Consider the following 55,752-nt stretch of genomic DNA (forward strand, 5'->3'; position numbering starts at 1 on the left):
CCTCCCTGCGGTATGAGGTGGAGGCCGTTGCCGTGCGCAAAACCCACTGAACCGCGATGAACAACGACGAAGCAGCGCGCCGTGCCTACTGGGCGGATCAAATGGAGCAAGGCTACGCGATTGTGCAGAAGCTCATCGCGTTTCCGGTCAATGAATGTGGGGAACGCTTTGCCTCGATCCCCGATGCCGCCGCTGCGGCGAATGTGGAGATGCTCTTTTCCACCAGCAAGATCGCGGGTGATCTGGACCGCGTTTACTTTCTGCGCGAGAGCCTCGTGCGTGATGTCATCACCATCGGGCGCGAGATGAATGAGCGTGGCTGGATTTTGAAAATTGAGGACGGCTTTCGTTCGCTGGACATGCAGGGTCAGTTGGTGCGCAAGCCATCGGTCTTCGACACAGTTTTGAAGAAGTGCATCTGGGAACTTGGCGGAGAAACCCCGTCCACGGAAATGATGTTTCGGCGTGCCATCGTGCTGACGGCCAACATGCCGAAGATCGGCGCTCACATGTCGGGATCGGCCATCGACATCTCGGTTTTTCGGCGTGACGACGGCACCGAAGTCTGGCGTGGCTATCCGTATCTCGAAATGAGCGAGTGCACGCCGATGAGATCGCCCTTCGTCGCTCCTGAGCATGTTGCCACTCGGCTTGAGATCGCTGCGATGATGGAAAAGCACGGCTTCATTCATTTCCCGTTCGAGTTCTGGCACTTCGATAAGGACGACGCCGGGATGCATATCCTCACCGGCAATCCGGCACCCTGTCGTTTTGGTCCGGTGAACTGGGACTCGCGTACCAACGAAGTCACGCCAGTGATCGATCCATTCGCTCTCCTCAATCCGCTACCGGTGATCGAAAAGGAAATCGTCGCCGCCTTGGAACGTGTCCACACCGACTAATCTGATGAAATGCCTCCTCTTCTTCCTCCCTCTGGCTGTGTTTGCTCAGTCGGGTCCACCACCCAAAGCACCCGAAGTGCCGAGAGAACTGCCAGCGCAGATCGAAACGTTGCAGCCAGGTGTGAAGCTGACGCTGCTTGCAGAGCACCCGGATCTTGTCACACCGACTGGCATCGCTGTGGATAAAAACGGGAACATCTATTCCATTTCCTGCCACACGCATTTCCGGCCGGAGCACTACGACGGCCCGGTGCATGATGAGGTGCTGGTGTTTGATGCGAACGGCAAAAATCGCCGGGTTTTTTACAACAAGACGGATGCGACCATGCATGTGGAGATTGGACCGGATGGCTGGATCTATCTCGCAGAACGTGATCGTGTGCTGCGCGTGAAGGACACGAATGGCGATGGCATTGGCGATGTGGAGGAGAATTTGGTGACGCTCGATTCCGTTGCAGACTACCCGCACAACGGTCTCAGCGGCATGGCCTGGCATCCCGATGGCGGCCTTGCTTTCTCGCTCGGCGAAAATTTTGGCAAGGACTGGACGCTCACGGCCAAGGATGGCTCCAAGGTCAGCGGGCGCGGCGAAGGCGGCGTGTTTCGCTGCACGGCGGATGGCAAGCAGATGCGGCGCATTGCCCGTGGTTTCTGGAATCCCTTTGGACTGCTCGTGCGGAAGGACGGTGAGATTTTCGCTGCGGAAAATGATCCGGGGAGTCGTCCGCCATGCCGTCTGCTAAACATCGTCGAAGGTGCGGACTACGGTTTCCAGTGGGTGTATGGCAGCGCGCCAGTGCATCCTTTCGTTGCATGGAATGGCGAGCTGCGTGGTACGCTCGGCATGGTGCAGCCTTGCGGCGAAGGCCCCTGTGCGATCGTGGAACTCGGCGGCGGTGTGCTGATTCCGAGCTGGAGCGACCACAGTGTCGATTATTTCCCGCTCACACGCAAAGGCGCAGGTTACACCTCCGAGCGCATTCCGTTGGTCAAAGGCAGCGACTTTTTTCGCCCTACCTGCATGGCGGTCGGACCCGATGGCGCCTTTTATCTCAATGACTGGGTATTCAGCTCCTACCCCATCCACAAACGTGGGCGTCTGTGGAAGCTGGAGATTGATCCTGCGAAAGCGACATGGGTGAAGGCCAAACCGGATGCGCCGAATGACGATGCGCGTCTGGCCGAGGACCTGCGCACTGGCAAAGCCACGCTCGAAACGAACAAGCTCCTGGAGCTTGCGCATGGCAGCGATGCGTATCTTGCTGATGCTGCTTTGACGGCACTGGCGCGTGGCAAGTGGACAGTTGAGATGTTGAAGCAACTGCCTGCACTAGATCGAGTCTGGGCCTTCGTCGCGCTGCGGCGTGTTGATTTGAACGAGGAGAAATGGGTGCGCGCGTTTCTGAGCGATGCTGATCCTGAAATGCGCTTTGAGTGTCTGCGCTGGATTGCGGATGCTGTGTTGACTGAGTTTACGCCGCAGGTCGAAGCGATGCTGTCAGACCCGACACTCGACTATCGGATGTTTGAAGCCGTGCTCGCCACCTGGAACACGCTGCGTGGTAATCCCGGCGCAGGTGTGACGAATCCAGAGGTGCTCGTCGAGCGCATCATGGATTCCAAGACACCTGCGCGCCTCAAGGGCTATGCGCTCCGTCTGGTTCCAGCCGCAAACAAGCAGCTGACGGTGCCGTTGCTGCGCGAACTTTATGCCGCAGGTGATCCTATGCTCTCACAGGAAGCCGTGCGCACACTGGCGGCACGCAACGCGGATGATGCGCGTGCTGTACTGGCTGAGATTGCCGCCGATGAATCGCAAAAGATGGCGCTGCGGGCCGATGCCATCGTCGGGCTCGCGAGTTCCACCCGACCTGAAGAACTGGTAGTGCTGGCGAAACTGGCCGCAGGCAAGGATGGCAGTCTGCGTGACGAAGCCCGGCGTGCATTACGCTATACAGACAAGGACACGTCCTTTGTGATGAGCACGACCCGCCCTGCGTTTGATGATACCGCTGCATGGCTAAAGCTGCTGGATGGGCTGCCTGGCAAGGCCGATGCGGATGCGGGGAGACGCATTTTTTTCCATTCCAAAGTCGGCCTCTGCGCCACCTGTCATCGTCACAGCGGGCGTGGCAATGTGGTCGGTCCAGATTTGAGCCTCGTCTCAAAACAAGGAGATCGCGCGGCAATTTTGCGCTCCATTCTTGAGCCCAGCCGCGAGGTGGCACCGCAGTTTTATCCTTCGCAGGTCAAGCTCAAGGACGGCAGCGAATTCATCGGCATCATGCTGCGCTCTTCCAGCACCGAGGTCTTTCGTGATCTCACCGGCAAGGAGCGCTCCTTTCCGCAGACGGACATCGTCAAACGCACGGAGTTGAAAACATCGCTCATGCCGCAAGGACTGGTGATGTCGCTGACGGATGAAGAATTGCGCGATTTGCTCGCCTTTCTCACCGTTCAGTAGCGGCATGCGCCGGATTCTCATTTTAGCAGCTTTGTGTACCACAGCTTCACTGAGGGCTAACGATACGGTGATCCTAGCACCTGGTACGTCTTGGGCTCGTCACACCATCGACAATACCTCACGTGGAGCGGACGGGGTGAAGCTGGGGGATCTGAACAAGGATGGCCTGCCGGACATCGTCACCGGCTGGGAGGAGGGTGGTGTGGTGCGGGTTTATTTGAATCCCGGTGCGGCGAAAGCACTTGAGCCGTGGGAGCAGCTCACCGTGGGTGCGGTGAAAGATGTCGAAGAGGCGATCTTCACTGATCTGGATGGCGATGGAGAACTTGAGGTGGTCAGTGGCACTGAAGGCAAGACCTGCACGCTGTACTGGCATCGACTGGTGGACGGCGCATGGACTACGGAGGCCTTTCCAGCTGCGACAAACACCCAGATGTGGATGCAGGTGGCGGCGCTTGATCTCGACGGGCAGCACGGACCCGACCTGCTGGTGGCATCCAAAAACAAAGGCGCTGCCGTGAGCTGGTTGCAGGCACCGCAGAAGGCGGATGATCTCCAGGCATGGACATTGCACAAACTGCGCGATGCCGGCTGGGTCATGTCACTCACGCCGCAGGACATGGATGGTGATGGTGACGTGGATGCTGTTTTCAGCGACCGCAAAGGCGAATGTGCCGGCGTGTTTTGGTTGGAGAATCCCGGTGCAGCGGGGAATCGCAAGTATGCCGCATGGACAGAGCATGCCATTGGCGGTCTGGGAAAACAGGTCATGTTTGCCGATCTCGGAGATGTGAATGGAGACGGCTTGATGGATGTCGCGGTGGCGGCCAAGCCGGTGGACATCGTGCTTTGTCTGTGCAAATCTGGGGGTGGGTGGGAGGAGCATGTACTGAAGCTGGATGGCGCAAACTTAGGCGATGCGAAAGCGGTCAAGATTGCGGATCTGAATGGCGACAAACTGCCGGACCTCCTGTTCACTTGCGAAAATGCCAAAGGGAAACTTGAGGGCATTGTTTGGCTGGAGCAACAGCGCGGCGGACCCTGGAAGCAGCACACACTCGGCGGGCCCGAGGGCTTGAAGTATGATCTCATGCAGACGCTTGATCTGGACGGCGATGGCGATCTCGATGTCATCACCTGTGAGGAGCGTGATCAACTTGGCGTGTTTTGGTATGAGAATCCGCACAAGTAAGACGTATTGAAGGGCCATGAAATCTGTCATCTTCGCGCTGCTGATCATTGCACCTTCACTTTTCGGGCAATCCAAAATGCTTCGCGCGGGTGCGGCGGCGGTGGACATCACACCCACCGAGTTTCCCGTGAATATGCCCGGGGGATTCAGCAAGAACCTTGCGGACAAGGCGCATGATCCGTTTCATGCCCGCGCGCTCGTGCTCGACGATGGTAAAACGACGATCGCAATGGTGGTGGTGGATGTTCTCGGTGCGGGCCCGGACGTGCTCAATGAAGCGAAGGCCATCGCCGCGGCAAAGACAGGCATGGCGGTGGACAAGATGCTCGTCAGCTCCACGCATACACACAGCGGGCCGTCGGTGAATACACGTAGCGAGGCGGCGGCACGCTATTACAAGCGGTTTGTCGAGGGCATTGCGGAGTCGATCATCAAGGCGCATGCGGCGCTGCGGCCAGCGACTGTCGGTGCTGCAGCTCACTCGCTTCCTGATGAAGTTTTCAATCGCCGCTGGTATCTGAAGCCGGGGAAAATGCCTCTCAATCCCTTTGGCCGGATGGACAAGGTGAAGATGAATCCTGGCACCAGTCCGGATGTGATCGATCATCCTGCCGGACCCACGGACCCGGACATCACGATCATTTCGGTGCAGGATGCCAAGCGGAAACCCCTTGCCGTTTATGCGAACTACTCGCTGCATTACGTGGGCGGCGCGCCTGCAGGCGAGATGTCGGCGGATTACTTTGGTGAATTTGCCCGCGTCATGCCCTCACGCGTGCGTGGCGATGAAAACTTCGTGGCGATGATGTCCAACGGGACCTCCGGCGACATCAACAACATCCCTTTTGGCGTGACGCGTCCGCCGCGTGAACCGTTTGAGCAGATTCGCATTGTGGCACAAAAAGCGGCGGACACTGCGTGGCTGGCGCAGCGGAAGATTGAAAAACATCGGGGTGATGTAACGCTGGGCATGCTGCAGCGTGAGATCACTCTGAAGTATCGCCGCCCATCTGAGCAGGAGGTTGCGGAGGCGAAGGCGGTGCTCGCGGTGAAAGACAAGGAGGCTGTCGAGAAACTGCCGCGTCTGGCGAAAAACTATGCCGGGAGCGTGGTTGCCGCGATGGAGCGAAAGGAAGAAACAATCACGGTGCAGCTGCAAGCCATTCGCATCGGTGATCTTGTCGTGTGTGCCATTCCATTTGAGACGTTTGTTGAGATCGGTCTCGATTTGAAAAAGCGCAGCCCGTTTCCGCAGACGATGGTCGTCGGTCTCGCCAATGGCCGCCACGGCTACCTGCCCACGCTGGAGCAGCACAAGCTCGGCGGCTACGAGACCTGGCTGGGCACGAATCAGGTGCAGGAGGACACAAGTGTCATTCTCACGGACAACCTGCTGGAGATGCTGGCGGAATTGAAGAAAGCGGAATGAGCACGGCTAAGCGTTGGGGATGTAAATGGTGATCTCCAGGCCAGCAGGTTCGCGCAGTCGCGCGGTCACGCTGCCATAGCATGCTTCGATGCAGCGCCTGGTGATGGCAAGACCGAGGCCGCTGCCGCCGGTGGAGCGGCGGCGTGCAGCTTCTGGACGATAGAAGGGCTCGAACAAACGCGGCAAAGCTTCTTGAGACACACCCGGGCCTTGATCGGAGATGCGGATGACGATGTTGCCGTTTTGCTGATCGGCGTGGATTTGAATGGGGCCGGATTCAGCGGCGTAGCGGGCGGCATTGCGCAGGATGTTGCCGATGGCACGGTCGAGCGCGTCACGCAGCGAATGCACCTGCAACTCCGTGGCCACGTTAAGTTGAATGTCCGCTTCAGGCGCTTCACGGGTGATGACGGCTGTGATCAATTCATGAAGGTGGATGTCTTCGGCGGTTTCGCGCTCGGGCAGAGTCTCGGCTTTGGAGAAGGCGAGCACTTCTTCGACCAGCCGCGCCATGTGCTGGAGTTCAGCGTCGAGTTTTTGCAGATAGGCAGATTGCTCCGGTGTGCTGCGTTGTTCCACCACGCCAAGAGCCATCTGCATACGCGCAATCGGTGAGCACAGCTCATGCGCCACGTCTGCGGTGATGCGCCGCTGCTGCGCCACGTATTCGCCGAGCTGAGCGGCCATGGTGTTTACTGAGGTGGATAACTCACCCAGTTCATCGTTGCGGCCGCGTGAGACACGTTCGCCGAAGTTTCCCTGCGCAATGCGGCCTGCGGCATGGTTGAGCTGTCCGATGAAACCGGTGATGCTGCGAACGAAGGGCATCCAGACGAGTGAGGATAGAAGCAACGCTGCTGCGGCGAGTCCGAGCCAGGGCCATAGATCAAAGAACAGGCCGCCTCCTGTGATGGTGTTTGATACCATGAGCAGGGTCAGCGGGCGGTGGCCGCCCTGCTGGGTGAGGTCGAGATGAATGCCGGCCCAATAGTGCGCGGGCTCACCGGCGCGCAGCATGAAGCGAGGCTTGGGCGGGGCATCGGTGGGTCTTTTTCGGACTACGCCAGGAGGTGGGCGTCGCGGCGGTGGGCGGTCGTTCGGACTGCGCTTGTCGATGAGTTTTGGCAGCACCTCCGCAGGAACTTGAACGCTTGCGCCCATGACCTGAGTCCCGCTGTTGCTGAAAAGGGCGAAGGTCACGTTATACTGTGATCCGTGCTGTTGCAGCGCTGCAGGCCATTCCTGCTCGGGGAGCTGTGAGAGCTCGTCCGTGATGCTGTCGCCTATGGCGGAGATGCGTTCGCCTGCTTCCCCGGAGAACATCCAGTCCAGGCTCATGCGAAATTGCATGCTGAGGAATCCAAACACGAGCAAAGCCAGCACCAGCAGATTCACCCCGAACCAGAGGAGGATTTTCAGATAGAGAGGCAGGCGTAATCGGCTCATGAGGGATCAGCGATTTGGCGTGACGAGCTGATATCCGTAGCCGCGCACGGTCTTGATGAACTGCGGGTTCTTTGGGTCGTCCCCGAGTTTGCGACGCAGGGTGGAAATGTGCATGTCGATGGCGCGGTCAAACACATCCCATTCACGGTCGGCGACATCTTCAATGAGCTGCTCGCGTGTGCGCACGCGGCCATGGGCCTTTGCCAGCGAGAGCAGGAGGCCAAATTCTGCTGGAGTGAGTTCCAGAGGCGAGTCTCCGAGCACGACCACGTGCGAATCCGCATTGATGCGCAGCGGGCCGACAATGAGCTCCCTCATGGGGGCCTGCGGTGAGGTTTCCGCCACCCAGCCGGAGCGCCGGAGAACGGCGCGCAGGCGGGCGAGGAGTTCACGCGATGAAAAAGTCTTTGGAAGGTAGTCATCCGCACCGAGTTCGAGGCCGACGATGCGGTCCACCTCTTCACCCCGCCCGGTGAGCATCATGACCGGCACCTTGGATTTTGTGCGGATGCGCCGCAGCACCTCGAAGCCATCGCAGCCGGGCATCATCACATCGAGGATGATCGCATGCCACGGCTCACTGGTGGCGCGCTCGGCCCCGCTGTTGCCTTCGTGTTCGCACTCGACCTCAAAGCCCATGGGCTTCAAGTAATCCGCCACGAGCTGGGAGAGCTCGGTGTCGTCGTCGATCACAAGGATGCGCGTGGCGGAAGGCATGGGTGGAATATCGCCAGCAGAGCCGTGGTTCGCGAGTTTCTTTACTGTTTGCTGACAAATCAGCGGACATCCGCTGATAAACGGCTGACATCACGGCTACAGCATGACGAATATGAAAACCATCTTCGTTGCCGCCTTATCCGTCGGATTGTTCAGCAGTTCAGCGGCATTTGCGCACACATGGAAAGCCGGTGCATCTGCTGATAAAGAGACCCTGCGTGAGCATATCTTGGATGAATGGATGATGCAGCATGCGGTATCGGCTGAAGGTGAGATCAAGCCGGTGCAGGTGGCTTCGACGGCGTCCACTTTGAACCTTGCTGCTGCGGCGGCGGCCTCTGCAGCGAACGCACCGGCGACGGCGAAGGCGTTTCTGGCTTTCCCGAGGCTCGAATTGAAATGGGACAAGGATTTCTTGTTCGTGGGATCGAACGGGCTGCCGGATCATGGCATGATGGTGGGCATCACGGCGTGGCAGCAGCAGGTGCCGCTGCCGCAAAATTATACCGGGGACAATGCATGGCGTATTCCTCTGCATCCGGTGCCGGCGAAAACTCCCGCCATCGTGGAGGGGCACTTCCTTCGCGGGGCCATTGCCATTGGGGTGAATGGCATTCCGATTTTTAATCCGCAGAACAATCGCGGTGAGGTGTCCTATGAGATCGGCGAACTGGATCAATGGGGTGGCCACTGCGGGCGGGCGGACGATTACCACTACCACATCGCGCCGCTGCATTTGCAGGCAGCCGTGGGGAAGGGGATGCCGATTGCGTACGCACTGGATGGATATCCGATCTATGGCCTCACGGAGCCGGATGGTTCGCCCGTGGGCAAACTGGATGAGTGCCATGGGCATGAGGATGCCAATGTGGGCTACCACTACCATGCCTCGACCAAAAGGCCGTATGTACAGAGTGCGTTTCATGGGGTGGTCGTGGAGGCGGAGGGGCAGGTGGATCCGCAGCCACGTGCGCAAGGCGTGCGCCCTGACACGGTGCCGCTCCGTGGGGCGGAGATCACTGGCTTTGAGAGTTCGGGATCAAACGGCTACACGCTCAGCTATCAGGTGGGCGGTGGGAAGCGCTCGATCTCCTACAGCATGAACAACGATGGCTCCTACACGTTTGAGTATAACAATGGTTCAGAGCCTGTGGTGATGGAGATCTATAAGAGCCGGGATGGCGGTGGCAGAGGCAAAGGGATGGCGAAGGGCCAGGGCATGAGAGCCGATGACGCCCCACGCTCTCCTCCTCCGGAATCAACGGGATCTACAAGCATGATGGATGTGAATGGCGATGACAGCGTCACCGCCCAAGAATTTGCTGAGAATGTGAAACGTGAGTTTGCCACAAAACGCGGCGGCGGAACACTGGCGGATGCGATGGCGAAAGCGCGCGGTGAATTTCTCTCGCTGGATCGCAGTGGCGACGGTAAACTGGATGCGAGTGAACTGACTGTACCCACTGGCGGCTTCGTTTTGACCAGCACTGAAGTGGCGGACGGAGGCAATCTGCCTGCTGACTACACGGGGGATGGCAGTGGTGCGACGCTGCCCCTCGAATGGAAGGGCGTACCCGCTGGCACGAAGAGCTATGCCTTGATCATGGATCATCTCGCGCCGGGCAATGAGATGAAGAGCTACTGGGTCATGTGGGACATCCCGGCGAATGTAACGAGCCTTCCCAAAAATGTGAAGGGTGTGGGCAGGCTGGGAGTCGGATTCAGAGGTCAGCCGGGTTACGAGCCGCCGCACTCGAAGGGGCCGGGAGCGAAGACGTATGTGCTGCATCTCTATGCGCTTTCTGCCGAACCGAAAATCGCAGGGACTTCTGGTGTGAGTCGCGAAGCTTTGCTGGCGGCGATCGATGGTAAAATTCTCGCCAAAGCCGATTTGAGCGTGGTTTACACGCGTGGTGGTGTCGCAACTGGTGGTCCTGCCTCTAGCGCGCCACAGACCCAGCCCATGCAGACTCAAGGTGGCGGTCAGCCGGATGGGCAGCGCAAACCATGGATGCAAATGCACGGTGCTGAGTTGGATGGCAACGGCGATGGAATGGTCACGCTGGAAGAGACTCTCGCGGACATGAAGCTGGCAGCTTTGAAATACGATGCGGATAAAAATGGCGTCATCACACCCGCAGAAATCGATGCTGCTGGAGACATCCGCGAAGGAGCCGCCTTTGCGGGTTTCATCTACCGGCACGCTTTCGAAGTCGATGCCAATCAGGACAGTCAGTTGACCACGGTCGAGCTTGAAAAATCCGCGAAGTACCTTTTTGACTCAGCGGATATCAATCATGACGGCAAGCTGAGCGCGGCTGAAGTGCAGAGTGCTCCCAATGCACCGCTGGGCAATGCCGATGAGCCACTTGCAACGCCTCCGCCCGGTCCTGAAATGAAATCCACAAGCAGCAGTGCCCTGCCCATGCGGGGGCAAGGCAATCCTAGCGGCGGGAAAAAGAAGAAAGGTGGTGGTCCGCCCGGGCTCATCAAGCCGGGCATCGCCGACACGATGAAGCTCAACGTCTATGCCGACAATTGGTTCATGCTCTACGTGAATGGCCGCCTCGTTGCCGTCGATCCCATTCAGTTCACGCCGCACAATGTCGTTAGTGTCGATTTCCTCCCGGAGTATCCGATGACGATTGCGGTGCTGGCGAAGGACAATGCCGATCCGATGACCGGACTCGAATATGGAAGCAGTGTCGGCGACGGCGGCTTCATTTTGAAGTTTGCCGATGGCACAGTGACCAATGCGAGCTGGAAGGCCAAAAACTTCTTCCACGGCCCGATCAACGGTGACACCGCGAACCCGCAGGTCAAACAGGAGCCGCTGCCGGCGAACTGGTGGGCTGTCGATTTCGATGACAGTGCATGGAAGAACGCCAAAGAATACAGTGTCGAGGAGGTTGACCCCAAGCAGCCCTATTTCGAGAATGATTTTGAAGGGGCCAAGTTTATCTGGACTGATAACCTCGCGCTCGACAACACCATCATCTTCAGAACGAAGATTGAGAAGCCTGAGTGGAAGCAGCGCTGGAATACGAAGCCTGATCTCGATGTAACTGGAGCACCTCTGAAATGAAAATACTAATCGCATCAGGCATAAGCCTCCTTCTGGCAGCCAGCGCTGTCGCTAAAGGGCCGAACATCGTTTTCATCCTGGCGGATGATCAATCGTGGAGTGGCACCTCGGTCCGCATGATGCCCAATGTGGCTGGCAGTGCGAGCCGTGAATTTCACACCCCGAACCTCGAAAAGCTCGCTGCGCAGGGCATGACGTTTTCGCAGGCTTATGCGCCGCATTGCAAATGCGAGTGCTCGCGTGCGGCGATCCAGATGGGGCGCACGACGACCTCGCTCAATGCGCCCGACAAAAATGCACGCAACTGGAGCGCGCCTGTCACGGACTCGCTGGTGAACACGCTCAAGAAGGCGGATCCCGCCTATCGAGCGGCGCATTTCGGTAAGTGGCAGTGGTTTCACACGCCGGAGTCGATGGGCTACGATGCCAGCGATGGCATCACGATGAACGAGGATGGCAATACGAGCGATCCTGAAGATCCCAAGCAGTCCTTCAGCATGACCCGCCGGGCCGGTGCGTTTATGGAATCGCAGGTGAAAGAGGGGCACCCGTTCTTCCTCCAGCTTTCCTACTATGCGGTGCATCCGACCCCGCAGGCGCTCGCTGCGACGCTCAAGAAAAATGAGGGCATGGCCAGCGCATCGAAAGGCGGGCGTGGTGATCGTGCCGTGATGGTCGCCATGACCGAGGATCTGGATACTTGCGTGGGCGAGGTCTTGAAAAAACTCGACGACCTGCGCATCGCGGACAACACCCTCGTCATCTACACTTCTGATAACGGTTCGCGCACCACGCTTCTGAATGGCGGCAAGGGCGACCTTGGCGAGGGCGGCATTCGTGAGCCGTTGATCATTCGTGGTCCTGGTATCAAAGCCGGTTCTCATTGCAGCATACCGGTGATTCTCTACGACCTCATGCCGTCTGTGGCGGACTTTGCATCACCCGGATTCGTCATGCCCAAGGGGGTGGAAGGCGGCAGCTGGAAACCGCTGCTGCTGAGCGCGGGCAAAGAGCGGGTGAAGCGTCCTATCGACCGCTTCGTGTGGCATCAGGCCGTCGAGATCGAGCATCCGCAGTCCGCCATCCGTGAAGGCGACTACAAGCTGCTGTACTTCTGGGATACCAAGGAAGGGCTGCTCTTTGATGTGGTGAATGATCTCGGTGAGACGCGTGATCTTGCGAAGCAAAGCCCAGCCATTGCGGCCAAGTTGCTGACGGAGCTCAAGGCGCACATCCGTGCCGGACTCGGGGAGCAGGCATTTTCCGAGCTAGATCGTGGTGAGTTTCCGCAGGGGCGTGGTCCTGGGTCAGGCAAAAAGAAAGATGGCAAGAAGAGGGTGAAGTGATCTGAAGCCGCCGGCAGGTGTGTTTCGGTATTTGCAGTGTGGGTGTTGGAAGATTGCAAATCCGGCGTTTACTGCCGATGTGGAATGCGGGCTGCCAGTGGTGATCGACTGGTGGTTTTCGTCTTCACTGCCATTCAATTACGTCCCATGTCCGAAGCCTTCAATTCCAACTACCCCTCCATCGAACATCTCCGCGAGAGAGCGCGCCAGCGGGTGCCGCGTTTCGCTTTTGAATATCTGGAGGGAGGATGTTTCTCAAACATCAATCTTCAGCGCAACACGGAGGAGATCAGGGAGGTGCAGCTGCGGCCTTGGTATTTGCGGGACTATCCGGGGTCGGACCTGAAGACGGAGCTTTTTGGCATGACCTACGATGCCCCCTTTGGCGTCTCGCCCATCGGGCTGCAGGGGCTGGTCTGGCCCAAGGCGACCGAGATCATCGCGAGGGCGGCGCATCAGCACAATATCCCATTCACGCTCAGCACGGTCGCGACGGCGAGCATCGAAACCGTAGCCGAACTGACGGAGGGGCGGGCGTGGTTTCAGCTCTATCACCCCACCGAGGATGCGCTGCGCGACAAGCTGCTGGATCGTGCGCGGGATGCGGGTTTTCCGGTGCTCGTCATTCTCGCGGATACGCCCACCTTTGCCTATCGTCCGAAGGAGATCCGCAACGGGCTGTCCATCCCGCCGCGCATGTCGGTGCGCAACGTGATCCAGATGATGATGCACCCCACGTGGTCGTTCAGCCAGCTCGCGGCGGGTGCGCCGGAGTTTAAGACGATGAAGCCTTATCTGCCGAAGGGGCTGAGCATGAAACATCTCGGCCTCTTCATGAACAAGACCTTCTCGGGCCGGTTGAATCCGGCCAAGATCAGCGCCATTCGCGAACGCTGGAAGGGCAAGCTGGTTGTGAAAGGTGTGGTGACCGAGGAGGATGCTGAAACAGCACTCGGCCTTGGCGTGGATGGTTTCATTGTGTCAAACCACGGGGGGCGTCAGCTGGATGCCGGGCAGTCCACCATCAAGCCGCTGACGGAACTCGCGAAAAAATTTGGTCAGCGCACGACGGTGATGATCGACAGCGGTCTGCGCGCCGGGCCTGATGTGGCCTGCGCGCTTGCCAGCGGTGCGAAGTTTGCCTTCATGGGGCGGTCTTTCATGTATGGCGTTGCCGCACTCGGCAAAGCGGGTGGCGATCACACGATGACGATGCTGAAGCGCCAGCTCAGGCAGGTGATGGAGCAGGTGGGATGCGAACGTGTGGCGGATCTGCCGAAACATCTGGTGAGTGGACCGCAGGCGTGAAGACGATGTTAAATCCGAACGATCTTCCGTATCTGCACGGCGGGCCTCTAGGTCGTGCGCGTTTCAAAGTGCAGCCGGAGGATTTTGTGGTGGAGGAGTTGCTGGGGTTTGAGCCCTCGGGCGAGGGCGAGCACTGCCTTGTTTGGGCAGAAAAGCGGAATCTGGACAGCAACACTGCGGCGGCACGACTGGCGGACGCGGTGGGAATCCGGCGGCGACTGGTAAGCCACTGCGGGTTGAAGGATCGCCATGCAGTCACGCGCCAGTGGTTCAGCCTTCACATGCCCGGGCAGGCATCGCCGGAACCTGAGGCATTGGAATCCGAGGGACTGCGTGTGCTGCGCATCACAAGAAACACTCGCAAGCTGCGGCGTGGCATTCATCTGGGAAATCGCTTCACGATCCGACTACGAGAGCCGGATTTCGATGCAGTGCTTGCTGCACAGCGCTGGCAGGCGATCGCGGAGAAGGGGGCTCCGAATTTCTTCGGCTCACAACGCTTTGGCAATGAGGGGCGCAATGTGGAAAAGGCCCAGGCGATGTTTCGCGGTGAGTTCACGCCGGGGGATCGTCTGCTGCGCGGCATCTTGCTTTCTGCTGCTCGCAGTCATCTTTTCAATGCTGTGGTGGCGGCACGCATGGCACGAGGGAGTTGGGACAAACCGGTGGCAGGTGAGGTCTTTGGCTTCGCGGACAACGGCACGATTCTGCTGCCGGAGAATCAGCGTGGCGATGAAGTGGCACGATTTGAAAAAGGCATCGTCGAGCTCACAGCGCCGCTGTGGGGGAGTGGTGAACTGCAAAGTGTGGGCGAGGTGCGCATGCTTGAACAGGAACTGCTGGCTGAATTTCCGGACATCACTGCCGGACTCGAAGCTTTCGGACTGCGGCAGGAGCGTCGAGTGATGCGGCTGCGTCCGCTCGATTCGATCTTTGAAGTCATGGAAAACGGCGACCTGCAAATCCGCTTTGACCTTCCCAAAGGAACCTATGCCACGACCCTGCTGAGTGAACTGGCAGAGTTGGATGAGTCCGGGCCAGATGCAGACGCAGCGTGTATTCAGCGCAATGAAGGGTGATCAGAGTGCGTAGCTGAAGAATCACCATGCACCAGCACCGCCGCCCATTCATTGTTCGTTTCCTTGCGGTCTGCGTGACCGCCTCGCTATCTTGGGCCACGGGTGCTGACGCACCTCCCGGCCAGCGGATTTTTTACACGGGGCACAGCTTTCACATGTTTGTGCCGGGGATGATCGAAGCGATGGTCAAGACTACAGATATTCAAGGGCACAAGCTTGCTGGGAAGCAGGGCATCGGTGGTTCCAAGGTAATCCAGCACTGGGAGCTGGCGGAAGGGCAGAATGTGGCGAAGCAGGCGCTCACACGTGGCGAGGTCGATGTCTTCACGATGGCATCGCACCTGCTCAGCCCGGATCCAGGCATCACGAATTTCGTGAAGCTTGGATTGGAGCACAACCCCAGTATGCGCTTCCTCGTGCAGGCTTCCTGGTATCCCTTCGATCTGCCTGCGCCAGAACCCGGTCAGCCCGACCGGCGCACCAAAGATAATGCCCAGCGCGACGGCATGAAGATCGCGGATCTGCAAGCCGCCATTGATGGCTGGCGGGCGAACATCGAGGCGCAAGTGGCCGCACTCAATCTGCAGCAAGGCAAGGCGTGTGTCTTCATTGTGCCCGTGGGCGATGCGGTGGTGAAGCTGCGCGCCATGGTGGTGGCAGGCGAGTTTCCAGGGGTAACGAAACAATCAGCCCTCTTCCGCGATCCTATTGGCCATGGTCATGGCTCCATCATGGCTTTGGCGGCCTACTGCAATTTTGTCGCGATTTATCGCATCAGTCCCGTGGGGCACACCGCTCCGGAGCGCAGCATCAATGCAGCTCAGCATGCCATTCTTCAGCAGATCGCGTGGGATACGGTGTCGAAGTATGCGCCAGCGGGCGTGAAGTGATCAGCGCACCAGTTCGAGGATCCCGAATGAAGCGGGCACATGGAAGTCCGGGCGTTCGGTCTGGGGATTGACCCAGGGCATCCAGCCGGTGTGAACGGTGCCATCAGGGCGGGAATGAAATTCGGCACGATAGAGGCCGGCGAAGAATTCGTTTGAGCCGGGCTTGAGCACGTTCAAGGCGCGTAGCGTGTCGAGCGGTAGGCTGCCGGTGACGGCGTAGCGATCACCTTCGATGTGGGTGGTGAGTTGTAGGCCTGCGCACTGCCAGGCCCAGTTCATCTCACGGTAGAAACTTGCCTCGTAGGCCAGCACATCACCACGCGGTGACATTTCGAGGCAGTAGTAGGGTTTCAGGCTCAGATCAGCAGCGAAAAAGATTTCGACGCGGTCGGAACCGAGCACGCGATCTTTGACTGTGTGGGCGTCGGGGAGCACGAGATCTTCATCCACGCAGTCGAAGCGGAAATGAAAATGTGTATCGTCCCAGAGGGCGCGGAACTCTGTGAGCGGGGCGGGGCGCTCTTCCCAAGGGAAGGTGAAGTCAGTCAAAGGCTCGGCCACAGACCATTCCAAGGGAGATGTGGAAGTGTGGCGGACAGAGTAGCATTTCATGGGGCATGATTTGGCGGGCGCAGGCGTCAATGCAATGGCGGGTGGAAAGTTGTCCGCAAGCAGTCTCGTTCGCTCATGATGAAATGGATTCTGGTTTGCCTGCCCGCACTGTCTTTGATGGCGGATGATTTGACGGTGGAAACCAAACGGTTGCACCTTGGCAAGGCGGGACAGTTTGAGTGGGATGTGTATAAAGACCAAGCCGTGGACGCGGAGCGGTTGGAAAGGAAATTTGAGGCGAAGGCGAATGCGACGGAGCAGACGCTTCGGCTCTGGCAGCGGGATGTGAAACTGACGTGGCCTGTGCTGTTGAACGGTCGCAAGCTGGGCAAACTGGTGACGGCCGAAACGGCAATGGAGAGCCTGCTGGCGATCCCCACGGGAACTTTGCGTGAGGGTGAGAACGTTTTGGTGATCGAAGCGCCTGCGGGGCTGGATGACATCGAAGTGGGGCCGGTCTTCATTGCTGCGAAGCCGATGGTGGAGGTGATGAGCGGTTCGCAGATGGAGGTGATGGTGACGGATGGCGAAACGGGGGCGGGACTGCCATGCCGGCTGACTTTGACGAGAAAAGACGGGACGCTGCAGCCGCTGTGGGCGGAACCTGCGGCTGAGGTGGCGGTGCGCATTGGCGTGGTTTACACGCGGCATGGCAAGGCTACTCTGTCGCTACCGCCGGGAGACTACATCCTGCATGCGGGACGTGGTTTTGAATGGAGCGCGGGGCGTGCGGAGATTACGGTGCGTGCGGGTGAGACGAAGCAGGTGGCGCTGCAACTGCGGCGTGAGGTGCCGACGGTGGGCTGGATCGCGGCGGACAGCCACATTCACACGCTGACGCATAGCGGGCATGGCGATGCGAAGATCGAGGAACGCATGCTGACGATTGCGGGGGAGGGGATCGAGCTGGCGATTGCGACGGATCACAATCATCACACGGACTATGCGCCGAGCGCGGCGAGCATGGGCGTGGCGCAGCGCTTCACGCCGGTGATTGGCAATGAGGTGACGACGAAGCACGGGCACTTCAATGCATTCCCGATTGAACCGGGTGCCCGGGTGGTGAACCACCAACAGGAGGACTGGGCGAAGCTGATACCCGAGATCCGTGCGACACCGGGAGTGAAGGTCATCACGCTGAATCATCCGCGTGACCTGCACAGCGGCTTCATTCCGCTCGGCGGCATGCAGTTCAATCCAAAGACGGGCAGGCATCGTCAGGCAGACGCGCTGGACATTGATGCGATGGAGGTGGTCACCTCGGCGGCGATGCAGTCGGACATTCATCTACTGTATCGGGACTGGTTTGCGTTGCTGAACCGTGGGCATCGCATCGCGGCGATTGCATCGAGTGACAGCCATGATGTGAACCGCTTCATTGTGGGGCAGGGGCGCACGTATGTGGCTGCAAAGGATGGGGACGTGGCGAATCTTGATCTCGATGAAGTCTGGCGCAGCTACAAAGAGGGGCGGCTGCTGGTGAGTCTCGGGCTGCTGGCTCAGGTGAAGGTGAATGACAAGTTCACAGTCGGCGATCTGGCTACGGGGCTGGCGGAGAGCATCAAGGTGGAGGCGACTGTCTATGGCCCGGCGTGGACGCAGGCAGATCGCATCGAACTCTTTGCGAATGGCATTTTGATTCGGGAACAGAAGATCGAGCACGACCATCGTGCGGGTGAAAAGGCACGCATTGTCTGGCAGATACCGAAACCGGCGCACGATGTGCATCTGGTGGTGATCGCGACGGGGCCGGGGATCACCGAGCCGTTCTGGGAGATTCCACGTCCGTATCAACCGACCAGCAAGACCTTTGTGCCGCGTGTGGTGGGATCGACAAACCCGATCTGGCTGGACGCGAACGGTGATGGCCGGTTTGAGCCGGCGGTTGCCATCGCCCAACGATTGCTTCAGGCAAGCGGGGGAGATCGCGCAAAGCTTCAGGAGGCTTTGAAGAACTGCGATGAAGCCGTGGCCGTGCAGGTGGAATCGCTGATGGCGAAAAGTGATCAATGATCTTGTCCAAAGACGTTCTCAATCTGACTACTGTATGATCATGAGCACTCCGAACTCTTCACCTGACCTCAAACGCCGTTCCTTTCTGCGCGCCGCATTCTCCGGTGCGCTCGTCACACCGGGAGTGATGAATGCTGCGGAGGTTGAGAAGGCCATTGCGGGGCAGTTTCATGAGCCTGCACAGGATCTGCCACTGGCGGAGGATGCGGATGTGATTGTCTGCGGTGCTGGACCGGCGGGCATTGCGGCTGCGATCACGGCGGCGCGTGCAGGGGCGAAGGTGCGGGTGTTTGAATGGCGCGGCTGCCTCGGTGGTGTGTGGACGGCGGGCCTGCTGGGCTACCTGCTGGATTTTGACAAGCCGGGCTTCAATCAGGAATTGCTGAAGCGAATGGACGAGCGCGAAATGCGGCGTGGCACCAGCAAGGGCAGTGTGGTCTATGAGCCTGAAGGAATGAAACTGCTGCTGGAGGAGATGTTCGTTGAAGCAGGCATCAAGTTCCAGTTTCACACGAAAGTCTGCGCGGCCTACCGCGAAGGGAAACGGCTCACGACCATCGTGACCGAGTCGAAGTCAGGACGGCAGGCCTGGAAAGCGCCCGTGTTCATTGACACGACGGGCGATGGTGATCTCGGAGCATTGGCGGGTTGTGCCTTTGAATATGGTGAGGCAGACTCCTGCCCCTGCCAGCCGATGTCGCTCAATGCGCTGCTGGTGTGCAAAGACGCCAAGGCGCTGGAGGCCTTCATTCACAAGTCAAACCCGACCAAGGCGGATGGCCTTTCAAAAGACGCGTTCCTTGCGGAGATCAAACGCACTGAGCACTTCCCCTCGTATGCGAAACCGACGCTGTGGCAGGTCCGGGACAATCTGCTGCTGGTGATGATGAATCACCAGTATGGCGTGCCGTGCTTCGATGCCGCGAAGATCACTGAAGCCACGGTGATGGCCCGCATGGAGATGAACAAAATCGTGAACGGTCTGCGCAAGCTCGGCGGGCCGTGGGATGGCCTGCAAATCGCCGCGACGGCGGAGCAGATTGGTGTGCGTGACGGACGGCGCATTGCGGGACGCTACACGGTGAGCAAGGACGATGTGATCACCGGTGCGCGCTATGATGATGCTGTGGTGAGGCCTACCTTCAGCGTGGACATTCATGCGCTGAGTGCGGAGATGAACAAGAAGTCGGCTTACAGCAATGCGGGAGTCAAAGTGAAGCCGTATGACATTCCGCTGCGTGCCCTGATCGCGAAGGATGTGGATGGCTTGATGATGGCCGGGCGCAATATCAGCGGCGATTTCATTGCGCATGCAAGCTATCGCGTGACTGGAAACTCGGTGGCGATGGGTGAGGCCGCAGGTGTGACTGCGGCGCTGGCAGCCACGACGAAACGCCTGCCGCATGATGTGCCCTGGAGCGAGGCCGAGGCCAAGCTGAAGGCACTGGGGCAGCGGGTGTAGCTGGATTGGGCAAAATGCGGGAGCTGTGTGTTTGCAGGCGGGGTGGTCCACGCTCTGGCGAACGCGGCTACGGGGGCAACTTGCCGGTGCGCTTGCGCTTTGCTTCCTGTTTGAGAAACAGCGGTTCCAGATTTTCGCGAATCCAGGTGAAGGCGGCTTCCTGGCCTTCGCGTTGATAGATGACGCCGATGTCGGCTTCAACGGCGGTGGGATTGCCGGTGCAGGAGAGGAACTGGTTGCAGGTGAAGCGCGTCTTCATCTCGGCGTCCACCTTGCCCTGTTGCTTGAGGATGAGGCTGCGGACGTAGAGTTCCAGAACGGCATCGCCAATCCAGGCGTTTTCGCGGAGGCGCTGAGTGAGGTCGAGGTCTGGGGTGGATGGCATGGAGGTGGCATCCAGAGCAAGCATTGAAGCGAGTTCAACCGGGGATCACTTGGTGGTGGCCGGCGTCAGATGGAATGACAGCCCGGTATGGGTGAGTTTGTGATGGGAGAGTTCGGCGCAGCGCCGCAGGGTATCATTCACGAGAACGTTTTTGAGGGACACCGTGAGGTGTGCTGTCTCATCACCACCGGGTTTGAGGACGATGTTGATCCCGCTTGGAGGCAAAGAGCTGTTTTCACGTCAAAGCCGAGAGCCTGTCAAAGCTATGCCTCCCAGCAAGGAGTCCTCTGCGACGACTTTGTCCAGCAGGACAGATTCAGGTGAAATAAGGCAGGCGCAGGCATTTGGAGAAGCCTATTCCGGCCCGAATCCTGCTGCCTCGGCGGTTGACACCACCCCCCCCCGGCGGTAATCCTGCTCCCCTCAAAAATTCAAACTACCTCAAATAACATGGTCAAAATCGGCATCAATGGTTTCGGGCGCATCGGTCGCCTCGTGTTTCGTGCAATCTGTGACCAGGGTCTCCTGGGCAAGGAAATTGAAGTCGTGGCAGTGAACGACCTCGTGCCTGCTGACAATCTGGCCTACCTCGTCAAGTACGACTCCACTCAGGGCAAGGCCCGTGAGAACGTTTCCTCCAAGAAATCCAGCCCTGACCTGGCTGCAGACGATATTCTGGTGGTCGATGGCCATGAGATCAAATGCCTCGCTGTGCGCGCAGGTCCTTCGGCACTTCCTTGGAAAGAGCTTGGCGTGGACATCGTCATCGAGTCCACCGGACTCTTCACCGAGCGCAGCAAGGCCCAAGGCCACATCGACGCTGGTGCGAAAAAGGTCATCATCTCTGCTCCTGGCAAGGATGAAGACATCACCATCGTCATGGGCGTGAACCATGAGAAGTATGATGCCGCCAATCATCACGTCGTTTCCAACGCAAGCTGCACGACGAACTGTCTGGCTCCTATCGTTCACGTGCTCCTGAAAGAAGGATTCGGCGTTGCTGAAGGTCTCATGACCACGATCCACTCCTACACCGCCACGCAGAAGACGGTGGACGGCCCGAGCGCCAAGGATTGGAAAGGTGGCCGCAGCGCCGCCATCAACATCATCCCTTCCGGCACGGGTGCCGCCAAGGCCGTGGGTCTCGCGATTCCAGAAGTGAAGGGCAAGCTCACCGGCATGTCCTTCCGCGTGCCAACGCCGACGGTTTCCGTGGTTGATCTCACCGTGAAGACGGAGAAGGAAACCAGCTTCAAGGAAATTTCCGATGCCATGAAGAAGGCCAGCGAAACCTACCTCAAGGGCATCCTGAACTGGACCGCCGACGAAGTGGTGAGCACCGACTTTATGCACGACCAGCACAGCTCCATCTTTGACGCCGGTTCCGGCCTCGAGCTGAACAGCAAGTTCTTCAAGCTGGTGAGCTGGTATGACAACGAGTGGGGTTACTCCAACCGAGTCGTAGATCTCGTGAAATACATTGTGAGCAAAGGCCTGTAATCTAAACGAACACAGCAACCTTCAAAGCCTTCGACGGGCCGGCTCACCTGAGCCGGCCCGTTTTGTGTACTTGCTCATCCACCCACTTTCCCATGCATCTCTTTTTCTGCTTTCAACCATGTCTCTGTTTTCTCAACTGCACCTGCTGCCCAGACCCTTCTGGGTTCTCGTAGGCGCTACTTTCGTCAACCGGTTTGGCGTTTTCGTCGTGCCGTTTCTGGCGCTCTTCATCACGCGGAATGGCAATACGGCGACGCAGGCTGGTTACGCCGTGGCTGCATACTCATTAGGCGGATTTATTGCCGCCTGGATCGGTGGTTGGATGGCCGACCGCCTGGGCCGGAATGTCACCATGGCGGTTTCAGCGCTCGCGGGCGCGGGGTGCATGATCGCGATGTCCCAGGCGGTGGACTGGCGTGCGCTGGCTGCACTGGCCTTCATCACTGGGGCCATTTATGAGGCGGGGAGTCCGGCCAGCGCGGCACTGGTGCAGGACATCGTGCCGCCGGAGCACCGCGTCATCGCTTATGCGGTGCAGCGGTTTGCGGTCAATCTCGCGTGGTCTCTTGGGCCGGCGACGGCGGGTTTCCTGGCGGAGTATTCGTTCTTCTGGCTCTTCGTGGTGGATGCTGCCACCTCGTTTTTCTTTGGCATCATTGCGTGGGTGTTTTTACCGCGAGGCAGACGCACGGCGCGCGAGCACGCGGGTTGGGGGCATGCGTGGCAGTCGATTCGGAGCAATCACGCGTTTCTCGCGTTGTTTGGCGCGTGCCTTTGCACGGCATGGATCTTCCGGCAGACGAACACCACCTTCCCGCTGCATTTCGAGCGCAATGGCCTGCCGCTGCACTGGTGCGGCCTCGTGCTCGCCATGAATGGCGTGATGATCTGCCTGTTTGAAGTGCCGCTGGCGGCGGGGTTGCGCCTGTGGCCGGTGAAACTGGTGCTCGCGATTGGCTACATCTTGATGGGGGCCAGTTTCCTCACATTCCTTGTCAGTGGCTCGCTCACCGCATTCGTGCTGATGATGATCGTGTTCACCTTCGGTGAGATGTCCGCGTTTTCGCGGCAGCAGGCTTACTCGGCGAGCCTCGCACCCGAAGATATGCGTGGACGTTATGTCGGCTTTCTCAGCTTGGCATGGTGCGCGGGTAGCACCGCCAGTTCCGCGCTCGGCATGTCGCTCTATGATCATCACCCCACGGTGCTGTGGGGACTGAATGCTGCGCTTGGCATCGTGGCGGCGCTTTTCATTCTCTACACCCGCAAAACCCGACCGCATGAATCCTGAAAAACCACCCACCAACGCAGTGCTCAGTGCTGTGGTCGCCTTTGGCCTGTGGGGCGTGCTGCCGGTGTATTGGAAACAGCTCGGTCATCTCGGCAGCGGTGTGGCGCTGTCTCAGCGTGTCGTGTGGACGCTGGCCATCGTGCTACCCCTGCTGATGCTGCGAGGTGAGTGGTCGGGCTTCATGCGCTCATTGCGGGACGCGCGTCTGCTCAAAGCGCATGTGTGGTCCGCGTTCTTGCTCGCCATCAACTGGGGCGTCTTCGTCTGGGCGGCGCAGCATGGGCGGATTCTTGATTGCAGCCTCGGCTACTTCATCAATCCGCTGCTGAATGTGCTCATCGGCAGCCGATTGTTTGGCGAGCGTTTGTCGCGGTTGCAAAGGCTCAGCATTGCCGCCGCTGCTTTGGGTGTGTTGACGCAGTTGCTGCAGTTGGGGAGGTTTCCCTGGATTGGCCTGATGCTGGCAGTGAGCTTTGCGCTCTATGGCCTCGCGCGGCGGCGTTCGCCGCTTGGCTCATTGCCGGGACTTGCGGTGGAAACCGTTGTCGGCATCCCGGTGGCGGTGATCTATTTGATCTGGGCGCAGCAGAGCGGTTTGCCCATCTGGGGGACGGCTTCGGCGCATGATCTGCTGCTCATCGTGGGACTTGGCGTCATCACGACAATTCCGCTGCTGGGTTTCGCACATGGTGCACGGCAACTGCCTTTCGCCTTGCTTGGCGTGCTGCAATTCCTCGCGCCCACCGGTCAGTTCATGGTGGGAGCTTTCGTGTATCACGAGCCCGTCAGCAGCGCGTCGTTGGTGTCGTTTGGCCTGATCTGGCTCGGCGTGCTGCTGTTTTGCAGTGATCTGTGGCTGCGGAAACCAGCCAAGGCCTGAGGGATCTCAGGGCCTGGCGGCAATCGACAATTGGATGATCTTAGCGCACAGATCCGGGAACTCGATGCCCACGGCCTTCGCGGCCTTGGGCAGCAGGCTGCTGCTGGTCATGCCGGGTATGGTGTTCACTTCGAGCACGAAGGGGGCTTGGTCGCTGTCACGCAGCATGACATCCACTCGGCCATAGACTTCGGTGCCGCAGGAACGGAAGGCTTTCATCGCAGCGTCCTGCACGGCCTTGGTCACCTCTGGGCTGAGGTCGGCGGGGCAGTTATAGTTCGTTTTGCCGGTGCCGCCCATCCATGGGTACTTGTTGTTGATGTCGTAGAAGCCTTCGACTGGCTCGATGTGAATGATCGGCAGCACCTGATCGCCGAGAATACCGATCGTCAGTTCTTTGCCGGACACATAGTCTTCGATCAGGGTGTCATGGCCAAATTTTTTCGCGTCTTCAATGGCGGCATCCAGCTCTGCCTGGTCATGGCAGATGTGCACGCCGACGCTGGAACCCTCGCGTGGTGGTTTGACGACGAGCGGCATGGAGATCGCCAGCGGCTGGCTGCCATCCAGCGGATAGGTCTGCGAAAGCGGTGTCGGCACGCCGGCGGCAATGAAGCGCTCCTTGCTCAGGAGTTTGTCGAACGCAATGCGGCTGCTGACCACGCCTGCACCCGTGTAGGGAATGCCGCGCTTTTCCAGAATGGCCTGAATCTGACCGTCCTCGCCGAAGGTGCCATGAATCAGGTTCATGGCGATGAACACATCCTCCGGCACTTCGAAGTCCGGGCCGGTGACATCCACTTCGATGACAATGGCCCCCTTGCTGCGAAGCGCCTCAGCGACGCTTTCGGCGGTCTTGAGTGAAACTTTGCGTTCGGAACCGGGGCCACCCATGAGGAGGGCGATTTTCTTGTTCGTGAGGTCGAGCATGGTGTGCAGATATGGAATGCGGAGGCCGGGTTGGCAAAAGGAATCCTGGCAATGTCCGTGCCATCAGTCACGTCTTTCCCTATCACCATGAAACTTGGCCTCTCCCTCGCCTGCCTGCTCGCCGGTTCCGTCTTCGGGGCGGATTTCGATCTTCTCATCAAGAATGCACAAATCGCGGATGGCAGCGGTGGCCCGCTGGAGCATGGCAGTATTGCGGTGAAGGGCGGTCGCATCGTGGCGGTGGGGCGGGTGAAAGGCTCCGCTGATGCGATCATTGATGCCGGTGGAAAAGTTGCCGCCCCCGGTTTCATCGACGTCCACACCCACTCGGAAGACATCTGCCTCATCCCGGTGGCGGAGAATTTTCTGCGCATGGGCGTCACGACCATCATCACCGGCAACTGCGGTCATTCACGCACGGACGTGGCGAAGTTTTTCCAGGAGATCGAGGAATCCAAAGTCGCTCTCAATGTGGCCACGCTGATCGGTCACGGTTCTGTACGTGAGCAGGGCATGGGCGGCAGTTTCATCCGTGCGCCGAATGCTGAGCAACTCGCTGCGATGGAAGGATTCGTCGAACAGGCGATGAAGGATGGAGCGGTCGGATTGAGCACAGGTCTGATCTATGTGCCAGGCTCATTTGCCAAGACGGATGAGCTTATTGCGCTGGCGAAAATCGCCGCCGCCCATGACGGCATTTACGTCAGCCATATGCGCTACGAGACGACGCGTATTTTTCAGGCGCTCGACGAACTCATTCGCATTGCTAGGGAGGCCAAGATCCGCGCTGAAGTCTCCCATATCAAGCTCTCCGGCCCCAGCGCCTGGGGCAAGGCCAAGGAGGTGCTCAAGGTGCTCGACGAGGCGCGGGCTGCTGGTTTGAAAATCACTCAGGATCAATATGCCTATACCGCCTCCAGCACCGGCCTGCGCCAGACTCTGCCGGACAGCGCTCTGGAAGGCGAGCATGCGGACTTCGTGGCCCGTGTTGCCGATCCGCAGAAGAAAGCCGCGATCATCGCCAGCATGGCCGAGATGCGCAGCCGCCAGGGGCGCAAGGATTACAGCTACGCCGTGATCGCCCGCTGCAAGGCTGACCCGACGCTCAATGGCAAATCCATTCCTGAAGCCGCGAAGATGCGGCGCGGCGCAGACACTCTTGAAGACCAAATCGAAGTCATCCTTGAGATCGAAGCCCAAGGTGGTGCCAGCGCCATTTTTCACGGCATGAACGAAGACGATCTGCGCACCTTCCTGAAGCACCCGCTTACCATGATCGCCAGCGATGGCGGCCCGCGTCGTCTCGGCGAGGACGTGCCGCATCCGCGCAGCTACGGCAACAACGCACGGGTGCTGGGCCGCTATGTGCGTGAACTGAAACTGACCACACTGTCCGAAGCCGTGCGCCGCATGACTTCATTGCCGGCGCAGACCTTTCAGCTCAAAGACCGTGGCGCGATCAAAGCGGGTGCCCATGCCGACATCGTGGTCTTTGATCCTGCCAAGGTCGGTGATTCTTCCACCTTCAGTGATCCCCACCATTACGCGGAGGGCTTCACTCATGTCATTGTGAACGGAGGCGTTACGATTCGGGACGGCAAGCTCACAGAGGTCCGGAACGGTGGCCCGCTGCGGATGGAGCGGTAGCTCACAAATTGCTGGTGTCTGCTCCCAGAGGCGCTTTCCACGCTGCAGGCCCCGCACGCCCGCTAACAACAAAGCGGCGTCTGGATCACAGACGCCGCCCTTGGGGTATGCCACGCTCCAGCTTAGTGGGTCGAGCAATGATGCAGGGTGCCGCCGCAGCTCTTGCAGGTGTGTGTAGGCAGTTCACCCTTCTTGCCCCAGGCGACGAGCTTGGTCTCGCAATCCGGGCAGCTCATATGGCTGGAGGAGTGCAGGGTGACGATGCCTTTGTCTCCAGGAGCCGAGGTGACCGAGGGGGATTTAAACGTGACGGTGTGGCACTTGCTGCAGGTCACCGCGCTGGTAGGGCAGCAGCTGGCGTGTTTGGCAGTGGTGGCCTGACAGGAGACGAGAGCCAATGAGCTGACGGCCATGATGCCGGTGATGATGGATTTGATGAGTTTCTTTTTCATGATGTGGGTTGTGTTGAGAGTTGAAGAAGCATCTGCTTCAACCAGACAAACCCCGGTGCTTTGGCAAACCCTTGTAGGCCACAAGGCATGCACACTGCATGACAAGGCAGAGTCAGTCCGCCTGCGAACCACCGAGCGCGGCGCGCAAAATCTGGCGCGCGCGATAGATGCGCGTTTCCACTGCTTTGGACGTGCAGCCCACGGCGGCGGCGATCTCTGCGTAGCTCATGTCTTGGTAAGTGAAAAGCAGCATGGCCTCGCGCAAATCCTCGGGCAGGGCGGCGAGAGCGGCTTCGACGCGCTGCATCTTTTCACTGCGTTCCATTTGCTCATCCGGGCCGGGCTGTGGTTCCACACTCTCGGGAACATGATCGTCTTCGTTATCGCGAGATACCGTGGGGTGCCGCTGGTTCCAGCGCGCATGATTGCGGGCGAGATTGGAGGCGATGCGGAAAAGATAGGTCGGAAACGGCGCTGTGGGGCGGTAGCGCGCACGGCTCTGAAACAGCTTCACAAAAGTTTCCTGAGTGAGATCGACAGCCGTGGCGGCATTGCCGGTCATGCGCAGGAGAAACGCGGCCACCTTGTCCTTCCAGCGATGCATGAGATCGTTCAGCGCCAGATCATCGTCAGCAGCGAGTCGCTGCATTGCGGCTATGTCGGCGTCGGGAGGCGTGTCAGGCATGCGGGTGGTTCAGTGGGACGCATGGTCTGCAGCCGCCCGTGAGTGATCTGGCCCCAGCACATGGGGCAGAACGATCTTCAAGTAATAGTCCGCTTGCGCAGGTGCCATGCAGGCGGCGGTTTCATAGACATGCTGCAGCATCGCCTGCTGGCACTCGAGAGTGAGATCGGCCCGTGCGCACATGAGTGTCACCACATCCCCCGACACCGTGCGGCTGCGCGAGGAGGACTCCATCAGCGCCTGATCAGAATGATGTACGCGCATGCACAGCTCCGCACATTTTGGCTGATAGGCCAGATGCAGAGCCTGCACTTTGGCAAACTGCTCGCCGGTGAGATGCAACGATTGTCGCAGCCATGCGAGTTCGGGCAGCAGGCTGTCGTGTTCGACCGGCATTGGTGTCGTGTTTGCACAGTCGCATGGTTTCAGTATCTGCTGCGAGCCAAAGAACATGCCCACTCCGAGCATGACGGCGACGAGTAGGATGATCAGGCCGAGTTTCATTGCTGCACCTCGCGCAGAAAGGGATTGATCGATTCGGCATAGGCCAGCTCACCCTGTGTGTGGAAGGTCTCGCGGTGTTTGATCCAGCCGAAGCCGCCGCCCAGCAGCATGCAGACGGAAATGGTGGCCAAAGCAGGTGCCGGCCGTGCCAGTGTTCCAAGCCATGATTGCCAGGCCTGCGAAAGCGCAGCACTGAGCGAGGGTGGGGCGTCAGTCTCGATACGCGCCCAGACCTCCCGTGTGAAGGAGCCGGGCAACGAAATAGGCGCGGGAGATTCGCGCAGGAGCTGGTGCAGTTGATCGTCGTTCATGGGATCAGGAGGATAATGTACCATGAAGTAACACCACCGTGCGCTCAAACCCTTGCGGAAACTATGCGGATTTTGGCGCTGATTGCGGGATGATGAGATTTGTCGAGGGTTTCGATGAGCCACGGTGTTTGACGTCTTGAATGAACCCCCGTTCTCTCATACTCGCCTGCCTCAGTCTGATGACTGGCGCTTTGCCGTCGCCTTTGGTTGCGGCCACGGTGGAGTATGATCTGGAGATCGCGGAGCAGGTGCTGTCTCCTGCTGGCAAGCCGGTGAAAGCGCTGACCATCAATGGCACGATGCCCGGGCCCACGCTGCGATTCCGTGTAGGGGACACAGCGGTGATCCGTGTGCACAACCGGCTGAAGCATGAGGAAACCTCCACTCACTGGCACGGGCTGTTGCTGCCGAATGAGCAGGATGGCGTGCCCTACGTGACCACGCCGCCGATCAAAGCTGGACAGACGCACACCTTCACCTTCCCACTGCGGCATGCGGGCACCTACTGGTTTCATTCGCACACTGGATTGCAGGAGCAGCGCGGCGTGCTGGGCAGCATCGTGGTGCTGCCACATGGAGGCGAAGCCGAGCATGCGGATGTGGACCAGGTGATGGTGCTCTCCGACTGGACGAATGAGAACCCGCACGAAGTGCTGCGCAGTCTCAAGCGTGGCACGAACTGGTATCCAGTGAAGAAAGGTACGGCGCAGAGCATCGTGGGGGCCATGCAAAAGGGCATGCTCAAGGATTACCTCGCCCGCGAGCGCTCACGCATGCCGCCGATGGACATCTCGGACGTGGCGTATGATGCGTTTCTCATCAATGGCCTGCGCCAATTTGACGTTCCAGCGAAAGCAGGCCAGACGGTGCGCCTGCGCTTCATCAATGCCGGTGCAGCCACGTATTTCTATCTGGAGTCCGCGACGGGGCCGCTGACTATTGTCGCGGCAGATGGCACGCCGGTGCAGCCGGTAAAAGTGCAGCGGCTGCTGATGGGCATCGCAGAAACGTATGACGTCCTCCTGACCGTGCCAGCGAATGGACGATGGGAACTCCGCGCCACAGCGCAGGACGGTTCCGGTCGAAGCAGCGCTTTTTTTGGCAGTGGCACTGAGCATCCCGCGCCGGACGTGCCCAAACCAAATCTCTACAGCATGGATGACATGCTCATGGCTGCGCTGAATGACATGGATGCCGACAGCACCGAGCCAGCGCCAGCGCGGCCCATGGCTCCCTATCGCAAGCTTCGCTCCGTGAAACCCACCACTCTGCCTGCAGGCTTGCCTGTTCGCGAAATGAAGCTGCGCCTCACCGGAGACATGCAGCGCTACATCTGGTCATTCAATGACAAGACCATCGATGAAGACGGCGTCATCCCGGTGAAGCGCGGCGAAATTCTTCGCATGGAACTCGTGAACGACACGATGATGCATCACCCCATCCATCTGCACGGGCATTTTTTCCGCCTGCTCAATGGGCAGGGCGCATGGTCGCCGCTGAAGCACACCGTTGATGTGCCGCCCATGGGACGCCGCACCATCGAGTTTGAGGCCAATGAGCAGGGCGACTGGATGTTCCACTGCCACATCCTCTATCACATGATGGAGGGTATGGCCCGCATCGTCAGTTATCAGAAGGCGCTGCCAATGGGCGGGGCTTCGCCCCATCTCATGTCGCACATGCCTGCCATGGGTGAGCACGCCATGCCCATGCTCTACCCATTTGCTGACTTCAATGTGCTCTCCCAGCTCTCCGACGGCACCGCCACGCTGATGAGCGGTCGCAATGCTCTGCGTGTGCCATGGGAAATCGGCTGGCAACAAACCAACGGCAAAACCGAATACGAAATCGATCTCCTCTACGAGCGCTATTTCAATCCCAACTTCGGCGCGTTCACCGGCGCACGCCTCACCAACATCTCCGGTGCCGAAAATCGTGCGATCGCGGGCTTCTGGTATCGGCTGCCCTATCTGGTCGTGTTCACCGCGAATGTTGGCAGCACCGGCGATTTCCGCTTCAACATCGGCAAGACCTTTCAAATCACTCCGCGCTTCAGCGTCAATGCGCGTGCGCAGTATGACACGCAGCAGATATGGGAGCTCGCCTTCGGCGCGGAATACATGCTCACCAAGCGTCTGTCCCTCTCCACCGCCTACCATACTGATTATGGTTTTGGTGCCGGCCTCGGCTTCAGATTTTAACCAAACCCACCCATGAAAACCAAACTCGCAATCCTACTGTTACTCACCTCATTCAGCCTTCAGGCTGCCACGGGAACGAAGCCTTATCCTCTCAAGACCTGCCTCGTCAGCGGCAACACACTCGGATCCATGGGCGATCCTGTCACGAAGGTCTATGCCGGTCAGGAGATCAAATTCTGCTGCAAGCCCTGCGTGAAAAAATTTGAAGCCAATCAGCCCAAATATCTGTCTAAACTTCCCCGTTAAATCACCCACTGCCCACCCTTATGAAAGCCATTCTTGCTCTCCTCCTCGTTACCGCTGTTTGCAGCGTCAGTTTCCTGCATGCCGCCCCTGAAGGCATTCCCGCCGCCTACCCGCTCAAAACCTGCGCCGTCTCCGGCGAAGCTTTCGGCGGTGAAATGGGCAAGCCGGTCAAAGTCACTCACGAAGGCACGGACGTTTATCTCTGCTGCAAATCCTGCCTCAAGGACTTCAAAGCGGATCCCGCCAAGTATGTGAAGATGGTCAAAGACGCCGCTGCCAAAAAGTAAGCGCCATTACCTCAGGCCAGTCTCTGGCATACCCATTCGCCGATGCCGCGTGCGTCCTGATCGGTCACGCTTGCATCGCGCTGGCATTCCTCAGCACTGAATTCGCTCCGCGTCGCGATGCGTCCGCCTTTCCAGACGTGAACGCCGGACGGATACGGACCGACTTTGCGAGGATCGCTCCAAGTATGGATGCCGAGTGTCTGCGGATTGACCGCAGCGGCGATGTGCATGGGGCCGCTGTCCACACTGATGCAGAACTTCGCCCGACGCATGATCCAGATCAGCTCCGGCAGGGAGGTGCGCTGACTCCAGTCGTGAATATGGCTGCCTGTTGGGCGAGTCGTATCAGCCGTCATGCCAACGAGGACGACCGGATGCGGAGCCAGGGCATCGCACAGGGCCTGCAAGGCGGAATTCGAGAGGGATTTGCCCTCGCCACGCGACCAGGGATGCACGGCGATGAAATTTTGCAGCGCGTCCGGCCAGCCGGTGGGGGCTGCACCAGGGGTGAGTTCAAAGGAGTTGTCGTCCGGCTCGATCTCGATGCCCAAGGCGCGCGGAAGTTCGAGATAACGGTCCACGGCATGGGCACCGGCATTCACGGGCACCGTGTGATTGTAAAAAAGGCGGGAGCCTTCACGCGCATCCGAAAGTCCGATGACGGTTTGGGAGCCACGCCAGCTGCTGACCACTCCGCTGCGCAGCAGACCTTGGAAATCGAGCACGATCTCGGGTTCCTCACGCGGCAGCGTCATCCAGGTGCGCCGCCAGTTCCAGAAGCGCAGCAGACCGGCGAGACCGCGAAAAGTTTTGCGCGGGAAGGGGATCACCTCGTCGAGCAGTGGGCTGCCCTGCAGAATCGGTGTCCATTCGGTGTTGGCGAGCCAGCGGATTTTTAGATGAGGATGCGCGACACGCAGCGCTTTTACGGCAGGCAGCGCGTGGACGATATCTCCCAATGAACTGGGTTTGACGATGAGCGCGGAGCGGAAATCACGCAGGCTGGGAAGCTGGCGCGTGGCGGCGCTCATTTGCCCAAGGCAAGGCGGTCGGCCAGCAGAGATGGCAGACCAGCGGCGCGGATTTTACCCTGCGCGGTTTCGATGTCGTATTCCAGTCGGCGGATCGAGATCGTCTGCTCCTGCACGTCGTAAATGGCATAGGAGGCCCGCCAGTCGCCATCGCGCGGCTGCCCGACGCTGCCGACATTGACGAAGTATTTCACACCGCGCTGAAGGGCTAGGTCTGTGCCACGGGCGGCACGCACGGCATCGTCTTTTTCAAAGATGCGCGGTACATGCGTGTGGCCGTAGAAGCAGACCTGGGTGAACTGGTAGCTGAAGCTGGCCATCGCATCAAAACGATTGGTCACGTAACCCCAGTTGCCGGGGGAATCGAGCGTGGCATGGACGATGGTGAAGTCGCGCACCTGGCGTACCAGTTTCAGATCCCGCAGCCATTGGCGCTGCTCCGTGCTGAGCTGTTCGCGCGTCCATAGCAAGGCGTTCTGGGCCAGAGGGTTCAATTCTTCGAGTGAACTCTCGCAGGCGGCGCCTTCATCGTGGTTGCCGCGTACGACGGGACAGCCGAGATCCTGTACGGTCTGCAGGCATTCTACCGGATTGGCCGCATAGCCAACGATGTCGCCGAGGCAGACGTGATTGGAACAACCCTGTTCCTGAGCATCCCACAGAACGGTCTGCAGGGCTTCAAGATTGGCGTGGATGTCTCCGAAAATGGCAAATTTCATCGTCTAAGGTTGGCGGCGATTGCTGCACCTTCGGGACATGCGCAGGGAAATCAAGCATTTCGGTATCAGAAACATTCCAGTGCCACACGCCTTGGCCCGTCGTTTGTTTCGAAAAAAAGCAAACGGGGCGGATCACACGATCCGCCCCGTTGCTTGATAGAGTCCAACAGCCAGAAGGAACCACTATTTGAAAGTTTTGACTGAACCGCTTTCGGTTCGTTGTATGGCTGTATTCTCCCACAGATCGAAAACGATGCGTCAGGCGCACGTAAATGAGTTGTAAGAAAGATGTCAGATTGCCTGACCTCCCTCAAATGGCATGACCAGCCAGTTTGATTTAGCCTTTGTCCGCACCCATTGTATGAAATGCCTATGAACCTCAAATTGATCGCCGTCGTCGCCCTTTTCACCGGCCTGTCATCATTCCTGAGCGCTCAGGGCGTGGAGGATGTTCCCGGTTCCAAAGATCCCGCAGGACTGAAGCGCTATGAGGGCACGCGCACGACATTTTATGAGGAGAAGGCTTTTGAAAGCTACACGCTGCCTCTGGGCAAACTGACCAAGAAGCCTGGCAATGTGAATCTCTTCGCCAAGAGTCTCACGCTGGAGGGGAAGGTCACGAAGGTCACTTATGTCAGCAATGATCCAAACCGCACGGCGCTGGAAGTCTTTAAAAACTATCAGAGCGAACTCGCCTCTGGAGGCTGGGAGACGCTGTGGGAAGGCACCGGCGACGAACTCAGTGCTGGTAAAGGTCTGCTGTTTCACTCGCTTTTTGCGCACCGGCCCGGCGGCACCTTTGCCATCAGCCATCCCGGTGCGCGCTACCTTGCCGCGAAGAAAGGAGGCGCTCACCTGGCGCTCTTCGTTGCAAACTACAAAGCAGGCACCGTCACACCGAAGGTTTTGCAGCCGCAACCCGGAGTGCCTGTGATCGCGGTGGATCTGATCGAGACCCAGGCCATGGAGGAGAAGATGGTGCTCGTCAAAGCAGAGGAAATGGCCTCTGGGATCATTCAGCAGGGCTCGGTGAACCTCTACGGCTTTCACTTTGATACTGGCTCCGCCGCGCTAAAGCCGGAGTCCGACTCCACGCTCGAAGAAGTGGCTAAACTGCTGAAGTCCGACCCCTCTCTGCGCCTGCTCGTCGTCGGCCATACAGACACCGTGGGCAAATTTGAAAGTAATATCGAGCTTTCCCAAAACCGTGCCGCGTCCGTGGTCGCAGCGCTGAGCAAGAGGCTGCCCTCGGCGGCCATACGGCTCACGCCATGCGGTGTCGGCTATCAGTGTCCGATCGCCAGCAACAGCAACGACGAAGGCCGTGCGAAGAATCGCCGTGTCGCACTGGTGAAGGTGGAGAATTGATGGCGCTTATGCTCCTGACGCCACGGATTCACTCAATTCGGGTGCGGCGGCTCTTTCGTAATAGCGGAACTCCAGATCTTCAAACTGACCGACTACTTCCTTGAGGCGGAACAGGTGTTCGAAAGGCGGAAGCAAGACATCGCCTTCGTATTCTTTGGTGATGTAGGTCAGGAAGAGGCCATCACATTGCGGCAGGAGTTCCTCAAACACGCGGGCACCGCCGATGACGAAGATGGTTTCGGCGGCGGCGCAGGCTTGCGGCAGTTCGCCGGTGCTGCGAATGACGGTGAGCCCTTCACGCGGTGCCATGGTCGTGCTCAACACGATGTTCTGGCGTCCCGGCAGCGGCCTGCCAATGGAGTCAAACGTCGCACGTCCCATGAGAATGGGGTGACCAAGGGTGGTGCGCTTGAAGAACTTCAGGTCTTCCGGGTAATGCCACGGCAGCTTGCCCTCGCGCCCGATGACACGATTGCTGGACATGGCGACAATGGCGATGAGGCGCGGCATGGCCGGAAGTTACCAGAGATCAATGGGCTGATGTGGCTCAGGACGGATGATCTCCGTCTCGGGGATGCTTTCGGTGAAGCGGCGGGTGAACCACATCTGCGCAGGCTCTTCGCCGTGGACGAGCAGGAGCTTCTTGGGCTTCACTTTCTCAATGTATTCGGCAATTTGCTCACGCGAAGCATGGGCGCTGAGGTCAAAGCTCTCGATGCGGGCGTGCAGGGCCACGGCGGGCATGTCTTTGGCGAGTTTGATCATCGTGCCGGGTGCGGCATTGCGGATCTTGTAGCCGGGGGAATCGGGGTCGGTGTAGCCCACGAAGCAGATGGTGTTGCGCGGGTTATCGAGGAATTTCTGCGCGAAGGTGTTGGAGACGGTGTGCTCCGTCATCATGCCGCTGGAGAGCGCGAAAAGTGAGCGCGGGCTGGAAACAAGCTCCACGCGCTTCTTGCTCTTGCGTGGAACAAGCATCTTCATGTCATCCAGCAGGCGGAAGCCGGGGTAGCTGCGGCGGCTGCGTGAAGCATAGTGATCGTAGAGCACGGTGATCTTGGTGCTCAGGCCGCCGATGTAGAGCGGCATCTCGGGGATCAGCCCTTCCTGATGCAGTTCGTGCAGCATCATCATGACTTCCTGCGTTTTGCCGAGGGCAAAGACGGGGATCATGACGGCACCGCCGGCTTCATGCGTTTCACGGATCACTCCGGCGAGACGTTCTTTTTCGCCTTTGCGGGAAAAGCCTTCCGGGCGGGCGTAATCGCCACGCGTTGTCTCGGCGATCATGACGTCGATGCCGCTGGTGGGGAAATCGGCGGCGCGGCAGATCGTCTGCGCCTCGAAATTCACATCGCCGGTGTAGAACAGCGTATTGCTGCCTTCACGGACCAGGACGCCCGTGGAACCAAGGATGTGACCCGCATCGAACATCGTGGCCTCCAGATTGGTGTCCGGGATCTCGAATGGGCGGTCGATGTCGCGGTAAATCCATTTAGCGCGGATATCATCGAGTTCACGGTGGGTGAAGAGCGGATACTCGGAGATGCTTTCTTCTTCACGCTGCTTCGTCATCACGTTGACGGAATTGTGCAGCATGGCTGAAGCCAGCTCCCCGGTGATTTCGGTCATCAGCACGGACGTGTTTGGCTGCTTGCGCTGCAGCACGGGCATGGAGCCGATGTGATCGTGATGAGCGTGCGTGATGATCGCGGCGTTGACGGACTTGTGCGGCAGGGGGCCGAAATCCGGCAGGGCATCGTAGCCTGCGCGTTTGGGATGCATGCCGGAATCCAGCACGACGCGATGATCTCCGGCTTCAAGAAGATAGGAATTGGCGCCGATCTCACGTCGGCGGGTCAGATTGCGGAAACGCATGCGATATTTTTTGGGGGGGAAGGGATGGCGACACTAGGGGCTTGCCAGTGTTCCACAAGAGCTAATTGAGGGGGGCAACCGCCATACGCCGGCATGGCAGGTGCCTGCTATCTGGTTGCCGTCCCGCGTTCTTGTTTCACCTTTTGCCATCATGCGCACCCACCTGAAACGATTGGCGATGAAAACTGTGATCTTGCTTTGTCTTTGTCAGGCGGTGGTGCCGCTCCAATCTGCTGACCGCGTTTGGAAAGATGCCAGTGGTCAGAATGAGATCATGGCTGAACTGGTCCGCCGTACTGGCGACAATATCCTGCTCAGACGTGAAGACGGCACCGTCATCACTGTGCCGCTGGGCAGTTTGAGCCGGGAGGATCAGGAATTCATCACCGGGACAAGCTTCAGAGATGCCGTCATGCCAGGTGAAGAGCAGGAAGAAATCAAGATCGAGCTCCCCAAGCCCATGTACATAGGCAGAGCTTTGGTGAAACTTCCCAATCTTGAGAAAGATGACGTCTCTAACCGCAGCAAGAGTTTCATGGCGCTCAAGGGTACCTTGAATGTCGCCAAGGGCAAAAAAGTCACCTCTTCAGATGCTGCTCCAATCATCGGTGGTCTTGACCTCATCACGGACGGTGACGCCGATGGTGCCGACGGGAGCTTCGTCGAGCTCATTCCTGGGAAACAGTGGGTGCAGATAGATCTCGAAGCCACTCACACACTGGAAAAAATCGCGGTATGGCATTACCACAAGGCTGCCCACGCCTACCTCGACGTCGTCATTCAGTCATCGGACGATCCTGAGTTTCGGACCGGTGTCACTACTCTGTGGAATTCCGATCACGATAACACCTCCGGCTTGGGAAAGGGTAAAGACCCAGCCTATATTGAGACCAACTATGGCCGCATCATGGAAGGCAAGGCAGCCAAGGCGCGGTACGTCCGCCTGTGGAGCAATGGCAACTCGGCCAATGAGATGAACCATTACATCGAAGTTCAGGTCTTTGCCGTTCCTGCCCAAAAGACAGCAAGGTAAGAGACTACTTCCTGCGGCCCGCGATGCGGGCAAACACCGTCGATACGGCGAGCAAGGCGGCGGGAATCGTGGGAGGGCACCAGATCAAGCTGGACTGGAAGGCGAGAAAGCATGTGACCAGCGCTGCGAAGATGCAAAGCGTGCCGCGCAGAATGGCTTTGCTGCGTGGCACAAAGAACACCAGCCAGAATCCTGCCAGCCCGGCGGCACCCCAGATGATCCATTGCGTCCAGGCAGGCAGCAGTCGCAAACGTGGCGCGGCGAGCACCTGCGCAATTGCCTGGGCATGCAGGCGTGCCTGTCCGTTTGGGGTGCCATCATCGGTGCCAATCACGATCACCTTGTCAGCTGAGAGGCTCGCCTTATCCTGCGGGGACAGAGCCTCGGCCAGTTCCGAGGTCATCAAATGGAGCGCATCCACTTCTTGAACTGGCTGCTTCGTGTTGATGATGAATTCTCCGGCTGCCGAAAGCGGTACAAAAGCGCCGTTGGAGAGATAAGCACCCGCTCCAGGCCCCAGCAGCAGGCGCTGAGTGGCATAGGGCGTCTGGGTGAAACGTGCCAGCGACTGGGCCAGCACGGTAGGTAGCAGGTGGCCGCTTTCATGCAGGGCATAAGGTAGTTTGCCAGCGTTCTTCTCGTCAAACGGGATGGAAATGCCGATCTCGGCCTGGCGGCGGAGCAGGTCATCTGGCGCAACGATCAGTGCCCCCAAGGATGGAACTGATCCGATGTCTCCCTGAACCTTTTGAAAGGGGGGCAGTGAGCTTTCGAGGCCACCCAGAAATGCTGGTGCCTCACGGTTGGTGGCAAGCTGGGCCTCGACACCCAGAACGGTGCTTGGAAAGGGCACCAACGCCTGCGCGGCTTCATTCACAAATTCGGGCGGAGGGTGCCCCCAAAACAGAGTTTCGGGTACCACGACTACCGCAGGATTGTAGGCCTGCAGGCCCTTCAGGACCATTTGCCAGTCCAGAGGCCGCGGGGGCCAGCCGGCATATTCCGCTTTGTCTTCCAGACGCATTTTCACCAAGACAACGGGTGAAGATGCGACAGCCTGATCATCGGCCGTGGCAAAACGGTCCCGTGCGTTGGCGACGAGGAAGTCGAGAAACAACTCGTCCACGCGCTGGAACCGTCCGGCATGATGCTCGCGATCCAGCCAGCAGCCGAGGCTGCCGAGAAGGAGAACGAGAATCAGGGCACGGATCATGGCAGGCGGAGCCCGGCGGATCGCTCCCGGTTAAGGGGCTGGCGTTTCGGCCGGAGCCGTAATGTCAGTGGTTTCGCGTGCGTCGGCGGCAAACTTGAGGCGCTTAAGCTCTTCATCGTGGGAGACCTTGACGGTGTCTCCTTCGCGGATGTCACCACGCAGGAGATGCTCGGCCAGAGGGTCTTCGATGTTTTTCTCCACGGCACGGCGCATCGGACGAGCACCATATTGGGGATCAAAGCCCTCTTTCATGAGGAACTCGCGGGCGCTGTCGTCGAGCGCGATGTGAATGTTCTTCTTCTTGAGACGAACGACCACCTTGCTGACTTCGAGATCGACGATCTTGTTGAGCTGCTCCTTCTCGAGCATGCGGAAGATGACGATGTCGTCGAGACGGTTGAGGAACTCAGGCTTGAAGAATTTCTTCGAGGCTTCGGTGATCTTGCCTTTGATGCCGGCGTTGTCGGCGGCGTCTTCCTGCATGGCCATGAAGCCCAGGCTGGTCTGGCGTTTGATCTGCTCCGCACCGATGTTGGAGGTGAGGATGACGATGGTGTTCCGGAAGTCGATCTTGCGGCCGAAGTTGTCGGTGACCTGGCCTTCTTCGAGAATCTGCAGGAGCAGATGCATGACATCCGGGTGCGCTTTTTCAACTTCGTCGAACAAGATCACGGAGTAAGGGCGACGGCGCACGGCCTCGGAAAGCTGCCCGCCTTCTTCATAACCGACGTATCCCGGAGGCGCACCAATCAGACGGCTGGCGGTGTGCTTCTCCATGTACTCGGACATGTCGATCTGGATCAGCGAATCAGCTGTGCCAAACATGAATTCGGCGAGGTTCTTTGCGAGGAAGGTCTTGCCGACACCGGTTGGGCCGAGGAAGAGGAAGGAGCCGATCGGGCGGCGTGGGTCCTTCAAGTCGGCGCGGGAACGGCGCAGGGCCTTGCTGATGGCGATGACGGCTTCGTCCTGGCCGATGACCTTGCCCTTGAGCTCGGTTTCCATCTTGAGCAGCTTCTCGGCTTCAGCCTGTTCCATGCGTTGCAGCGGCACGCCGGTCCATTTGGAAACGACGGACATGATGTCCTCTTCCGTGACGTCGACGATGCGCTCCTGATTGTTGGTGCGCCAGGTTTCCAGCACGTCATCAAAACGCTTTTTCGCGTTCTTCTCACGGTCACGCAGGCTCGCGGCTTTTTCAAAATCCTGCTCCTTGATGGAGCCCTCTTTCTCGACGCGGATCTCTTCAATCTCGCCTTCGATCACTTTGAGCTCGGGCGGACGGGTCATGGCGGCGATGCGGGCCTTGGAGCCAGCTTCGTCCATGATGTCGATGGCTTTGTCCGGCAGGAAGCGGGAGGGCAGATAGCGCGAGCTGAGGTTCACGGCAGACCGGAGAGCGTCTTCGCTATACTTCGCCTTGTGGTGCAGCTCGTATTTGCCACGCAGGCCAAAGAGAATCTTGATGGCGTCCTCAACGGAGGGCTCCTCGATCTTCACGCTTTGGAAGCGGCGTTCGAGCGCGGAGTCCTTCTCGATGTACTTGCGGTATTCATTGAGCGTGGTCGCGCCGACGCATTGCAGTTCGCCACGGCTGAGCGCGGGTTTGATGATGTTGCTGGCGTCCATCGCGCCTTCAGCGCCGCCTGCACCCACGATGGTGTGCAGCTCGTCGATGAAGAGAATGACGTTTTTATTGCGGCGGATTTCATCCATGACCGCCTTGATGCGTTCTTCAAACTGGCCGCGATATTTCGTGCCAGCGACCATCAGGGCCAGATCGAGGGTGATGACTTTCTTGTCGCGCAGGATTTCAGGGACGTTGCCAGCGGCAATTTCCTGGGCCAGTCCTTCGACGATGGCGGTCTTGCCGACACCGGCTTCGCCGATGAGCACCGGATTGTTCTTGGTACGGCGGCAGAGGATCTGGATGACGCGGGCGATTTCTTCTGAGCGGCCGATGACGGGGTCCATTTCACCCTTGATGGCGAGCTCGGTGAGGTCACGACCGAAGGCTTTGAGGGCCGGGGTCTTCTCGTTCTTCTTCTTGTCACCTGCAGGTGAGTTGCCGGTAGGATTGACGGGTTCGCCTTCCTCCTCTTCCTCTTCGTTCTGGGAGGAGAAGTTGGGGTCGAGTTCCTTGAGGATTTCGCTGCGCGCCTTGTCGAGGTTCACATCGAGATTGCGCAGCACCTGGGCAGCCACGCCTTCGCCTTCGCGGAGGAGGCCGAGCAGGATGTGCTCCGTGCCGACATAGCTGTGGTTGAGTGCCTTGGCTTCCTTCGAGGCCAGGGCGAGCACCTTCTTCACCCGTGGGGTGTAGGGAATGTTGCCGACCATCTTGGTCTCAGGGCCGGAGCCGACCTGCTGCTCGACCTGCATGCGCACGGTTTCGAGGTCGAGGCCGAGCTTGGTCAAAACGTTGACTGCGACCCCTTGGCCGAGTTTGATCAGGCCAAGCAGGAGATGCTCTGTGCCGACGTAATTGTGGTTGAACCGGTCGGCTTCCTTGCGGGCAAGGGCCAGAACCTGTTGGGCGCGTGGAGTGAAATTATTCATCATTGGTAGGGGAGGGGGTACCTCCGTTGTTAGATTGTGATGGGGGAAAACTACCCGGGCCGTCGATGGATTGCAACCGTGTGCGGGTTAAATCCGCGCGCATGCTGTCGCGCTCTTCCGGGGACAATTCACGCGCAGCATTGAGCTGCAGATGAGCAGGTTGAATTTCAAGCAGAAGCATGTCGATCAGGCTGCGGTCGCAGTTCCCGACAAGGTCGAGATCGGCACCGAGGCGCAGCATGGAAAGCAGGTTCAGTGCCTCTTTGGAGGTAAGGATGTGCGCATACCTCAGAATGGCGAATGCACGCCCGATCTGGTCGCGCAGCATGGTCTGATGGTCCTCCTTGAGCTTGGCACGGGCCGTCACTTCAGAACGCACGACGCCTTCGATGACTTTTTCGATCTGGGCGATGATTTCCGGCTCCGCCTCCCCCAGCGTGTGCTGGTTGGAGATCTGGAACAGGTTGCCGAGAGCCTCGGTACCTTCACCGTAGAGACCGCGCACAGCGAGGCCGATCTTGCCAATGGCCTTGATCACGGGGTTGATCTGTTCGGTGAGCACCAGCGCCGGCAGGTGCAGCATGACGGAGGCGCGCATGCCGGTGCCGAGATTGGTGGGGCAGGCGGTGAGGTAGCCGAGCTTGGGGTCAAAAGCATAGGGCAGCAGGCCTTCCAGCTCCGTGTCCACGCGATCCACTGCCTCGAAGGCGCTGGTGAGGTTCAGCCCGGGACGGATGCCTTGAATGCGGAAGTGATCCTCCTCATTGATCATGATGGAGATGCTCTGCTTGCGGTCCACGACCACGGCGCAGCCGGTAGAACGGGCCGCATGCTCACGGCTGACGAGATGGCGCTCCACCAGCACCTGCTTGCGGATCTTGCTGAGTTCAGTGTAGTCCTCGCTGTAGCCGTCCCGCATTTCGGGCAGTTCTTCCACCACCGGGCGTGCACGCTCCAGCAGTTCAATGCGCTGGCGTTCCTGGCTAAAGCCGGGAAACGGATAGCCACGGAGATTGCGAGCAAGGCGCACGCGCGAGGTCATGACGACATCGGAGTGCGGACCCGCGCCCTTCATCCAGTCGGCGGGGTTCTTGATCAAAGTGGCAAAGCGCATCATGAGATTACGAAGTTGGACGGTGCAAGAGGGATACGCGTTGAATGATGCGGAAGGATGATTCCACCTGTGGCATCCTTCATTTGGAGGCCTTGGGCTGGAGATTTTCGATCTCGGATTTTAACCGGGCTGCGTCCTCGTAACGTTCCTCTTTGACGGCTAGATCGAGTTCGGCGCGAAGTTGGGCGGCGTCCGGTGGCGGTGCAGCCGCAGGGGCTGCAGGTGCCGATGGAGAGGCTTCCTTCAGGGAGGTCGCTCGCTGCCGGGGGAGTATTTGGGGTGCAACGGCGCTGATGTGGCTCGGACGCTTGCCCACATGCCGGGTTCCCTTGTGCATGTTGCGCAGCAGTCCGTCCAATCCATCACGGAAGGCGGCGTAGCATTCGGGGCAGCCCATGCGGCCAATTTTTTTCAGCTGTGAGGCCGTGAAACCGCAGGAGTCGCACACGATTTCCATCGTGTCGGACTCCGTTCGGTGGGAGGGGCTCAGAAATGCTTCCGCAAGACCGAAGCCGGTCTCCTCGGTCACGCCTTTGGCCTTTGAACAGCTTTCACACAGATTCACCGTGGTCATTTGACCGTTGATGATCTGGGTGAGAAACACGGTGGCCTCATTTTCGCAAACGTCACATTTCATGGAATTAGTCGTGCATGCTATCATGCCACACAGGTGATACGAACGGCAGCGCGTACTGGGTATGACAGGTATTCGCGCCCGTCAACCAATGCCCTGAGCCGCCAGCCATTCGTCCAGTTCCGCCTGCAGCTGGGAATGCTTCTCAAAGCTGTAGTGAAAAGTCCGAAAACCCAGCCGTGCAGCTGTGGCGATGTTGGCCTCCAGATCGTCGATGTAAAACGTGCGTGCTGGGTCGAGGTCCAGCTGCTCGGCGGTCTTGAGGAAGATCTCATCCCCCGGCTTCGCACAGCGCGCGGTATGTGAGTACACGCCACCCTGGAAGTGCTGGAAAATCGCAAACTCGCGCAGGAAGTAGCCTTTGTGAAGTTCGTTGGTGTTTGAGAGCAGATGCATCGGCAGCCTGCCCGCCAGAGCGCCGAGCGTCGCGTGCATGGGCTCATTCTGCGCAAAAATCTCGCACCAGATGACTGCAAATTCAGCGGGGGAGCCACGAAACCCTGTCCGCACCATGCCCTGCCGCACGAACTCCACATCATCCATGTCACCTACCTCGTACGGACCTTTGATGTCATCAAACAATGTCAGCACCGTCTCCGCCGGATGATCGCAGTGCTCTGCGAGCCGCCGGGCGGCGATGCTGAAGTCGAAGTCGATGAGAACTTTGCCGATGTCGGAAAGGAGAACGGGCTGGGGCATGGCTTTTCTAGGCGCGCAGGACAGGCGTGGGTCAGATTACTTCATCAGCTCAGCGAGCTTCGCACTGATCGCGTCGGCCCAGATCTGGTAGCCAGCGGCGGAGAGGTGCAGGAAGTCAGGCATGATCTCCTTGGTGAGGCTGCCGTCTGGCTGCATGAATTTGGCACCGATGTCGAGGAAGAAGATGTTCTTGTTGTCGTCGAGTTTGGCGATGATGCCGTTGACCTCTTTGAGTTTGTCGCGGCCTGGATTCGGGCTGGCTTTTTCGCCACGCGGGAAGACGGCGAGCAGGAGGATTTTTGCCTGCGGCTGCTTGGCGCGGATGGTTTCGACAATGACGGTGACGCCTTTGGCGATGCCTTCAGCGGAATCTGCTCCGACATTGTTGGTGCCGATCATGAGGACCACGGCCTTGGGCTTGATGCCGCCGTCAAGTTCGCCGTTTTGGATGCGCCACAGCACATGCTGCGTGCGGTCGCCGCCGATGCCGAAGTTCGCAGGCATATACTCGTTGAACGCTTTTGCCCAGACGTCCTTGCCGGCGCCCGCCCAGCCGGCGGTGATCGAGTCACCGAGAAATACGAGCTGGGCCTTGCCTTCCTTGGCGATGCTCACGAACTTCTGATGCGAAGCGATGAAGCCGGGGTTGATCTTGCCATCCTTGCCATACTTCTGCGCAGGCACATCCGGTGGCTGCGGGGGCATGACGACCGTCGGAGCCGCTGGTTTTACGGCAGGAGCTGCGGTCTGCGCCCGAAGGGCGGTGGTGGCAAGCAGCAGAAGGGACAAGGCGAGGGATGTAATTTTCATGCATGTCTATTGTGGAGGGCTGCTCCTAGAGAGGCAATCCGAAAGAGCCGGTAAAGTAATTCGTTTAGGTAGCCCAGCGGCGTCAGCCTTTCCCGGCCCCTGCACCGTGCACACTTGGCTGCCCACGTTTTTCCTTCACCAGGATTGACGCGATCCGCCGGTTCTGACTAGCATGACCGGGAATTCCCCAAATTCAGTCAACCACAACCACACAATATTATGCCTAGCAATCAAGGTGTCGCTTACATGGGTACCGGTAAGGTAGAAGTTCAGAGCATTGATTTCCCCAAACTGGAGCTGCGCGAACAAAAGCGTAAATGCCACCACGGAGTCATCCTCAAAGTCGTCAGCACGAACATTTGCGGTTCCGACCAGCACATGGTGCGTGGTCGTACCACCGCGCAGAAGGGGCTGATTCTCGGCCATGAAATCACGGGCGAAGTCATCGAGACGGGCCGCGATGTGGAGTTCATCAAGAAAGGCGATATTGTGAGCGTGCCTTTCAACATTGCTTGTGGACGCTGTAGCAACTGCAAGGAAGGCAAGACCGGCATCTGCCTGAGCGTGAACCCTGCGCGCCCCGGTGCTGCGTATGGCTACGTGGATATGGGCGGCTGGGTCGGCGGTCAGGCGGAATACGTGATGATCCCCTACGCAGACTTCAACCTGCTGAAGTTCCCGGATCGTGATCAGGCCATGGCCAAGATCAAAGACCTCACCCTCCTCTCGGACATTTTCCCCACCGGCTATCACGGTGCGGTCACCGCAGGGGTGGGACCGGGTGCAACCGTTTACATCGCCGGAGCCGGCCCAGTCGGCCTCGCCTGCGCGGCTTCCTGCCATCTGCTCGGTGCTGCGGTCGTCATCGTCGGTGATTTGAACAAGGAGCGTCTTGCCCAGGCCCGTCGTTTCGGTTGTGAAACTGTGGACGTTTCCCTCTCCGCCTCCATTCAGGATCAGATCGAAAACATCCTCGGTGTGCCGGAAGTGGATTGCGCCGTGGATTGCGTCGGCTTTGAAGCCCGTGGCTGCGGCCACAACCACAGCAAGGAAGTGCCTGCTCAGGTGCTCAACAGCGTCATGGAAATCACCAAGGCGGGCGGTGCCATCGGCATTCCCGGGCTCTACGTCACGGGTGATCCGGGCGCGGTCGATGAAGCAGCCAAGGTGGGCGCTCTGTCCATCCGCATCGGCCTAGGCTGGGCCAAGAGCCACACCTTCGTCACCGGCCAATGCCCGGTGATGCGCTATCACCGCCGCCTCATGATGGCGATCTTGCACGACAAGATCAAAATCGCCAAGGCGACGAACGTGCAGGTCATCTCGCTGAAGGGTGCCCCCAAGGGCTACGTGGACTTCGACAAGGGCGCGGCCCGCAAGTACGTCATCGATCCGCATGGCATGATCAAAGCCTGATCAGTTTTTGAGAGTTAGCTTGGAAAGCCCTCCCGCTGCAAAGCTGGAGGGCTTTTTTTGGAGTACGACAGACACTCATGTCTGTCGGCCAGCGTCCCCGCAATCCCCTCTGCCCGCGCTCCATCCTAAACCGACTGAACAGCTCAGTGACTCGGTACGCAGAGTTGTGGGCTCCGGGGTATAGCGGAGCGCTGTTCGACCGACAAGAATGTCCGTCGTCTCTTGTCTAGAGCGTCTGAATGAACCTGTCCGCTTCAGCAATGGAGCGGTTCATCTGGTCGAGCAAACGCTGGATATCGCCCTGAATGTTGTCTGCCGTGCCACGCAACGAGCCGACTGCGGCGGCGTTAAGATTGTGCTTCAGGTAGAGCACCTGATCGCGAAACCGGCGCAGCACGGGGTCCATGGTGGCTTCTGCGGCGTGTAGAGAACGCGACAGAGGCTCAAAGCGGCTGCGGGTGTCCGCCAGCTTGCGGCGGCTGTCCGCAGCGAGGGTGGCATTGTCATATTGGCGGATTTCCACCTCCCATTCGCGGAAGAGATCCCGCGCCACCGTATCCACCTCGCGGATCTGGCTGCGCACCCGGACTGCCTGGGCTTCGCAGTCATCGTACTCGCCCTTGAAGCGGTTGTAGGCGGACTCAAGATTGCCACCGTTGTAATTGGTCAGCTTCTTGAGCTGCGTCAGCGCGTCCTGAAACTGCGCTCCGGCCTCCTTTTGCTCGCCACGGGCCTTTTTGACCGCGCTTTTGAGCAGGTCACGCTTCTCGTAACCCAGCTTTTCCCAAGCGGCATAATAGACGGTGTTGCAGGCGGCGAGAGAAACCGCCAGCCCAAGGAGGAAAAGCCGGGAACGCATGCAGAATTAGCCCACGAATTTCAAGGTGCCCACCTGACCAGCAGCCATTGCGGCGTGCTGAGCGTCGGTGCAGGCGGAATCCGTCGGCGCGTCGGCTGGTGCTTCGCTCTTTTCGAGCAGGCCGTTCGCAGTCATCCAAGTTTCCACTTCGTCACCGCTGATGTCGGCGAGCATGGTGCCGTTGATTTCCACGCAGGGGGACAGCGGCTGGCCGCTCTTCTGTTCCATCTCCCAGCGGAACGCCGGATTTTTGATGATGTCTTTCTCTTCGAAAGCGAGGTCGTACTTGCGGAAGATGGCACGGATGCCTTCGCTCCAGCCACAGTAGGTTTTCAGGTAGGCGGTGATTTGGGGTGTTTGCATATCTCGTGTGGTTACGTCCTCAGCCTAGCTGGCGATGCAGCGAATGCAAATGGGCTGTGGTAGCGAGCCATGGCTTGGGTCCGTCGGCGGTCACCCACCGCATGATGCCACGGGTGAGTCGGACATGCGTCCTGCACCTCACTTCCAGTCAAGGTTCTGCTTCAGGAACTCAAACGTGCCGACGCCGTGGATGGTGTGCGGACCGTCGAAGTGCTCGATGGTGGTGCGGTCGCCGATGAGGAGCTTGTTGTAGAGGCGGCGCACCTTGGCGAATTCGTAGTTCACCCATTCGTCCGAACCCACCCCATCGTTGTGGCCGCGCTCGACCATGAACGGTCTGGGCGCGATGAGGGCGGCCATTTCGGCATAGTTGAAAGTACGGCCCATGTTCCACTCCCAGATTTCATACTCATGGGTGTGGATGTAGCTCATCGGCATGTCGGTGCTCACGCACTTGCGTACCCATTCGTTGAAGTCACCGCTGCAAATGCTCAGGCAGTAGTCCTTGAGCACCGCAGGCGTGCGCATGGCGGATTTTCCGCCGTAGCTGAGTCCGTAGAAGGCGATCTTGTCCGGCTGCGTGAAGGGCTGCGCCTTCAGCCATTCGAGAATGCGCTGGTGCTGGCCGTTGATGACGCTGTAGAGCGTGAGTCCCAGTGGATTGAGCTTCCGCTGCAAGGTGCGGAACGCATCCTTGCCACGATACGGATTGTGCGGGGCAAAGGTGACGAAGCCCTGCTCGGCCAGTCGCATTGCGAAGCCCTTGTACGGTGCATAGGCCTTCTGTGTCTCGTCCGTGGTGATGGTGTCTTCCGGCAGGCCTTCCAACCCATGCTGGCAGACGACGACGGGGCGCTTCTCACCGGGCTTGAGATCTTTCGGCAGGCACAGCCAGCCCCAGGCAAAGACATCGTCCCACACATCCATCGTCACCTCGTAGATCGTGACCTTGTCCGTCTCGCGCACGAAGCGGCTCTTCGCATTCACGGGCAGGTTCGGGTCCGGCAGGCGGCCGATGACTTCGTTCCAGAACCGGTCACGTTCGGTGGTCGTGTGCTTTTCAAACTCGGCCACAGATTTGAGCGGCAGCTTGTCCCAAAACTGTGCTTTGCGCTCCAGTTCGGTGGTCACGAGCAGGCGCTGCGTGAACGTTTCCAGCTCACGCACCAGACGCTTCTGGCGGGTGGCATCGACTCTCGCATGCTCCTCGTTTTTCTGTGGCATGATCGGCTCGATGCGCTTCACCAGTTGTTCTGCAACCGTCGCTGGCAGCAGATGGGCGACGACTTCCTTTAGACCATGCTCTTCAGTCGCCAGCATGAGCCAGTTCCCTGGCGCGAGCACCTTGGCACGGGCGACTTCAGCCTGCACGGCGGCGAGCGTGGGTTTCGTGATCTTTCCTGGCGCGGCGACGCTGCGTTCGCCCTTTTTAGCCTCCGGTGGCCCCTGCACATTCGGGAAGCCGAGATTTTGCACCACGAGAGGGCGCGGCGCGATGAGGGAGGCGACTTCGGCATCGCCAAAATCACGCAGCAGATTGAAAACATTGCGGTAGATCGGCTCGGCCCACACACCCTCACGCGGCTCGAAGCAGCCCCACACGTAGACGGAGCTGATGCGTTCATCGAGCGCCCCGGAATGCATAGCGATGAGGCCGCCTTCGCCGAGTCCGGCCACGAGCAGCGGCAGCTTCGGCTGCGTGCCGAAGTAATCGACAAGTGACAGCATCTTCTGCACCTCGTAGCCGATGATGTGACGCCCCAGCTCATACGACTGGCGGTAAATCCACTCGCGGTGCGGCACGTTCGTTTTCACGCCAAATTTGTCATTGGTGCTGAACTCGCTACTGCGGTTGATGAGCGCAGGAATGATGATCTCGCAGCCGCTGTAGGCCAGCATGGCGTCATTGGCCAGCTTCTCGGGATCGGTGTCCGCATCCGGGATGTAGATCACCCGCGCCACGGGCTTGCCTTTGGGCTGAATCAGAATGCCCTCACCATGCACGCCGTCGAACACCGGCCAGCGCACCCGCATGATGCGAGCGGTGGCGGTTTCCGCCAGGAGCGCTGGAGACACAGTGTCACCGACGAGTTCAAGGGCCGTGATGGGCAGGCGCTCGTCCACCACTCCGAGGATGGACTTCAATTTCTCGCGCGTCGGCTTGCGGCCCGTTTTCGACTGTTCGATGAGCCGTAGCGCCATTTTGTCGATTCCTGCAACCATGGTTGCGGAGAAATCGGGATTCGGCTCCAAGGGCTGGGTGCCGGGCAGCAGCTGAGCCTGCAAAGAGGAGGCAATGAGAAGCGGGAGAAGGCGTCGGATCATGGAAGATCAAACGCTAGCCGGGCCTCCTGCCTGTCATGGCTTCTTCTGCTCAAACAGCCAGCTCCAGAACTCCGGATTGGCATAAGTCTGGGTCCAAGAATCATGTCCTACGCTGGGGTAAATAGTGAATTTGACCGGAGCGTCGATCTTTTTCAGGGCATCGTAAATCTTCTGGCTGTTCTCGATCGGAACCGCACCGTCCTTGTCGCCGTGGAAAATCCAGCAGGGCATGCTCTTGAGACGCTGCGCTGTCACCCAGCGCACGCCAGCACCACCACAGATGGGTGCGATGGCGGCATACATTTCAGGATACTCAAAGGCCGTCTCCCAGGTGCCAAATCCGCCCATGCTGATGCCGGTGAGATAAACGCGCTTGGGATCCACCTGCAGCGTCTTGACCAAATGATCGGTGACCGCTTTGACGCCGTGTGGATTCCACAGGTTGTTGGGTTCGCATTGCAGGCTGGCGATGATGGCGGGAATTTTCTGTCCTGCAGCCACCAGCTTCGGCGGTCCGTGTTTCTTGATCAGTTCAAGATCGTTGCCGCGTTCGCCAGCGCCGTGCAGAAAGACCACCAGAGGCCATTTCTTATCCGGGCTGGCCTCATAGCCCTCCGGCTTGCTCAGCAGGTAGCGGTAATTGACCTTGATGACAAAATCACCGCTGAATGACTGCGGCATTTGCGTGTCGGCGAGAAGCATGGACGAGGCGGCAAGAACGAAGAAGGCGGCAAGTTTAACCATGAGAGAACAACGTCATCTGTGAGGGATGACTTGCCGCGCAGATCACTGCGGCCGCATCTTTCCCGTGCCGGGCAGGGCACTGAGGAAAAAATAGCGTGGTGAGCGCAGCAGGTCGCCGACCTCACGGATGGCCATGCAGAAGAGCAGTTCATCGAGCCTGGTGCTGGCTTGGGCATGATTTTTGAGATGCTCATCGAGGAAGCGGCGCAGGCGCTTGTTGGCATTGAACTCAAGCGGCACGCTGCCGAGGTTCAGCAACAGCAGAATAACGATGACTCCGGCGGCGACGAAAATGGCGTTCTTCGCTATCAGGATGCGTGCGATCATCAGCCCTATGATGGCGAATACAGCGGCCATGGGGATGTAGCGGCTCATGCGGATGCAGCTCTGCCGCCACTTGAGCTCGCTCAAGGTCTCACCAGTTTGCAGCGCATGCGCGGCTTCATGCAGGGCGATGGCCCAAGCGGACAAGGTGGTGCCCTCGGCGACGTCACGACGCAGAAACAGGCGGCGTCGGGTCGGGTCGAAGTAATCGGTAACGACGGCGTTGTGTTCGAGGATTTGCACGTCATCCACCCCTTCGGATTTCAGAAACATGAGGGCGATCTCGCCGCCGGTGTGTGCCGTGGGGGCGTTGGCGCGAAAGCCTTTGAGCATCATCGACTCATGGCGTGCCTGCGCCCAGCGGGCGACGGCAAGACCGAGGAAAAGAGCAGCGACAATGAGAATGAAGACCATGATAAGAAGCGGGAATCAACCTCGCAGCAATACGGGGGCTGGCAAACCATCCATGCGTTGATCTTGCGCGAGGGCCGGTGGCATGATTGCATGTCTGCATGATGCGTTTTGTTATCTTCTGCCTGCTTACAGCAGTTTTTTCCCAAGCTGAGGACATTCTTGGCCAGGGGGAGTTTCGTTATCGGATTGTGCCTGGCTGGGGACGGGAGGCGCTTGCGCAGGTTAACGTCAAAAATGGTCACGCAGTGACTATTGATGCAAATGGGCGCTTGTTGTTGCTGACGGATGACGTGAGGAACAATGTGATCATGCTTGATCCGAAAACGGGAGCTTTGATCAAGCACTGGACGGCGCGCATGCCGGGGGCGCATGGGATGAGTGTTGTGAGGGAAGGTGGGCGCGAGGTGCTTTTTATTACCGACACGCAGCTCCATGAGGTGCGCAAACTGACGCTGGATGGCGAAGAACTGGCGCATTATGCGTGGCCGGAACAAGCGAAGGTGCATGCGAGTGCAAATGAATACAGGCCCTCCAAAACGATTCATTTCGCGAACGGGGATTTTTGTGTGTTCGATGGGTATGGGAAGGACTGCATTTTTCATTATAAGGCGGATGGCACGCTGCTGCGCTGGTGGGGTGGGAATCTGGGGGAAGTGGAGAACCAACTGAAGCATTGGGGGCCGCACGGAGGCGGACTTGATGTGTCGGATTCAGCAAAAATGCGGGTGATTATCGCCATGAGTGATCAGCAGGAAATTAAGCGGTTCACGGCCGAGGGGAAATTCATCGATAAAATTGCGATGCCGGGAGGGAATCCGCGGGACATCGTCTTTTGGGGTGAACATGTGATTGTGCCGCATCTGGGGGACCAGTGGCCGAAGGACAAGAATTCGCCGGGGTTCATTTCGATTGTGGATCGCGAGTATCGGATTGTTTCCAATGTTGGTGCTCCGGCTGCGGTTTATCAGGGTGGGGTTCTGCAGCCGATGAAGAGTGATGGGAAGACTTTCATTCATCCTCATGGGGTGGCGGTGGATGCGGAGGGAAACCTCTATGTGGCGCAGTTTGCCTCCCCGGCGGCCCCCTTGCTGAAACTGGAGCGTATCAAGTGAATGCAACTTTTGGCAGGCAGATGAGTTAGTAGCCGCAATGAATACTGAGACCAGCTATCAGGTTGCCAACAGAGCGCAGCGGCGGAAATTGACCGCCATGCGTCCTCTGGTTTTCTTATTTGCCCTCGCCACGGCTGTCCTAGCTCAGTCTGAAGGCGACAAACCAAAGCCGCCGCCACCTAGTGATGGACCGCCGCATCGTGATGGTGAACACCATGGTCCGTCGGGAATGATGCCCGGCAGGGGCAAGCCGCCGCGTGGGTTTGATGGTTTTGAAAAACTCTCGGAAGCCGAGAAGCAGAAGGTGCGCGCTGCTTTTGAAAAGGCCTGGCAGCGTCCTGAAGTGATTGAGGCGCGTGACAAGGCGCTGCGGGCGAATGAGGAGATGCGCAATACGCTGCACGCCGCGCTGAAGGATATTGATCCTGAAGTGGTGGGCATTTTGGAAAAGATCAAACCGCAGTTCCCGATGGACCAGCGCGGTATGCCGGAAATGCCGAAGCCGGACTCACCCAATTTTGCGCATATGGCGGCCCTCCGACTCGGGGCGGAACTGCAGTCCATCGCCCGGCCTGAGCGTCGTGATGAGACGCGGGGATTCCATGAGCGCCTTTTGCAACTGCCGCGTGTCAAGGAGGCGCTGGCGAACCTGGACGCGCTGCCTCCTGCGGAGCGCATGGAGGCCTTCAAGAAATTTCGGGAGATCTATCGTGAAGCTGCGAGTCAGGAATTTATGAAATTCCGCGAGCGGGGAGGAGAGCCCAAGGAGGGATTCCGCCGCCCGCCACCCGAGCAGGACAAGCCTGCTCCTCCGCCTGGGGAACCGAAACCGTAAAACGGATCAATCGCCGCCGCCGGCTTCCTTGCGGGTGTTGCCCAAGGCATCTTTGAGGGATGCCACTGAGTAGTCGCGATTGAGCTTGGTGATCCAGCGGACGCTGATCTCCTTGGGGCAGGCGGCTTCGCACTCGTATTGATTGGTGCAGTTGCCGAAGCCTTCCTTGTCCATCTGACGGACCATGCCGAGGGTGCGGCGGTCTTTTTCAGGCTGGCCCTGGGGAAGAGAATTGAGCTGGCCAGCTTTTGCGGAGACGAAGAGCATGGCGCTGGCGTTTTTACAAGCGGCCACACAGGCACCGCAGCCGATGCACTCGGCGGCGTCCATGGCGGCATCGGCGACTTCCTTGCCAATGGGGAGGGCGTTGGCGTCCTGCGGCGCACCGGTGCGCACGCTGACGAAACCACCGGCCTGCTGGATGCGGTCAAAGGCACCACGGTCGATCATGAGATCCTTCAAGACTGGGAAGGCGCGCGCGCGGAAGGGCTCGACCCAGATGGTGTCGCCGGTGCGGAACTTGCGCATGTGCAGCTGGCAGGTCGTGGTGGCCTTTGCTGGACCGTGGGGAACGCCATTGATCTGCATGGAGCATGCGCCGCAGATGCCTTCACGGCAGTCATGGTCGAAAGCCACGGGATCTTCGCCTTTGGAAATGAGGCGCTCGTTGATGATGTCCATCATCTCCAAGAAGGACGCATGATCAGGAATTTCTGGAGCGTCGATGTCCTGGAAATGACCGGGTTGCGAGCCGTTCTGACGCCAGACTTTGAGGTGCAGATTGAGTTGAGACATGGGAATTTGGAGGGATGAAAAAGATTAAGCGGCGAGGGCGATCTCCTGGCTGATCTGAGCCAGATTGAGATGAATCCACCGTGTCTCACCAACGTAATGGTCAAGGGCCTCGGTGGCGCGGCTTTGGAGTTGAGCGGTGGTGAAGTAACGATTCCGGGCCAGCGCAAGGATGTCAGCCTGGTCGTTGGGAGAAAAGCGGGAGAGCTTTGACACTGCCAGATCGACGGGGCAGAAGACCAGCAGGTGAATCAGCCGTTGTTCATTGCCCATGCCCACCCACTCGATGCAGGATTCGCGATGATCGGGATGCAGGAGGGCGAAGGTGTCGCTGTAAGTGGTGTCAAAGTAGATGCATGACGGCTTTCCCGTCTCACGCATGTAGTCGATAGCGAGTTTTTCAAAAGGCAGGATCAAGCGCCGGGAAAAAGTGGCATCGACATCATCGGTATAGCGTGTGCCGCAATGGTAGTGAACAGCCATGCCGCCTGCGAGATACATTTGGATGGGTTCGCCGGAATATCCTGCGTCGCGCAAGAAGCCGTCCAGCCGGTCCATCATTTTGCCCATGGCATGGGTTAGCTCTGGATGGAGACTATGCATGGCCCAGTCTCCTTTTCAGGGAATTGGCAAATCGGGGAGTATCGAAGCGAAGTGCACAGGCCAGAGTGCCGAAGGTGGTTTCGACACCGTTCAGCAGCTTGCGGGCAGCGGTTCTGAGGCCGTGCTCATGGCCGAACCAGTCAACGCCCGCGAGGAAGAGGCAAACGGCGGCCATTTCCTGCTTTTCGATGGGGGCAAAGCTGGTCCACGCATCTTCGCAGAACTCCCCGCGCTGGGTGGCGCAGAAGTGGAGGAGTTCGGACTCAGATTCGCGGGTCATGACGGCTGAAACCACGGGTTACTTGTAACTGCGGACGGCGAGGTGGACTTCGTCGAAGGTCAGCGGCTCTTTGTTGAGAGTGGGCTTGCTGACGTTGCCGGTGTATTCCCAGGCGGCGGCGTAGCTGAAGTTTTCGTCGTCGCGCTTGGCTTCGCCATCGTCTGTTTGATGCTCGGAGCGGAAATGGCCGCCGCAGCTTTCTTCGCGGTGGCGGGCGTCGAGGCAGAGGAGTTCGGCGAACTCCATGAAGTCGGCTACACGGCCGGCTTTTTCGAGTTCGGGATTGGTGAAGTCGCCGCTGCCGGGAACGTTGACGTTCTGCCAGAATTCTTCGCGGAGCGCGGGGATGCGGTTGATGGCTTCGGTGAGGCCTTCCTTGGTGCGGGCCATGCCGCATTTGTCCCAGACGAGGAGGCCGAGTTCGCGGTGGAAGCTGTCCACGCTGCGCTTGCCCTTGATGTTGAGGAAGCGCTTGGTCTGCGCGGTGCAGTCTTCGACGGCTTTCTTGAACTCAGGATGCTCGGTGGTGATGCTGCCGGGCTTCTCATTCACGAGGTAGTTGGCGATGGTCGTCGGGATGACGAAGTAGCCATCTGCAAGGCCCTGCATGAGGGCGCTGGCTCCGAGGCGGTTGGCACCGTGGTCGGAGAAGTTCGCCTCGCCGAGCACGTGCAGGCCGGGGAGATTGCTCATGAGGTTGTAGTCCACCCAGAGGCCGCCCATGGTGTAATGGACGGCGGGGTAGATGCGCATCGGGCGCTTGTAGGCGCTTTCTCCGGTGATGCGCTCATACATGTCGAACAGGTTGCCGTAACGCTCGGCGATGGTCTTGGCACCGTACATGCCGATGGCCTCCGCGAAGTCGAGATACACGCCGCGTCCGCCAGGGCCGACACCGCGTCCGTCATCGCAGGCTTCCTTGGCCGCACGGGAGGAGATGTCACGTGGGGCGAGGTTGCCGAAGCTGGGGTACTTGCGTTCGAGATAGTAATCGCGTGCAGCTTCAGGGATCTGATCCGGCGTCTTGCCGCAGTCTGCGGCATTCTTTGGGACCCAGACGCGACCGTCGTTGCGCAGTGACTCGGACATCAGAGTGAGCTTGCTCTGATACTCGCCGCTGACGGGAATGCAGGTCGGGTGGATCTGCGTGTAGCAGGGGTTGGCAAAGAACGCGCCTTTGCGGTGAGCACGCCACGTCGCAGTGACGTTGCAGCCCATCGCGTTGGTGGAGAGATAGAAGACGTTGCCGTAACCGCCGGTGCAAAGCAGCACGGCATCACCTGCGTGGGATTCGATTTTACCGGTGACGAGGTCGCGAGTGACAATGCCTTTCGCGTGGCCATCGACGGTCACGACGTCGAGC

Annotated in this window: 51 protein-coding genes and 2 pseudogenes (1 of these 53 only partly in view); 24 read left to right on the plus strand and 29 right to left on the minus strand. The window is 59.0% G+C overall.

The window, feature by feature from the left end:
- Window positions 1-56 precede the first annotated feature (56 nt).
- The 4 genes from PSV43_RS06950 (at window position 57) to PSV43_RS06965 (ending at window position 5,987) form a co-directional block, all read left to right on the plus strand.
- Window positions 57-902: a M15 family metallopeptidase gene (locus tag PSV43_RS06950; RefSeq protein ID WP_300194897.1), complete on the plus strand. Its 846-nt coding sequence runs from the start codon at window positions 57-59 to the stop codon at window positions 900-902.
- 4 nt (window positions 903-906) lie between these two features.
- Window positions 907-3,366: a PVC-type heme-binding CxxCH protein gene (locus PSV43_RS06955; protein ID WP_300194899.1), complete on the plus strand. Its 2,460-nt coding sequence runs from the start codon at window positions 907-909 to the stop codon at window positions 3,364-3,366.
- Between the two features lie 67 nt (window positions 3,367-3,433).
- Entirely contained in the window at window positions 3,434-4,558 is a 1,125-nt protein-coding gene (locus tag PSV43_RS06960; protein ID WP_300194901.1) for a VCBS repeat-containing protein, read from the plus strand.
- Between the two features lie 16 nt (window positions 4,559-4,574).
- Window positions 4,575-5,987, plus strand: coding sequence for a neutral/alkaline non-lysosomal ceramidase N-terminal domain-containing protein (locus PSV43_RS06965; RefSeq protein WP_300194903.1), 1,413 nt, complete (start codon window positions 4,575-4,577; stop codon window positions 5,985-5,987).
- Between the two features lie 6 nt (window positions 5,988-5,993).
- Here PSV43_RS06965 and PSV43_RS06970 read toward each other — a convergent pair whose 3' ends face one another.
- Together PSV43_RS06970 and PSV43_RS06975 are read right to left on the minus strand one after the other, a co-directional pair.
- On the minus strand, window positions 5,994-7,433 hold the full coding sequence (locus tag PSV43_RS06970) for a HAMP domain-containing sensor histidine kinase (protein ID WP_300194905.1): 1,440 nt from the start codon (window positions 7,431-7,433) through the stop codon (window positions 5,994-5,996).
- A gap of 6 nt (window positions 7,434-7,439) precedes the next feature.
- Window positions 7,440-8,150, minus strand: a complete 711-nt coding sequence (locus tag PSV43_RS06975; protein ID WP_300194907.1) for a response regulator transcription factor — start codon at window positions 8,148-8,150, stop codon at window positions 7,440-7,442.
- 454 nt (window positions 8,151-8,604) lie between these two features.
- Here PSV43_RS06975 and PSV43_RS26130 point away from each other — a divergent pair.
- The 6 genes and pseudogenes from PSV43_RS26130 to PSV43_RS07000 form a co-directional block, all read left to right on the plus strand.
- A pseudogene (locus PSV43_RS26130) lies at window positions 8,605-10,044 on the plus strand (YHYH protein); the annotation flags it as partial.
- 597 nt (window positions 10,045-10,641) lie between these two features.
- Window positions 10,642-11,235: pseudogene (locus tag PSV43_RS26135) on the plus strand (hypothetical protein); the annotation flags it as partial.
- Entirely contained in the window at window positions 11,232-12,581 is a 1,350-nt protein-coding gene (locus tag PSV43_RS06985; protein WP_300194911.1) for a sulfatase-like hydrolase/transferase, read from the plus strand. The pseudogene PSV43_RS26135 and the gene PSV43_RS06985, both read left to right, overlap by 4 nt.
- Before the next feature lie 147 nt (window positions 12,582-12,728).
- Complete coding sequence (locus PSV43_RS06990) at window positions 12,729-13,889, plus strand: alpha-hydroxy acid oxidase (protein ID WP_300194913.1); 1,161 nt, start codon at window positions 12,729-12,731, stop codon at window positions 13,887-13,889.
- 5 nt (window positions 13,890-13,894) lie between these two features.
- Window positions 13,895-14,968 carry a tRNA pseudouridine(13) synthase TruD gene (locus PSV43_RS06995; protein ID WP_300195006.1) on the plus strand — a complete coding sequence of 358 codons (1,074 nt, stop codon included), beginning with the start codon at window positions 13,895-13,897 and terminating at the stop codon, window positions 14,966-14,968.
- Between the two features lie 26 nt (window positions 14,969-14,994).
- Window positions 14,995-15,858 (plus strand): hypothetical protein, encoded by an 864-nt coding sequence (locus PSV43_RS07000; protein ID WP_300194915.1) that lies wholly within the window; start codon window positions 14,995-14,997, stop codon window positions 15,856-15,858.
- Here PSV43_RS07000 and PSV43_RS07005 read toward each other — a convergent pair whose 3' ends face one another.
- Window positions 15,859-16,470 (minus strand): carbohydrate-binding family 9-like protein, encoded by a 612-nt coding sequence (locus tag PSV43_RS07005; RefSeq protein WP_300194917.1) that lies wholly within the window; start codon window positions 16,468-16,470, stop codon window positions 15,859-15,861.
- A gap of 75 nt (window positions 16,471-16,545) precedes the next feature.
- Between PSV43_RS07005 and PSV43_RS07010 the strand changes: the two genes are divergently transcribed.
- Both PSV43_RS07010 and PSV43_RS07015 read left to right on the plus strand, forming a co-directional pair.
- Window positions 16,546-18,483: a CehA/McbA family metallohydrolase gene (locus tag PSV43_RS07010; RefSeq protein ID WP_300194919.1), complete on the plus strand. Its 1,938-nt coding sequence runs from the start codon at window positions 16,546-16,548 to the stop codon at window positions 18,481-18,483.
- A 40-nt stretch (window positions 18,484-18,523) separates the two neighbouring features.
- Window positions 18,524-19,945: an FAD-dependent oxidoreductase gene (locus PSV43_RS07015; protein WP_300194921.1), complete on the plus strand. Its 1,422-nt coding sequence runs from the start codon at window positions 18,524-18,526 to the stop codon at window positions 19,943-19,945.
- A gap of 67 nt (window positions 19,946-20,012) precedes the next feature.
- On the opposite strand, the gene PSV43_RS07020 is transcribed toward PSV43_RS07015, so the two are convergent.
- Both PSV43_RS07020 and PSV43_RS07025 read right to left on the minus strand, forming a co-directional pair.
- The gene (locus tag PSV43_RS07020) at window positions 20,013-20,330 is read right to left on the minus strand and encodes a hypothetical protein (RefSeq protein ID WP_300194923.1); all 318 of its coding nucleotides are present in this window, start codon (window positions 20,328-20,330) and stop codon (window positions 20,013-20,015) included.
- A 45-nt stretch (window positions 20,331-20,375) separates the two neighbouring features.
- Window positions 20,376-20,555 (minus strand): hypothetical protein, encoded by a 180-nt coding sequence (locus PSV43_RS07025; protein WP_300194925.1) that lies wholly within the window; start codon window positions 20,553-20,555, stop codon window positions 20,376-20,378.
- Window positions 20,556-20,780: 225 nt separating this feature from the next.
- On the opposite strand from PSV43_RS07025, the gene gap reads away from it, so the two are divergent.
- The 3 genes from gap to rarD all read left to right on the plus strand — a co-directional run bounded on the left by gap (window position 20,781) and on the right by rarD (window position 24,001).
- Window positions 20,781-21,830 carry a type I glyceraldehyde-3-phosphate dehydrogenase gene (gene gap / locus PSV43_RS07030; protein ID WP_300194927.1) on the plus strand — a complete coding sequence of 350 codons (1,050 nt, stop codon included), beginning with the start codon at window positions 20,781-20,783 and terminating at the stop codon, window positions 21,828-21,830.
- A 118-nt stretch (window positions 21,831-21,948) separates the two neighbouring features.
- The gene (locus PSV43_RS07035; protein WP_300194929.1) at window positions 21,949-23,121 is read left to right on the plus strand and encodes an MFS transporter; all 1,173 of its coding nucleotides are present in this window, start codon (window positions 21,949-21,951) and stop codon (window positions 23,119-23,121) included.
- On the plus strand, window positions 23,111-24,001 hold the full coding sequence (gene rarD / locus PSV43_RS07040) for an EamA family transporter RarD (RefSeq protein ID WP_300194931.1): 891 nt from the start codon (window positions 23,111-23,113) through the stop codon (window positions 23,999-24,001). Before PSV43_RS07035 ends, rarD begins: the two co-directional genes overlap by 11 nt.
- Window positions 24,002-24,007: 6 nt before the next feature.
- Here rarD and PSV43_RS07045 read toward each other — a convergent pair whose 3' ends face one another.
- On the minus strand, window positions 24,008-24,931 hold the full coding sequence (locus PSV43_RS07045; protein WP_300194933.1) for a D-alanine--D-alanine ligase: 924 nt from the start codon (window positions 24,929-24,931) through the stop codon (window positions 24,008-24,010).
- 87 nt (window positions 24,932-25,018) lie between these two features.
- On the opposite strand from PSV43_RS07045, the gene PSV43_RS07050 reads away from it, so the two are divergent.
- Window positions 25,019-26,578: a D-aminoacylase gene (locus tag PSV43_RS07050; protein ID WP_300194935.1), complete on the plus strand. Its 1,560-nt coding sequence runs from the start codon at window positions 25,019-25,021 to the stop codon at window positions 26,576-26,578.
- A 122-nt stretch (window positions 26,579-26,700) separates the two neighbouring features.
- Here PSV43_RS07050 and PSV43_RS07055 read toward each other — a convergent pair whose 3' ends face one another.
- The 4 genes from PSV43_RS07055 to PSV43_RS07070 all read right to left on the minus strand — a co-directional run bounded on the left by PSV43_RS07055 (window position 26,701) and on the right by PSV43_RS07070 (window position 28,530).
- A complete protein-coding gene (locus tag PSV43_RS07055) occupies window positions 26,701-27,030 on the minus strand; it encodes a hypothetical protein (protein WP_300194938.1) in 330 nt (109 codons plus the stop codon).
- Window positions 27,031-27,142: 112 nt separating this feature from the next.
- Window positions 27,143-27,715, minus strand: coding sequence for a sigma-70 family RNA polymerase sigma factor (locus PSV43_RS07060; protein ID WP_300194940.1), 573 nt, complete (start codon window positions 27,713-27,715; stop codon window positions 27,143-27,145).
- Between the two features lie 9 nt (window positions 27,716-27,724).
- Window positions 27,725-28,219 carry a hypothetical protein gene (locus tag PSV43_RS07065; RefSeq protein WP_300194942.1) on the minus strand — a complete coding sequence of 165 codons (495 nt, stop codon included), beginning with the start codon at window positions 28,217-28,219 and terminating at the stop codon, window positions 27,725-27,727.
- The gene (locus PSV43_RS07070; RefSeq protein ID WP_300194944.1) at window positions 28,216-28,530 is read right to left on the minus strand and encodes a hypothetical protein; all 315 of its coding nucleotides are present in this window, start codon (window positions 28,528-28,530) and stop codon (window positions 28,216-28,218) included. The genes PSV43_RS07065 and PSV43_RS07070 overlap by 4 nt, the downstream gene beginning before the upstream one ends.
- A 140-nt stretch (window positions 28,531-28,670) precedes the next feature.
- Between PSV43_RS07070 and PSV43_RS07075 the strand changes: the two genes are divergently transcribed.
- From PSV43_RS07075 to PSV43_RS07085, 3 genes are read left to right on the plus strand one after another with little or no spacing between them, the layout of a single operon-like run.
- Window positions 28,671-30,731: a multicopper oxidase domain-containing protein gene (locus PSV43_RS07075; RefSeq protein ID WP_300194946.1), complete on the plus strand. Its 2,061-nt coding sequence runs from the start codon at window positions 28,671-28,673 to the stop codon at window positions 30,729-30,731.
- Between the two features lie 12 nt (window positions 30,732-30,743).
- Window positions 30,744-30,977 (plus strand): hypothetical protein, encoded by a 234-nt coding sequence (locus PSV43_RS07080; protein ID WP_300194948.1) that lies wholly within the window; start codon window positions 30,744-30,746, stop codon window positions 30,975-30,977.
- A gap of 20 nt (window positions 30,978-30,997) precedes the next feature.
- Window positions 30,998-31,264 (plus strand): hypothetical protein, encoded by a 267-nt coding sequence (locus PSV43_RS07085; RefSeq protein WP_300194950.1) that lies wholly within the window; start codon window positions 30,998-31,000, stop codon window positions 31,262-31,264.
- Between the two features lie 11 nt (window positions 31,265-31,275).
- On the opposite strand, the gene PSV43_RS07090 is transcribed toward PSV43_RS07085, so the two are convergent.
- Complete coding sequence (locus PSV43_RS07090) at window positions 31,276-32,295, minus strand: glycosyltransferase family 9 protein (RefSeq protein ID WP_300194952.1); 1,020 nt, start codon at window positions 32,293-32,295, stop codon at window positions 31,276-31,278.
- Complete coding sequence (locus PSV43_RS07095) at window positions 32,292-33,014, minus strand: metallophosphoesterase family protein (protein WP_300194954.1); 723 nt, start codon at window positions 33,012-33,014, stop codon at window positions 32,292-32,294. The genes PSV43_RS07090 and PSV43_RS07095 overlap by 4 nt, the downstream gene beginning before the upstream one ends.
- 372 nt (window positions 33,015-33,386) lie before the next feature.
- On the opposite strand from PSV43_RS07095, the gene PSV43_RS07100 reads away from it, so the two are divergent.
- Window positions 33,387-34,382 carry an OmpA family protein gene (locus tag PSV43_RS07100; RefSeq protein ID WP_300194956.1) on the plus strand — a complete coding sequence of 332 codons (996 nt, stop codon included), beginning with the start codon at window positions 33,387-33,389 and terminating at the stop codon, window positions 34,380-34,382.
- Window positions 34,383-34,388: 6 nt separating this feature from the next.
- Here PSV43_RS07100 and PSV43_RS07105 read toward each other — a convergent pair whose 3' ends face one another.
- The gene (locus PSV43_RS07105) at window positions 34,389-34,892 is read right to left on the minus strand and encodes a dihydrofolate reductase (protein WP_300194958.1); all 504 of its coding nucleotides are present in this window, start codon (window positions 34,890-34,892) and stop codon (window positions 34,389-34,391) included.
- Between the two features lie 9 nt (window positions 34,893-34,901).
- A complete protein-coding gene (locus tag PSV43_RS07110; protein ID WP_300194960.1) occupies window positions 34,902-36,260 on the minus strand; it encodes an MBL fold metallo-hydrolase in 1,359 nt (452 codons plus the stop codon).
- Window positions 36,261-36,411: 151 nt separating this feature from the next.
- On the opposite strand from PSV43_RS07110, the gene PSV43_RS07115 reads away from it, so the two are divergent.
- Complete coding sequence (locus PSV43_RS07115; protein WP_300194962.1) at window positions 36,412-37,293, plus strand: SHD1 domain-containing protein; 882 nt, start codon at window positions 36,412-36,414, stop codon at window positions 37,291-37,293.
- A 4-nt stretch (window positions 37,294-37,297) separates the two neighbouring features.
- Here PSV43_RS07115 and PSV43_RS07120 read toward each other — a convergent pair whose 3' ends face one another.
- The 6 genes from PSV43_RS07120 to PSV43_RS07145 all read right to left on the minus strand — a co-directional run bounded on the left by PSV43_RS07120 (window position 37,298) and on the right by PSV43_RS07145 (window position 44,322).
- Window positions 37,298-38,506, minus strand: coding sequence for a CHASE2 domain-containing protein (locus PSV43_RS07120; RefSeq protein WP_300194964.1), 1,209 nt, complete (start codon window positions 38,504-38,506; stop codon window positions 37,298-37,300).
- Between the two features lie 30 nt (window positions 38,507-38,536).
- Window positions 38,537-41,065: an ATP-dependent Clp protease ATP-binding subunit gene (locus PSV43_RS07125; RefSeq protein ID WP_345784654.1), complete on the minus strand. Its 2,529-nt coding sequence runs from the start codon at window positions 41,063-41,065 to the stop codon at window positions 38,537-38,539.
- Window positions 41,058-42,182, minus strand: coding sequence for a protein arginine kinase (locus PSV43_RS07130; RefSeq protein ID WP_300194968.1), 1,125 nt, complete (start codon window positions 42,180-42,182; stop codon window positions 41,058-41,060). The genes PSV43_RS07125 and PSV43_RS07130 overlap by 8 nt, the downstream gene beginning before the upstream one ends.
- 76 nt (window positions 42,183-42,258) lie before the next feature.
- Complete coding sequence (locus PSV43_RS07135; protein WP_300194970.1) at window positions 42,259-42,816, minus strand: UvrB/UvrC motif-containing protein; 558 nt, start codon at window positions 42,814-42,816, stop codon at window positions 42,259-42,261.
- Between the two features lie 81 nt (window positions 42,817-42,897).
- Entirely contained in the window at window positions 42,898-43,512 is a 615-nt protein-coding gene (locus tag PSV43_RS07140) for an HAD-IA family hydrolase (protein ID WP_300194972.1), read from the minus strand.
- Window positions 43,513-43,548: 36 nt separating this feature from the next.
- Window positions 43,549-44,322 carry a platelet-activating factor acetylhydrolase IB subunit gene (locus tag PSV43_RS07145; RefSeq protein ID WP_300194974.1) on the minus strand — a complete coding sequence of 258 codons (774 nt, stop codon included), beginning with the start codon at window positions 44,320-44,322 and terminating at the stop codon, window positions 43,549-43,551.
- 219 nt (window positions 44,323-44,541) lie between these two features.
- Between PSV43_RS07145 and fdhA the strand changes: the two genes are divergently transcribed.
- Complete coding sequence (gene fdhA, locus PSV43_RS07150) at window positions 44,542-45,738, plus strand: formaldehyde dehydrogenase, glutathione-independent (protein ID WP_300194976.1); 1,197 nt, start codon at window positions 44,542-44,544, stop codon at window positions 45,736-45,738.
- A 226-nt stretch (window positions 45,739-45,964) separates the two neighbouring features.
- Here fdhA and PSV43_RS07155 read toward each other — a convergent pair whose 3' ends face one another.
- The 5 genes from PSV43_RS07155 to PSV43_RS07175 all read right to left on the minus strand — a co-directional run bounded on the left by PSV43_RS07155 (window position 45,965) and on the right by PSV43_RS07175 (window position 50,767).
- Complete coding sequence (locus tag PSV43_RS07155; protein ID WP_300194980.1) at window positions 45,965-46,597, minus strand: DUF2959 domain-containing protein; 633 nt, start codon at window positions 46,595-46,597, stop codon at window positions 45,965-45,967.
- A 6-nt stretch (window positions 46,598-46,603) separates the two neighbouring features.
- Complete coding sequence (locus tag PSV43_RS07160; protein WP_300194982.1) at window positions 46,604-46,960, minus strand: glutaredoxin; 357 nt, start codon at window positions 46,958-46,960, stop codon at window positions 46,604-46,606.
- Between the two features lie 138 nt (window positions 46,961-47,098).
- A complete protein-coding gene (locus PSV43_RS07165) occupies window positions 47,099-49,285 on the minus strand; it encodes an alpha/beta hydrolase family protein (protein WP_300194984.1) in 2,187 nt (728 codons plus the stop codon).
- 33 nt (window positions 49,286-49,318) lie between these two features.
- Window positions 49,319-50,029 carry a prolyl oligopeptidase family serine peptidase gene (locus PSV43_RS07170; protein WP_300194986.1) on the minus strand — a complete coding sequence of 237 codons (711 nt, stop codon included), beginning with the start codon at window positions 50,027-50,029 and terminating at the stop codon, window positions 49,319-49,321.
- Window positions 50,030-50,071: 42 nt separating this feature from the next.
- Window positions 50,072-50,767 (minus strand): zinc metallopeptidase, encoded by a 696-nt coding sequence (locus PSV43_RS07175; RefSeq protein WP_300194988.1) that lies wholly within the window; start codon window positions 50,765-50,767, stop codon window positions 50,072-50,074.
- A 98-nt stretch (window positions 50,768-50,865) separates the two neighbouring features.
- On the opposite strand from PSV43_RS07175, the gene PSV43_RS07180 reads away from it, so the two are divergent.
- Entirely contained in the window at window positions 50,866-51,879 is a 1,014-nt protein-coding gene (locus tag PSV43_RS07180) for a hypothetical protein (RefSeq protein WP_300194990.1), read from the plus strand.
- Window positions 51,880-51,976: 97 nt separating this feature from the next.
- A complete protein-coding gene (locus PSV43_RS07185) occupies window positions 51,977-52,714 on the plus strand; it encodes a hypothetical protein (protein ID WP_300194992.1) in 738 nt (245 codons plus the stop codon).
- 6 nt (window positions 52,715-52,720) lie between these two features.
- Here the strand turns inward: PSV43_RS07185 and PSV43_RS07190 are convergent, their stop codons facing one another.
- The 4 genes in view from PSV43_RS07190 to PSV43_RS07205 are tightly spaced (at most 24 nt apart) and all read right to left on the minus strand, a layout consistent with a single transcriptional unit that may run on beyond the window.
- On the minus strand, window positions 52,721-53,509 hold the full coding sequence (locus PSV43_RS07190) for a succinate dehydrogenase/fumarate reductase iron-sulfur subunit (RefSeq protein WP_300194994.1): 789 nt from the start codon (window positions 53,507-53,509) through the stop codon (window positions 52,721-52,723).
- 24 nt (window positions 53,510-53,533) lie between these two features.
- Window positions 53,534-54,109 carry a DUF6036 family nucleotidyltransferase gene (locus PSV43_RS07195; RefSeq protein WP_300194996.1) on the minus strand — a complete coding sequence of 192 codons (576 nt, stop codon included), beginning with the start codon at window positions 54,107-54,109 and terminating at the stop codon, window positions 53,534-53,536.
- Window positions 54,102-54,389 (minus strand): hypothetical protein, encoded by a 288-nt coding sequence (locus PSV43_RS07200; RefSeq protein WP_300194998.1) that lies wholly within the window; start codon window positions 54,387-54,389, stop codon window positions 54,102-54,104. The genes PSV43_RS07195 and PSV43_RS07200 overlap by 8 nt, the downstream gene beginning before the upstream one ends.
- A gap of 18 nt (window positions 54,390-54,407) precedes the next feature.
- Window positions 54,408-55,752, minus strand: the 3' portion of a protein-coding gene (locus PSV43_RS07205) for a fumarate reductase/succinate dehydrogenase flavoprotein subunit (RefSeq protein WP_300195000.1). It continues 572 nt past the right edge of the window; the window shows 1,345 of its 1,917 coding nt (coding positions 573-1,917); its start codon lies beyond the right edge, outside the window — the gene reads right to left on this strand; it ends in the stop codon at window positions 54,408-54,410.

This window comes from Prosthecobacter sp. (assembly GCF_029946185.1).
GTDB lineage: Bacteria > Verrucomicrobiota > Verrucomicrobiia > Verrucomicrobiales > Verrucomicrobiaceae > Prosthecobacter.

What these genes read in the sequence shown, in the direction of transcription:
- PSV43_RS06950 (WP_300194897.1), top strand. Translation starts at nt 57, where the DNA reads ATGAACAACGACGAAGCAGCGCGCCGTGCCTACTGGGCGGATCAAATG.
- PSV43_RS06955 (WP_300194899.1), top strand. Translation starts at nt 907, where the DNA reads ATGAAATGCCTCCTCTTCTTCCTCCCTCTGGCTGTGTTTGCTCAGTCG.
- PSV43_RS06965 (WP_300194903.1), top strand. Translation starts at nt 4,575, where the DNA reads ATGAAATCTGTCATCTTCGCGCTGCTGATCATTGCACCTTCACTTTTC.
- PSV43_RS06970 (WP_300194905.1), bottom strand. Translation starts at nt 7,433, where the DNA reads ATGAGCCGATTACGCCTGCCTCTCTATCTGAAAATCCTCCTCTGGTTC.
- PSV43_RS06975 (WP_300194907.1), bottom strand. Translation starts at nt 8,150, where the DNA reads ATGCCTTCCGCCACGCGCATCCTTGTGATCGACGACGACACCGAGCTC.
- PSV43_RS06985 (WP_300194911.1), top strand. Translation starts at nt 11,232, where the DNA reads ATGAAAATACTAATCGCATCAGGCATAAGCCTCCTTCTGGCAGCCAGC.
- PSV43_RS06990 (WP_300194913.1), top strand. Translation starts at nt 12,729, where the DNA reads ATGTCCGAAGCCTTCAATTCCAACTACCCCTCCATCGAACATCTCCGC.
- PSV43_RS06995 (WP_300195006.1), top strand. Translation starts at nt 13,895, where the DNA reads ATGTTAAATCCGAACGATCTTCCGTATCTGCACGGCGGGCCTCTAGGT.
- PSV43_RS07000 (WP_300194915.1), top strand. Translation starts at nt 14,995, where the DNA reads ATGCACCAGCACCGCCGCCCATTCATTGTTCGTTTCCTTGCGGTCTGC.
- PSV43_RS07005 (WP_300194917.1), bottom strand. Translation starts at nt 16,470, where the DNA reads ATGAAATGCTACTCTGTCCGCCACACTTCCACATCTCCCTTGGAATGG.
- PSV43_RS07010 (WP_300194919.1), top strand. Translation starts at nt 16,546, where the DNA reads ATGATGAAATGGATTCTGGTTTGCCTGCCCGCACTGTCTTTGATGGCG.
- PSV43_RS07015 (WP_300194921.1), top strand. Translation starts at nt 18,524, where the DNA reads ATGAGCACTCCGAACTCTTCACCTGACCTCAAACGCCGTTCCTTTCTG.
- PSV43_RS07020 (WP_300194923.1), bottom strand. Translation starts at nt 20,330, where the DNA reads ATGCCATCCACCCCAGACCTCGACCTCACTCAGCGCCTCCGCGAAAAC.
- gap (WP_300194927.1), top strand. Translation starts at nt 20,781, where the DNA reads ATGGTCAAAATCGGCATCAATGGTTTCGGGCGCATCGGTCGCCTCGTG.
- PSV43_RS07035 (WP_300194929.1), top strand. Translation starts at nt 21,949, where the DNA reads ATGTCTCTGTTTTCTCAACTGCACCTGCTGCCCAGACCCTTCTGGGTT.
- rarD (WP_300194931.1), top strand. Translation starts at nt 23,111, where the DNA reads ATGAATCCTGAAAAACCACCCACCAACGCAGTGCTCAGTGCTGTGGTC.
- PSV43_RS07045 (WP_300194933.1), bottom strand. Translation starts at nt 24,931, where the DNA reads ATGCTCGACCTCACGAACAAGAAAATCGCCCTCCTCATGGGTGGCCCC.
- PSV43_RS07050 (WP_300194935.1), top strand. Translation starts at nt 25,019, where the DNA reads ATGAAACTTGGCCTCTCCCTCGCCTGCCTGCTCGCCGGTTCCGTCTTC.
- PSV43_RS07055 (WP_300194938.1), bottom strand. Translation starts at nt 27,030, where the DNA reads ATGAAAAAGAAACTCATCAAATCCATCATCACCGGCATCATGGCCGTC.
- PSV43_RS07060 (WP_300194940.1), bottom strand. Translation starts at nt 27,715, where the DNA reads ATGCCTGACACGCCTCCCGACGCCGACATAGCCGCAATGCAGCGACTC.
- PSV43_RS07065 (WP_300194942.1), bottom strand. Translation starts at nt 28,219, where the DNA reads ATGAAACTCGGCCTGATCATCCTACTCGTCGCCGTCATGCTCGGAGTG.
- PSV43_RS07070 (WP_300194944.1), bottom strand. Translation starts at nt 28,530, where the DNA reads ATGAACGACGATCAACTGCACCAGCTCCTGCGCGAATCTCCCGCGCCT.
- PSV43_RS07075 (WP_300194946.1), top strand. Translation starts at nt 28,671, where the DNA reads ATGAACCCCCGTTCTCTCATACTCGCCTGCCTCAGTCTGATGACTGGC.
- PSV43_RS07080 (WP_300194948.1), top strand. Translation starts at nt 30,744, where the DNA reads ATGAAAACCAAACTCGCAATCCTACTGTTACTCACCTCATTCAGCCTT.
- PSV43_RS07085 (WP_300194950.1), top strand. Translation starts at nt 30,998, where the DNA reads ATGAAAGCCATTCTTGCTCTCCTCCTCGTTACCGCTGTTTGCAGCGTC.
- PSV43_RS07090 (WP_300194952.1), bottom strand. Translation starts at nt 32,295, where the DNA reads ATGAGCGCCGCCACGCGCCAGCTTCCCAGCCTGCGTGATTTCCGCTCC.
- PSV43_RS07095 (WP_300194954.1), bottom strand. Translation starts at nt 33,014, where the DNA reads ATGAAATTTGCCATTTTCGGAGACATCCACGCCAATCTTGAAGCCCTG.
- PSV43_RS07100 (WP_300194956.1), top strand. Translation starts at nt 33,387, where the DNA reads ATGAACCTCAAATTGATCGCCGTCGTCGCCCTTTTCACCGGCCTGTCA.
- PSV43_RS07105 (WP_300194958.1), bottom strand. Translation starts at nt 34,892, where the DNA reads ATGCCGCGCCTCATCGCCATTGTCGCCATGTCCAGCAATCGTGTCATC.
- PSV43_RS07110 (WP_300194960.1), bottom strand. Translation starts at nt 36,260, where the DNA reads ATGCGTTTCCGCAATCTGACCCGCCGACGTGAGATCGGCGCCAATTCC.
- PSV43_RS07115 (WP_300194962.1), top strand. Translation starts at nt 36,412, where the DNA reads ATGCGCACCCACCTGAAACGATTGGCGATGAAAACTGTGATCTTGCTT.
- PSV43_RS07120 (WP_300194964.1), bottom strand. Translation starts at nt 38,506, where the DNA reads ATGATCCGTGCCCTGATTCTCGTTCTCCTTCTCGGCAGCCTCGGCTGC.
- PSV43_RS07125 (WP_345784654.1), bottom strand. Translation starts at nt 41,065, where the DNA reads ATGAATAATTTCACTCCACGCGCCCAACAGGTTCTGGCCCTTGCCCGC.
- PSV43_RS07130 (WP_300194968.1), bottom strand. Translation starts at nt 42,182, where the DNA reads ATGATGCGCTTTGCCACTTTGATCAAGAACCCCGCCGACTGGATGAAG.
- PSV43_RS07135 (WP_300194970.1), bottom strand. Translation starts at nt 42,816, where the DNA reads ATGAAATGTGACGTTTGCGAAAATGAGGCCACCGTGTTTCTCACCCAG.
- PSV43_RS07140 (WP_300194972.1), bottom strand. Translation starts at nt 43,512, where the DNA reads ATGCCCCAGCCCGTTCTCCTTTCCGACATCGGCAAAGTTCTCATCGAC.
- PSV43_RS07145 (WP_300194974.1), bottom strand. Translation starts at nt 44,322, where the DNA reads ATGAAAATTACATCCCTCGCCTTGTCCCTTCTGCTGCTTGCCACCACC.
- fdhA (WP_300194976.1), top strand. Translation starts at nt 44,542, where the DNA reads ATGCCTAGCAATCAAGGTGTCGCTTACATGGGTACCGGTAAGGTAGAA.
- PSV43_RS07155 (WP_300194980.1), bottom strand. Translation starts at nt 46,597, where the DNA reads ATGCGTTCCCGGCTTTTCCTCCTTGGGCTGGCGGTTTCTCTCGCCGCC.
- PSV43_RS07160 (WP_300194982.1), bottom strand. Translation starts at nt 46,960, where the DNA reads ATGCAAACACCCCAAATCACCGCCTACCTGAAAACCTACTGTGGCTGG.
- PSV43_RS07165 (WP_300194984.1), bottom strand. Translation starts at nt 49,285, where the DNA reads ATGATCCGACGCCTTCTCCCGCTTCTCATTGCCTCCTCTTTGCAGGCT.
- PSV43_RS07170 (WP_300194986.1), bottom strand. Translation starts at nt 50,029, where the DNA reads ATGGTTAAACTTGCCGCCTTCTTCGTTCTTGCCGCCTCGTCCATGCTT.
- PSV43_RS07175 (WP_300194988.1), bottom strand. Translation starts at nt 50,767, where the DNA reads ATGGTCTTCATTCTCATTGTCGCTGCTCTTTTCCTCGGTCTTGCCGTC.
- PSV43_RS07180 (WP_300194990.1), top strand. Translation starts at nt 50,866, where the DNA reads ATGATGCGTTTTGTTATCTTCTGCCTGCTTACAGCAGTTTTTTCCCAA.
- PSV43_RS07185 (WP_300194992.1), top strand. Translation starts at nt 51,977, where the DNA reads ATGCGTCCTCTGGTTTTCTTATTTGCCCTCGCCACGGCTGTCCTAGCT.
- PSV43_RS07190 (WP_300194994.1), bottom strand. Translation starts at nt 53,509, where the DNA reads ATGTCTCAACTCAATCTGCACCTCAAAGTCTGGCGTCAGAACGGCTCG.
- PSV43_RS07195 (WP_300194996.1), bottom strand. Translation starts at nt 54,109, where the DNA reads ATGCATAGTCTCCATCCAGAGCTAACCCATGCCATGGGCAAAATGATG.
- PSV43_RS07200 (WP_300194998.1), bottom strand. Translation starts at nt 54,389, where the DNA reads ATGACCCGCGAATCTGAGTCCGAACTCCTCCACTTCTGCGCCACCCAG.